General features: G+C 43.7%; 56 protein-coding genes, 1 tRNA gene and 1 pseudogene (1 of these 58 running past the window's edge). 12 read left to right on the plus strand and 46 right to left on the minus strand.

What is annotated here, in order from left to right:
• From HY035_02020 to HY035_02030, 3 genes are all read left to right on the plus strand, one after another.
• The coding region (locus tag HY035_02020) for a response regulator (GenBank protein ID MBI3377167.1) at positions 1-232 on the plus strand (232 nt) is incomplete at its 5' end.
• Positions 233-321: 89 nt separating this feature from the next.
• Positions 322-1374, plus strand: a complete 1053-nt coding sequence (locus HY035_02025) for a response regulator (protein MBI3377168.1) — start codon at positions 322-324, stop codon at positions 1372-1374.
• A gap of 150 nt (positions 1375-1524) precedes the next feature.
• Entirely contained in the window at positions 1525-2607 is a 1083-nt protein-coding gene (locus HY035_02030) for a Glu/Leu/Phe/Val dehydrogenase (protein ID MBI3377169.1), read from the plus strand.
• Here the strand turns inward: HY035_02030 and trxB are convergent, their stop codons facing one another.
• On the minus strand, positions 2608-4212 hold the full coding sequence (trxB, locus tag HY035_02035; protein ID MBI3377170.1) for a thioredoxin-disulfide reductase: 1605 nt from the start codon (positions 4210-4212) through the stop codon (positions 2608-2610).
• A gap of 320 nt (positions 4213-4532) precedes the next feature.
• Here trxB and HY035_02040 point away from each other — a divergent pair, with 320 nt between their 5' ends.
• The 5 genes from HY035_02040 (at position 4533) to HY035_02060 (ending at position 8395) form a co-directional block, all read left to right on the plus strand.
• Entirely contained in the window at positions 4533-4952 is a 420-nt protein-coding gene (locus HY035_02040; protein MBI3377171.1) for a rubrerythrin family protein, read from the plus strand.
• 2 nt (positions 4953-4954) lie between these two features.
• Positions 4955-5347: an Rrf2 family transcriptional regulator gene (locus tag HY035_02045; GenBank protein ID MBI3377172.1), complete on the plus strand. Its 393-nt coding sequence runs from the start codon at positions 4955-4957 to the stop codon at positions 5345-5347.
• Between the two features lie 67 nt (positions 5348-5414).
• Positions 5415-6725, plus strand: a complete 1311-nt coding sequence (locus HY035_02050; GenBank protein MBI3377173.1) for a cytochrome ubiquinol oxidase subunit I — start codon at positions 5415-5417, stop codon at positions 6723-6725.
• An 11-nt stretch (positions 6726-6736) separates the two neighbouring features.
• Entirely contained in the window at positions 6737-7951 is a 1215-nt protein-coding gene (locus tag HY035_02055; protein ID MBI3377174.1) for a hypothetical protein, read from the plus strand.
• A gap of 39 nt (positions 7952-7990) precedes the next feature.
• Positions 7991-8395: a hemerythrin family protein gene (locus HY035_02060; GenBank protein MBI3377175.1), complete on the plus strand. Its 405-nt coding sequence runs from the start codon at positions 7991-7993 to the stop codon at positions 8393-8395.
• Positions 8396-8467: 72 nt separating this feature from the next.
• On the opposite strand, the gene HY035_02065 is transcribed toward HY035_02060, so the two are convergent.
• The 3 genes from HY035_02065 to HY035_02075 form a co-directional block, all read right to left on the minus strand.
• A complete protein-coding gene (locus tag HY035_02065) occupies positions 8468-9271 on the minus strand; it encodes a prolipoprotein diacylglyceryl transferase (GenBank protein ID MBI3377176.1) in 804 nt (267 codons plus the stop codon).
• Positions 9272-9383: 112 nt separating this feature from the next.
• Positions 9384-10100, minus strand: coding sequence for a cytochrome c biogenesis protein CcdA (locus tag HY035_02070; protein ID MBI3377177.1), 717 nt, complete (start codon positions 10098-10100; stop codon positions 9384-9386).
• A gap of 9 nt (positions 10101-10109) precedes the next feature.
• Positions 10110-10631 carry a TlpA family protein disulfide reductase gene (locus HY035_02075; GenBank protein ID MBI3377178.1) on the minus strand — a complete coding sequence of 174 codons (522 nt, stop codon included), beginning with the start codon at positions 10629-10631 and terminating at the stop codon, positions 10110-10112.
• 288 nt (positions 10632-10919) lie between these two features.
• On the opposite strand from HY035_02075, the gene HY035_02080 reads away from it, so the two are divergent.
• Entirely contained in the window at positions 10920-11096 is a 177-nt protein-coding gene (locus tag HY035_02080) for a hypothetical protein (GenBank protein ID MBI3377179.1), read from the plus strand.
• A 67-nt stretch (positions 11097-11163) separates the two neighbouring features.
• Here HY035_02080 and HY035_02085 read toward each other — a convergent pair whose 3' ends face one another.
• The 12 genes and pseudogenes from HY035_02085 to HY035_02140 form a co-directional block, all read right to left on the minus strand.
• The gene (locus HY035_02085; protein MBI3377180.1) at positions 11164-12960 is read right to left on the minus strand and encodes a cytochrome C; all 1797 of its coding nucleotides are present in this window, start codon (positions 12958-12960) and stop codon (positions 11164-11166) included.
• Positions 12961-13157: 197 nt separating this feature from the next.
• Entirely contained in the window at positions 13158-14507 is a 1350-nt protein-coding gene (locus tag HY035_02090; protein MBI3377181.1) for a sigma-54-dependent Fis family transcriptional regulator, read from the minus strand.
• Positions 14500-16419 (minus strand): sensor histidine kinase, encoded by a 1920-nt coding sequence (locus tag HY035_02095; GenBank protein MBI3377182.1) that lies wholly within the window; start codon positions 16417-16419, stop codon positions 14500-14502. Before HY035_02095 ends, HY035_02090 begins: the two co-directional genes overlap by 8 nt.
• Positions 16420-16481: 62 nt before the next feature.
• Positions 16482-17327: a 2-oxoacid:ferredoxin oxidoreductase subunit beta gene (locus HY035_02100; GenBank protein MBI3377183.1), complete on the minus strand. Its 846-nt coding sequence runs from the start codon at positions 17325-17327 to the stop codon at positions 16482-16484.
• A 43-nt stretch (positions 17328-17370) separates the two neighbouring features.
• Positions 17371-18960 (minus strand): 4Fe-4S binding protein, encoded by a 1590-nt coding sequence (locus tag HY035_02105; GenBank protein ID MBI3377184.1) that lies wholly within the window; start codon positions 18958-18960, stop codon positions 17371-17373.
• A gap of 162 nt (positions 18961-19122) precedes the next feature.
• Positions 19123-20025, minus strand: coding sequence for a DUF362 domain-containing protein (locus HY035_02110; GenBank protein MBI3377185.1), 903 nt, complete (start codon positions 20023-20025; stop codon positions 19123-19125).
• 15 nt (positions 20026-20040) lie between these two features.
• A pseudogene (locus HY035_02115) lies at positions 20041-21871 on the minus strand (2-oxoacid:acceptor oxidoreductase subunit alpha).
• Between the two features lie 204 nt (positions 21872-22075).
• Positions 22076-22225, minus strand: coding sequence for a hypothetical protein (locus tag HY035_02120; GenBank protein MBI3377186.1), 150 nt, complete (start codon positions 22223-22225; stop codon positions 22076-22078).
• Positions 22226-22299: 74 nt separating this feature from the next.
• Positions 22300-22647, minus strand: a complete 348-nt coding sequence (locus tag HY035_02125) for a hypothetical protein (GenBank protein ID MBI3377187.1) — start codon at positions 22645-22647, stop codon at positions 22300-22302.
• Positions 22648-22654: 7 nt separating this feature from the next.
• A complete protein-coding gene (locus tag HY035_02130) occupies positions 22655-24217 on the minus strand; it encodes a response regulator (GenBank protein MBI3377188.1) in 1563 nt (520 codons plus the stop codon).
• A 99-nt stretch (positions 24218-24316) separates the two neighbouring features.
• Positions 24317-24703 (minus strand): PilZ domain-containing protein, encoded by a 387-nt coding sequence (locus HY035_02135; protein ID MBI3377189.1) that lies wholly within the window; start codon positions 24701-24703, stop codon positions 24317-24319.
• Between the two features lie 34 nt (positions 24704-24737).
• Positions 24738-25145 (minus strand): cupin domain-containing protein, encoded by a 408-nt coding sequence (locus HY035_02140; GenBank protein ID MBI3377190.1) that lies wholly within the window; start codon positions 25143-25145, stop codon positions 24738-24740.
• A gap of 489 nt (positions 25146-25634) precedes the next feature.
• Between HY035_02140 and HY035_02145 the strand changes: the two genes are divergently transcribed.
• Positions 25635-26390, plus strand: coding sequence for a GNAT family N-acetyltransferase (locus HY035_02145; protein MBI3377191.1), 756 nt, complete (start codon positions 25635-25637; stop codon positions 26388-26390).
• On the opposite strand, the gene HY035_02150 is transcribed toward HY035_02145, so the two are convergent.
• From HY035_02150 to HY035_02205, 12 genes are all read right to left on the minus strand, one after another.
• Positions 26311-27060 (minus strand): autoinducer binding domain-containing protein, encoded by a 750-nt coding sequence (locus HY035_02150; protein ID MBI3377192.1) that lies wholly within the window; start codon positions 27058-27060, stop codon positions 26311-26313. The genes HY035_02145 and HY035_02150 overlap by 80 nt on opposite strands.
• A gap of 134 nt (positions 27061-27194) precedes the next feature.
• A complete protein-coding gene (locus tag HY035_02155) occupies positions 27195-28898 on the minus strand; it encodes an AarF/ABC1/UbiB kinase family protein (protein ID MBI3377193.1) in 1704 nt (567 codons plus the stop codon).
• 3 nt (positions 28899-28901) lie between these two features.
• A complete protein-coding gene (locus HY035_02160) occupies positions 28902-29225 on the minus strand; it encodes a phasin family protein (protein ID MBI3377194.1) in 324 nt (107 codons plus the stop codon).
• 218 nt (positions 29226-29443) lie between these two features.
• Positions 29444-32098, minus strand: coding sequence for an alanine--tRNA ligase (gene alaS, locus HY035_02165; protein MBI3377195.1), 2655 nt, complete (start codon positions 32096-32098; stop codon positions 29444-29446).
• 227 nt (positions 32099-32325) lie between these two features.
• Positions 32326-32661, minus strand: coding sequence for a hypothetical protein (locus HY035_02170; GenBank protein ID MBI3377196.1), 336 nt, complete (start codon positions 32659-32661; stop codon positions 32326-32328).
• Between the two features lie 16 nt (positions 32662-32677).
• Complete coding sequence (locus HY035_02175; protein ID MBI3377197.1) at positions 32678-33154, minus strand: regulatory protein RecX; 477 nt, start codon at positions 33152-33154, stop codon at positions 32678-32680.
• A gap of 35 nt (positions 33155-33189) precedes the next feature.
• Positions 33190-34335: a PilT/PilU family type 4a pilus ATPase gene (locus tag HY035_02180; GenBank protein ID MBI3377198.1), complete on the minus strand. Its 1146-nt coding sequence runs from the start codon at positions 34333-34335 to the stop codon at positions 33190-33192.
• Between the two features lie 87 nt (positions 34336-34422).
• Positions 34423-35445, minus strand: a complete 1023-nt coding sequence (gene recA, locus HY035_02185) for a recombinase RecA (GenBank protein ID MBI3377199.1) — start codon at positions 35443-35445, stop codon at positions 34423-34425.
• Positions 35426-36034 carry an RNA 2',3'-cyclic phosphodiesterase gene (gene thpR, locus HY035_02190; protein ID MBI3377200.1) on the minus strand — a complete coding sequence of 203 codons (609 nt, stop codon included), beginning with the start codon at positions 36032-36034 and terminating at the stop codon, positions 35426-35428. The genes recA and thpR overlap by 20 nt, the downstream gene beginning before the upstream one ends.
• The gene (locus tag HY035_02195) at positions 36025-36513 is read right to left on the minus strand and encodes a CinA family protein (GenBank protein MBI3377201.1); all 489 of its coding nucleotides are present in this window, start codon (positions 36511-36513) and stop codon (positions 36025-36027) included. The genes thpR and HY035_02195 overlap by 10 nt, the downstream gene beginning before the upstream one ends.
• Positions 36495-36938: a phosphatidylglycerophosphatase A gene (locus tag HY035_02200; GenBank protein MBI3377202.1), complete on the minus strand. Its 444-nt coding sequence runs from the start codon at positions 36936-36938 to the stop codon at positions 36495-36497. The genes HY035_02195 and HY035_02200 overlap by 19 nt, the downstream gene beginning before the upstream one ends.
• A gap of 237 nt (positions 36939-37175) precedes the next feature.
• Complete coding sequence (locus tag HY035_02205) at positions 37176-37595, minus strand: OsmC family protein (protein MBI3377203.1); 420 nt, start codon at positions 37593-37595, stop codon at positions 37176-37178.
• Between the two features lie 188 nt (positions 37596-37783).
• On the opposite strand from HY035_02205, the gene HY035_02210 reads away from it, so the two are divergent.
• Positions 37784-37860, plus strand: a tRNA-Met gene (locus HY035_02210).
• A 546-nt stretch (positions 37861-38406) separates the two neighbouring features.
• On the plus strand, positions 38407-39021 hold the full coding sequence (locus HY035_02215; protein MBI3377204.1) for an acyloxyacyl hydrolase: 615 nt from the start codon (positions 38407-38409) through the stop codon (positions 39019-39021).
• A 39-nt stretch (positions 39022-39060) separates the two neighbouring features.
• On the opposite strand, the gene HY035_02220 is transcribed toward HY035_02215, so the two are convergent.
• The 18 genes from HY035_02220 to HY035_02305 all read right to left on the minus strand — a co-directional run.
• The gene (locus HY035_02220; protein MBI3377205.1) at positions 39061-39828 is read right to left on the minus strand and encodes a class I SAM-dependent methyltransferase; all 768 of its coding nucleotides are present in this window, start codon (positions 39826-39828) and stop codon (positions 39061-39063) included.
• Positions 39829-39872: 44 nt separating this feature from the next.
• The gene (locus HY035_02225; GenBank protein MBI3377206.1) at positions 39873-41288 is read right to left on the minus strand and encodes a cobalamin B12-binding domain-containing protein; all 1416 of its coding nucleotides are present in this window, start codon (positions 41286-41288) and stop codon (positions 39873-39875) included.
• Positions 41269-42711: an acyl--CoA ligase gene (locus HY035_02230; GenBank protein MBI3377207.1), complete on the minus strand. Its 1443-nt coding sequence runs from the start codon at positions 42709-42711 to the stop codon at positions 41269-41271. Before HY035_02230 ends, HY035_02225 begins: the two co-directional genes overlap by 20 nt.
• Position 42712: 1 nt before the next feature.
• Positions 42713-44194, minus strand: a complete 1482-nt coding sequence (locus HY035_02235) for a cobalamin B12-binding domain-containing protein (protein ID MBI3377208.1) — start codon at positions 44192-44194, stop codon at positions 42713-42715.
• A gap of 30 nt (positions 44195-44224) precedes the next feature.
• The gene (locus HY035_02240; GenBank protein ID MBI3377209.1) at positions 44225-45436 is read right to left on the minus strand and encodes an FAD-dependent oxidoreductase; all 1212 of its coding nucleotides are present in this window, start codon (positions 45434-45436) and stop codon (positions 44225-44227) included.
• Positions 45433-46770 carry a hypothetical protein gene (locus tag HY035_02245; GenBank protein MBI3377210.1) on the minus strand — a complete coding sequence of 446 codons (1338 nt, stop codon included), beginning with the start codon at positions 46768-46770 and terminating at the stop codon, positions 45433-45435. Before HY035_02245 ends, HY035_02240 begins: the two co-directional genes overlap by 4 nt.
• Positions 46771-46772: 2 nt before the next feature.
• Positions 46773-47015: an acyl carrier protein gene (locus HY035_02250; GenBank protein MBI3377211.1), complete on the minus strand. Its 243-nt coding sequence runs from the start codon at positions 47013-47015 to the stop codon at positions 46773-46775.
• 139 nt (positions 47016-47154) lie between these two features.
• The gene (locus HY035_02255) at positions 47155-48222 is read right to left on the minus strand and encodes a beta-ketoacyl synthase chain length factor (protein ID MBI3377212.1); all 1068 of its coding nucleotides are present in this window, start codon (positions 48220-48222) and stop codon (positions 47155-47157) included.
• Positions 48223-48225: 3 nt separating this feature from the next.
• Complete coding sequence (locus tag HY035_02260) at positions 48226-49395, minus strand: beta-ketoacyl-[acyl-carrier-protein] synthase family protein (protein MBI3377213.1); 1170 nt, start codon at positions 49393-49395, stop codon at positions 48226-48228.
• 16 nt (positions 49396-49411) lie between these two features.
• Positions 49412-50335 (minus strand): polysaccharide deacetylase family protein, encoded by a 924-nt coding sequence (locus tag HY035_02265; protein ID MBI3377214.1) that lies wholly within the window; start codon positions 50333-50335, stop codon positions 49412-49414.
• Positions 50336-50541: 206 nt separating this feature from the next.
• Positions 50542-51909 carry a radical SAM protein gene (locus tag HY035_02270; protein MBI3377215.1) on the minus strand — a complete coding sequence of 456 codons (1368 nt, stop codon included), beginning with the start codon at positions 51907-51909 and terminating at the stop codon, positions 50542-50544.
• Between the two features lie 49 nt (positions 51910-51958).
• Positions 51959-52246, minus strand: a complete 288-nt coding sequence (locus HY035_02275; GenBank protein ID MBI3377216.1) for an acyl carrier protein — start codon at positions 52244-52246, stop codon at positions 51959-51961.
• 38 nt (positions 52247-52284) lie between these two features.
• Positions 52285-53190, minus strand: a complete 906-nt coding sequence (locus HY035_02280) for a hypothetical protein (GenBank protein ID MBI3377217.1) — start codon at positions 53188-53190, stop codon at positions 52285-52287.
• The gene (locus HY035_02285) at positions 53177-54361 is read right to left on the minus strand and encodes a DUF2062 domain-containing protein (protein ID MBI3377218.1); all 1185 of its coding nucleotides are present in this window, start codon (positions 54359-54361) and stop codon (positions 53177-53179) included. Before HY035_02285 ends, HY035_02280 begins: the two co-directional genes overlap by 14 nt.
• Positions 54345-55706: a lipid biosynthesis B12-binding/radical SAM protein gene (locus tag HY035_02290; GenBank protein MBI3377219.1), complete on the minus strand. Its 1362-nt coding sequence runs from the start codon at positions 55704-55706 to the stop codon at positions 54345-54347. Before HY035_02290 ends, HY035_02285 begins: the two co-directional genes overlap by 17 nt.
• An 8-nt stretch (positions 55707-55714) precedes the next feature.
• A complete protein-coding gene (locus tag HY035_02295; protein MBI3377220.1) occupies positions 55715-56986 on the minus strand; it encodes a cobalamin B12-binding domain-containing protein in 1272 nt (423 codons plus the stop codon).
• 2 nt (positions 56987-56988) lie between these two features.
• Positions 56989-57615 carry a hypothetical protein gene (locus HY035_02300; GenBank protein ID MBI3377221.1) on the minus strand — a complete coding sequence of 209 codons (627 nt, stop codon included), beginning with the start codon at positions 57613-57615 and terminating at the stop codon, positions 56989-56991.
• Positions 57616-57656: 41 nt separating this feature from the next.
• Positions 57657-57671, minus strand: partial view of a beta-ketoacyl-[acyl-carrier-protein] synthase family protein gene (locus HY035_02305; protein ID MBI3377222.1) — the 3' end only. 1134 nt of this gene lie beyond the right edge of the window; only the last 15 of its 1149 coding nucleotides appear in the window; its start codon lies beyond the right edge, outside the window; the stop codon is at positions 57657-57659.

Below are 57671 nucleotides of genomic sequence, written 5' to 3' on the forward strand. Positions count from 1 at the left end.
CATCATACTTATGGATATACAGATGCCGAAGATGAACGGCCTTGAGGCCGCAAAAATACTCAAGTCAAATCAGTCCACTGCAAAGATACCGATAATAGCTCTTACGGCATATGCAATGACAGAGGAAAAGGAGAAGCTTGGTAAAGAGTGGTTTGACGGCTACATTGCAAAACCTGCCGGTGTAAAGGATATTCTGAAGGTAATTGATGAAACGGTTCAGCGGCAGAAATAATAGTTGACAGATGGCCCCGATTAGAAAGTCTTTTCTAACGGGGCTTGTAATAAGGAGGCAGCATGTCTGAAGACAGTCCGAAGGATCCCATGGACAGAAAAGCTAAAATCCTGATTGTTGATGATGAAGAAATAAACCTTAAACTCATAATCGCAATGCTTAAACACCACGGCTATGTTTTTGAGACAGCAGCCGACGGCGCTGAAGCGTTAGCTAAGACAAAATCTTTTGAGCCTGACCTGATTTTCCTTGACATCATGATGCCTGAGATGGATGGCTACGAGACATGTAAAAGACTGAAGGAAGATGCCGCTACAAAACAGATCCCTGTTGTGATGGTAACAGCCCTTGCAGATAAGGAATCCAGGATTAAAGGGCTTGAGATGGGAGCTAATGACTTTCTTTCAAAGCCTGTTGACAGCACAGAGCTTATGGTGAGAACAAAAAACCTTCTGAGGGTAAAGGAGTTTGAGGATTTCCTGAAAGGGCACAATGAATTCCTTGAAGCAGAGGTCTGGAAAAAGACAGCCCAGCTCAGGGAAAGCTACATAGATACCATACATAAACTTACAAAGGTTGCCGAATACAAAGATGAAGATACATCCTCGCATATAAAAAGGTCGGGCTATTATGCAGCGCTCACTGTAAGGGAACTGGGCTGGCCGGCAGAAACGGTTGAGACAATATTTTATGCATCGCCCATGCATGACATAGGCAAGATCGGCATTCCGGCAGAGATTCTACTTAAGCCTGCAAAGCTTACGACAGAGGAATTCGCATTGATGAAGACACATACAACTATCGGCGCCAACATCCTCGGAGGCAGAACCTCCGGGATTATTCAGATGGCGGAGATAATCGCTTTAAGCCACCACGAAAGATGGGATGGGGGAGGTTATCCGCGAGGGTTAAAGGGCGAGGAAATTCCGATAGAGGGAAGGATATATAACATATGCGACCAGTATGATGCGTTGAGAAGCAGCAGGCCTTATAAGCATGGCTTTGATCATTTAAAAACATTTAAGATAATCACCGAAGGCGACGGCAGGACTATGCCGGAACATTTTGACCCCAGTGTTCTTCAGGTTTTTAAGGACGCTCATAAGCAATTTGAGAAGATATACGAAACTCATAACGGTTGATCCAAAAATCTCAAAAATCTTTACCCCGCTTTACCCCGTTAGAAAGCTCTACTCGCTAAAAAATATTTCTAACGGGGTTTACATTCCACCTTCTGTCCTATAAAATATTTTCATCTCAATAAAACAGGAGCAATTATTATGGCCACTGAACTGACTGAGATAGTATTTGACGAACTTGGGCCATCAAAGATAATTCATATCTATTCTCCGAAATCGGGTTTAAAGGCAATAGTTGTTGTTGACAATATTGCATTGGGACCCTCAATAGGCGGAGTCAGGGTTTCACCCTCAGTAAGCGCCACTGAAGTGGCAAGGCTGGCAAGGACAATGACCATGAAAAACTCTATTGCAGGGCTTCCCCACGGAGGCGGCAAGGCAGGTATAATTGCTAACCACAAAGACCCTAAAAAAGAATTATATTTCAGAGAGTTTGCCAAACAAATTAAAGATTTACATGAGTATATTCCCGGGCCTGATATGGGCAGTGATGAGGAGTCTATGGGATGGATTTATGATGAGATTAAACGAGCTGTTGGACTTCCTGAACGCATGGGCGGCTTGCCCTTAGATAAACTCGGCGCAACAGGCTTTGGGCTTTCAGAATGTGCAGAGGTCTCATGCCCCTATGCTGGCATAAGGCTTAAAGGTGCACGGGTAGCGATTCAGGGATTCGGAAGCGTTGGCAGGGCAGCGGCAAGGTTTCTTTCGGAAAAAGGCGCAATCATAGTTGCGGCAAGCGACACGAAAGGGACGATTCACAATCCGGAGGGTCTTGATCTCAAGTGTCTTTTTGAGACAAAGGATGCAACGGGCAGCGTTATAAATTGCAAAAAGGGCACAGCGAAAAAAATGGAAGAGATATTCTCACTTGACTGCGATATACTTATTCCGGCTGCAACCCCTGATGTTATACACAAGGACAATGTAAATGACATTAAGGCAAAACTTGTTCTTGAAGGGGCCAACATTCCCGCAACAAAAGAGGCTGAGGATATACTGCATAAAAAAGGCGTCGTCGTGGTCCCTGATTTCATAGCAAACGCAGGCGGTGTTATAATGGCTGCAATGGAATATGCCAGGAAGATTGAGAAAGAGGCATTTGAGGCCATAGCAGCAAGGATTAAGACAAACACAAAGCTCATCCTTGAACAATCAAAAACTGAAGGCGCCCTGCCCCGCCATGTTGCAGAGCAGATTGCAAAAGAAAGGGTTCTAAAGGCAATGGAGGGGTAACTACCCCTTCTTCCAATACGGATTTGCTATATCCTCAAATGCAGTTAAGGCAGCTACTGCTCCCTGCGAGACTGCGGTAACAATCTGCTTTACCCCTCCTGTAATGTCGCCTGCCGCATATACAAGCGGCATTGAGGTCCTCATCTTATCATCAACCTTAATGTAGCCCTCTTCGTCCATCTTTAAGCTGAGTTTTTCTGCTATATCATTATTCGGCTCGTAGCCTATTGCCACAAAAACAGCATCTGCCTTGATGATATTTGTATTGCCTGTCTTTGTGTCCTCGACTTTGACTTTTTCAACGATCCTGTCGCCTGTAATTTCTTTTATGGAAGTATTCCACATAACAGGCATATTCCTCTGAAATACGCTCTGCTGAAGCCTGTCTTCCGCCCTGAATGCGTCCCTCCTGTGAACTATCGTTACATGGGCGCCAAGGCTGTCAAGATAAAGCGCATCTGTGAGCGCAGAATTGCCGCCGCCGACAACTATGACATTCTTTCCGTCCTTAAAAAAATAGCCGTCGCATGTAGCGCAGTAACTCACCCCCCTTCCGGCAAGCCTGTCTTCGCCTGTTGCATTAAGTTTTTTGCTTCCGGCTCCTGTTGCAATGACTATAGCCTTTGCATTGTATATTCCCCTTCCTGTAGTGATTTCAAAACCGCTATCTTTCTTTTTTATATCACTTACGCTGACGCCCTGAAGGATTGATGAATATGCCATTGTCTGCTTTGCCATGAGTTCAACAAGTGTTTTGCCGGCAATGCTCGCAAATCCCGGATAATTATCCACTACCGGAGTTATCGCAATCTGGCCTCCGACATTAGCCTTTTCAAATACAATAGTTTTTAACCCGCTCCTTTCAGCATACAAGGCAGCAGTAAGCCCTGCAGGACCCGCTCCTATTACAACCATGTCATAATCTTTTAATCCTTCCCTCCCTGTGGGCATTACATATTCAACAGGCTTCCCCTCAATCAAAGACTCGGCAAAATATTCCTCAGACTGCAAGCCGGGTGATACGAGAGTTTCTCCCACAAAGGTCCTCGGCACAGACATGGCGCTGTATTTTTCAGCAAGATCCCTGTTTTCGTAAATTTCTATAACTTCCGCTGATACAAGGCCTTTCCGTTCTATGGCTGCTGAAATAGCATACATAGCCTGCTGTGGACAGTAAGGACATGTCGGGCTGACGAATACCCTTACATATCTTTTTTCTTTCAGCCTTTGCAGTCTCTTCTTAGTATCTGGAGAAACTGGCGTTTGTCCGGTTGACGCCATTATTATTGACTGGACCAGTGAACGGCCTTCTTCACCCAGTGGCGCGCCTGTATAACGGATGCTGTATTTATCAGGCGCTATAAGAATTGTCGGCGACCTGTGGACATCTCTATTCTTGGAATTCTCATCTCCAAGTTTATACAGCTTGATTTTAATTTTACTGCTGGCCTCTGCTATTGCCTCTATGAGATCTACCGCAAGATCGTTGAACATATCGTTTACACCGATTTTTGTGTAAACCTCAATCAAGACATCATCCCTGAGTTCCTTGAATGCTTCTCTTAATGCTGTCTTTATATCTTCTGTAATCAGTTCTTTTTCCATGGAACATATTCTATCAAAAAAATTGCAATGAAAACACATATTCCGAAAAATAGACATAGAAAGTTGTCATTGCGAGGATTCCTCGTCTGTCATTGCGAGCGAAGCGAAGCAATCTCTTATGACAGACTCGGAACAGGCTCCGCAATCTCGCTTTTTGCGATGAGATTGCAGCGAACCCTTCGGGTTCTCGCAATGACAGGCAATTTAAGCGTCTATAGTTCTATGTCTATTTTTCGGAATAAATAAAAAACTTGACAAATATTTTTGTATGTGCTAAAAAAGGACTAAAATCATCCTATTTAGGAAAGGGGGCAAAAATTATGGAGCTTGTAAACACAAATAAACTCGGGGTAACTAAAGGCACGCCGCTGGAAGAAGCGGCAATGGCAAATTTTAAAGGCGAAACTTATGAAGTGGGGCTTTACCTTGCAATGGCAAGGCAGGCGCAGAGAGAGGGCTATCCGGAGATAGCCGAAGCGCTTAAGAGGATTGCATGGGAAGAGGCGGAACACGCGGCCCGGTATGCTGAATTGAACGGCCTTATCTCAGAGAACACGAAAGAGAATCTTGAAAAGATGCTTAACGGAGAAATAGGCGCAAATAAAGGGAAAAGAGAAGCAGCAGTGAAGGCAAAGGAGATAAACATAGACGAGGCGCATGACCTTTTTGACGAATCCTCAAGAGATGAGGCAAGACACGCAATGATGCTCAAGGGGCTTATAGGAAGGTTTTTTAAGTAATCATGTATATAACACGGGAAACAGATTACGGAGTAAGGTGTGTGCTATATCTTGCAAGAAAGGCTCAAGATATAGCAACGGTTAATGAGATCGCAAAGGCTATGCACATTCCTAAAAGTTTTTTAGCAAAGATAGTTCAGCGCCTTGTAAAGGCTGGAATTGTAAAATCCGGCAGGGGAATCGGCGGAGGATTTTCTCTTGCAAAAAAACCAAAAAATATCAGTATTCTGGATGTGATAAAAGCGATTCAGGGAAATTCCACGATTAATATATGTGCGCTTGATAAAAAGATGTGCCGATTAAGCAAAACATGCAGTGTGCATCCTGTCTGGGCGGAACTTAGGGGAATTATTGAAAAACGCCTTCAAAAAGAAAATTTTGCAAAATTGATTTAGGCAGTTAAAAAAATTTAGATTTAAATAGGATGATTTTAATCCTGATTAAAACAAAGGAGGTTAGGCTATGTATCCAATATGGGAGGTTCCTTACCTGAGCGCCGGTATCATACTGGCAATAATAGCGACTTTTCACATGCTGCCATCGCATCTTGCAATAAGCGCTATGTGGTTTAATATCTATGTAGAGACCAAGGCATATAAAGAAAATCGGCCCGAGCTTCTTGAATTCATAAAAAAATACTCTCTTCTTCTGTTGATATTCTCGTATGTGCTTGGCTCTTTAAGCGGGATCGGAATCTGGTATGCAGCCACTGTTGCAAATCCAAGAGGCATATCAGGGCTTATACATAACTATGCCTGGGGCTGGGCCACTGAATGGGTCTTCTTCATAATTGAAGTAACAGGCATATTCATTTACTACTACACGCTCGGTAAGGTGGATAAAAAAACCCATCTTAAAATAGGCTGGATAGTTGCCATCGGCGGATGGACCACAATGGTAGTTATAGTCGGCATACTGGCATTTATGGTCTCACCCGGGAAATGGACTGTGACAGGCAATTTCTTTGATGGCTTCTTTAACCAGACCTACTGGCCCCAGCTACTGATGAGAACAGCGCTGATGTTCAGCATTGGCGCCGCTTATGCCATTGCAGTGGCATCACGAGTCAAAAGCGGAGATGTAAAACGGTTTGTCGTAAAAGCAGCATCCGTGTGGGGGATTGCAGGGTTAATAATAGGCAGTGCAGTCTTTTTCTGGTATCTAAAGACGCTCCCCGAGACATCACGCGGGCTTATTGATATACTTGCAACACCCGGACTTAAAAGAGGAATAATTTTTTCACTTTCTCTGCTTATCCTTTATTTTATATACGCAAATATAAAGCCGTTGAGCATCAGGCTCATCCCTGCAATTGTGGCAATTGCCGTCCTTTTCGTAGGAATATGGTCCACTGAAAGGATAAGGGAGATGATAAGAAAACCATTTATCATTCCCGGATACATGTATTCAAATCAGATAATTGGAAAGGATATTCCGGCAAAGGGCGTGAGTGCGGAGACAAAGATTATAAACGAAAAAGGCATTCTCAAGGTTTCTCCATTTGTGCCTGAAGGTCTAAGGGATATAAACGAGACAAATCTCTTACAGGCTGGAAAGATGATAGCCCTTAGAGAATGTTTATCCTGCCATGTGCTTAATGAAAAGGGATTGAGGCCAATGCCGCAAATGCTGAAAAGGCTTGGTATAAAAGATGTGGAAGCGGCAGAGGGTTTCATTGATGCACTCAGCGGATATCCTTACATGCCACCCTTTGTAGGAACAACTGCTGAGAAAAAGGCCCTGGCAACGTATTTAGTATCGCTTAACAAATAAGGAGGTAGTCAATGGAAATAGGAACAATAATAAAAACATTACAGGACCCGATGGGAATTCCTTTTTATCCTGTTGTGTTTCAGATCCTGATGGTGCTGACTTTTGCGCTTCACATCATGTTTGTGAATTTTACTGTCGGGACATCAGCTCTTGCGCTATACGGACATCTGAAAAAAGATAAATATTGGACAAGACTGTCAAAAGCAATGGCAAAAGCGGTTTCTGCCAATGTTTCAATAGCAATGCTTTTGGGTGTAGCTCCGCTTCTCTTCGTTCAAGTTGTGTATGACCCTTTCTGGTATGCGTCTAACAGCCTTTCTGCTGCCTGGGTTATAGGCTTCATTGCCATAATGATGGCAGCCTATAGCTCTGCCTATGTCTTTTACCTTGGCAGAGAGAAAAAGGAAGGCAGGGGATTTGCCTTCTTCGGCGTTCTTGCAGTCGGCCTGTTTATAATGTCAGGGGTTATCATGCATGCCCTCAGTTACCAACTCCTTCAACCTGAGAAATGGCTTCAGTGGTATATAAAGGGAAATGCTGTTGACACATCCGGGACATCTTTGCATGCCTTTCAACTTCCGAGATTCCTCCATTTCATCATTCCCTCTTTCGCCATGACAGGGATATTCCTGATGCTCTATGCCTGGTATTTTAAAGAAAGAGCGGATATGGAAAAGGGATACCTTGAATGGGTTGGCAGGACAGGAGCAAAAATGGCATTCAACTTTACAGCGATACAGGCGTTACTGGGTTTCTGGTGGTTATTCAGTCTGCCGACAGCATTCAGTTTCTTCACGAATCCCTTTTTCATAGTTGGAGCAGGACTCGGAATAGCTTTACTGGCAGTTCTTTATAATGCCCGGAAAGACCCTGTAAAATACGCTGTGCCGAGCACTTTAGCTTCATTTATAACGATTTTCGGTATGTCATATGCAAGAGAGGCATTAAGGATGAAATATCTCGGCCGCTTTGATTATTCAATCTTCAATTACAAGTTAAACATTGACTGGGGCAGCACTGCCTTGTTCCTGTCCACATTTGTAATGGGCCTGGTAATAATAGGCTATCTCCTGTCGGTTGCCTATAAATCTGGCAGGGTTAGCGGTGAATATGTTGCAACACCTTCTATACACAAATGGGGCAGAATAAGCATCGCCCTTCTCTTAATCTGGATATTGATTGTGGCTGGTTTGGGGATTGTAATCTCGGTAAGAAATTACTTATAATTACCTTATTAAATTATTTGTTGAAATAAGGAGGGTATCATGGCTATAGAATGGACAGAAGACTTAGCAACCGGCGTAAATGAGATTGACAAGCAGCATAAGGAATTGTTCAAGAGAATAAACAATATGCTTGAGGCCTGTAATCAGGGAAAGGGAAAAGAAGAGGTTGATAAAGTAATAAAATTTTTGGAGGACTATGTAGTAACGCATTTTACTGAAGAAGAAAAATATATGACTACGTTTGATTACCCTGGATATTCTACTCATAAATCACAACATTTATGGTTCATAGAAAACTTTTCTGGTTTAAAAAGGAAAATTGAAACAGAGGGCGTGGGTGTGCATATTGTGATACTCACCAACAGTTTAGTTGTTGATTGGTTGATTAATCACATACGTAAGGTGGATAAGGCATTGGGCGGATTTTTAAAAGCCAAGATTTGATATAAAAGGACTCCAACAGAATTACGATTATTTGAACGATTCACGACACTAAATGTAAAGCTGAAGTCGCACTTATAGTCTTCTTATATAAATAATCCCGAGACCCAGGAATACCATTGCTGCGCTCAATATCTGTCCCATCGTGATGAAGCCTGAAATATACCCTATCTGCGCATCGGGCTCCCTGAAAAACTCCGCAATGAATCTGAATATCCCGTACAGCATAATGAAAATCGCGGAAAGGACGCCCGGCCTGAATCCCCTGTCTTTCAGCAGCCAGAGAATGGGAAAAAGCACGACACCTTCCAAAAAGAATTCATAAAGCTGTGACGGGTGGCGCGGAAACGGTCCTCCTGACAGGAAGACCATGGCCCACGGTACATCCGTGATTCTACCGTAGAGTTCTCCGTTTATAAAGTTTCCTATCCTTCCGAGCCCGAGGCCTATGGGCGCCGTGACGATGACAATGTCCGCAATTTGCCAGAAGTCCAGCTTGAATTTTCTGCAGAATAGTAAGCCCGCAAGAATGCTTCCTATCAGTCCTCCGTGGAAGGACATTCCCCCTTGCCACACGGCAAATATTTCGAGCGGGTGTTTGGCATAGTACGCGAGATTGTAAAAAACAATATATCCCAGACGCGCGCCTGTCAAGAGACCGAGTATGAGATAAAAATAGAGGGAATCAACGTCAAGAGTTTTGAGTTTTGAGTGTTTGTCGTTTTTTAACTCTGAACTCTTAACTCCAAACTTTTTAATCTGGAATCTGACCAGAAGATAGGATGATGCAAAGCCTATGAGATACATCATACCGTACCACCTGACAGCAAATGGTCCTATTCTTATAATTTCAGAATCTATTTTTGGATAAGGAATCATTCAAGCCTCCATAAAATTAACCGCATATTATAACTTAAGCATGATATCAAGGCATTCAAAGGCCTCCGAAAATTTTTCCGGAGGCCTTTTTTTGTTTTTGTGCACTCGCTCGTTAAACAGAAAACATACTCATATACTGGCTCAGCGCATTGAATGTCCCTGTAAAAAGCAGGATACCCACAACCACAAGAAATAACCCGCTCACAACAGATACCACTCTCATATAGCGATTTATTTTTCTAAAATACGAGAGGGCGGTACTTATAGCAAGAGATGTTATTAGAAAGGGTATCCCAAGACCGAGGGCATACGCAGTTAGCAGCTCTATACCAGATGTAACGGAATTTGCAGTGCTTGCATAAAGAAGAATTGAGCCTAAGACAGGGCCGATGCATGGTGTCCAGCCTGCAGCAAAGGCAATCCCCACAAGGAAAGAACCTAAAAGCCCTGCGGGCTTGTTCTGTAAATGGAGCCTTCTTTCCTGCGATAGAAACCCGATTTTCAGTATGCCTGCAATGTAAAGTCCCATAACCACAATCAGCACCCCTCCGATTTTTCCGATGGCATTCTGATAATCAGAAAGTATCCTGCCGAGAAAGCTTGAGGATGCGCCGAGGAGGACGAATATCAATGAGAATCCGGCAATGAAGAATAGAGAGTTTTTAAGGGTTAGCTTCCTTATCTTTCCCCTGTCCTGTTCACCTGTCAGGTCTTCGAAGGATATGCCTGTAATATAGGAGACATACGAAGGAATAACAGGCAAAACACAGGGCGAAAAGAATGACAGGAGTCCTCCGCCAAATGCCATCAGTAATGACATATTTTCCATCTTATCCTCCTATTTCCTGTTCTTTAAGGCATTTTCCACGTCGTTCTTGAGACTGCCTTCTAAATACATCCCCATGATCTTTTTTAGTATCCTGCCGTCTTTCCCTACTAAAAATGATGTAGGAAGGCCCGTGATGTTTCCGTAGTTCCTTATCACCTTGTCGTCAGCCATCGCCACAGGATATGTCATACCCATTTCTTTGATGAAGGATTGTGACACATCATCCTTTGCAATACCGACAACAGTAAAGCCTTTGTGTTTGTATGCATCATAAACCTTCTGAAAGCCCGGTATCTCCATTTTGCATGGAGGGCACCAGCTTGCCCAGAAATTAACAAGCACGACCTTTTCTTTAAAGTCGGATAGGCGCACATTTCTGCCATTCAAATCCTTCAGTGAGAATTCCGGCGCTATTTCATTTACTGCCGGCTTGCTCCCTGCAAAGGCAAACCTGTCTTTGACAGCCGAGAATAAATAAATGCCTATTACTAAAACAACAGCAATCCATAGGATATTTTTTTTGGACTTCATACAAAACCTCCTGAAAATAATTTTAATTATGTTTTACCCAAATCCAGCGATAAGCCTATCAAGTTATTGATACAGCTAATTTTAATGAGACCCTGAACTTGTTTCAGGGTCTCATGAAATGCTGAAATAAATTCAGCATGACAAAATTATCGCTGGATTTGGGTTTTAAATAAATCTGAGAAAACTCAGGAGGTAATTTGGGGAGGATGGAATATGGAAGATGCCAATTCCAGACGGTAAATTAAATCAGGGTAAGCACAAAATTTTGTGTAACCTTTATCAGGGACAATGATTGCCGAATTGGCCTTTACATTAAATACAAATGTGAAGACACTGCATACAAAAGACCTATCCTTGGGGCAGAGGCTCGCTGACGATGAAACCCCTGCAAACAAAACTGCAAGACACAATGCTATCAAAACAATGCAAGAAAAAAGTCCTTTTTTCATGGCTTATATGTTTTAACTTAAAAATCTTTTAAATGTCAAGGCAGCGGGGCTGACTGAAGCAGTCAGCCCCTTTTGTCGGCTAACTACTTATGATAAGCCTCTCCTGCCTTCGTTATATCCTCATATTTGCTGGACTCTTTTTTATACGCTACTTTTTTCTTAACTGGCGGTATAGAGAAGTTGCCTTTTACATGCCACTTGTCCTTAAGATAATACCATGGCGCAAAGTCTTCTATCTTCCACCCTTCCTTCACCTTTATCTCGGTGGTTGCCTGCATATTCTTTATGGACAGACCCTTTTTGTTTGCCACTACAGTGTGTTTTCCCTCAAAAGGCTCAGCGCCCTGGTCTGTATACTTCCACAGCACCTCCTGTCTCTGCTCTCCGTCCTTTGTATGACAGCTTTCGCAATTCCTTGACCTTCCGTATTTGTGGGACATCTTGTCCATTTGTATCCAGGCAAGGGCATTATCGTTTTCAGGCATCCCTTTCAGAAGTCCAACAAAGGCATAGGCATCGTCTGTTCTTTCAAGGTCAGGCAGATTTATAGGCCATCTCCAGGCAAGCCCGGGTTTAAGCCCTCCTGCACTCTTCTGGTTCATTGCGGCCATTGCATAAGGCTTTACCGGTATCCATCTCCCTTTTTGATCCTTGATGAGTATGGGCTCTTTCATAACACCATAGTAGGCGTTATACTTTTTAAACGGAGTATTTACCCCTGCAACCTTGCCGGGACCCCAGAAGGTTGCGGTATAACCTCCGACATCCTGTATGTGGCACGCCTCGCATGAGACTTTTTTGTGAACAGATTTTGCAGCAGCTTTTATTTCGTTATTGTGACACTTTGCACAACTCGCCTGTCTCTTCACCTGCCCGTGGAGGAGCTTTTTGTCCGTTGCAGGTGTATTGTGGCAGTCAATGCATGAGAGCCCTTTTGAATAATGAATGTCAGGGGTTAGCCCCTTCGGGTTTGAGTAATCTCCTGCTATGTAACCGGCTCCCCGTCTTCTGTCCTCGGGCCCAGCATGGCAGAGAGACCCCCTGCCGCCGCCATAACAGGTCTGTGGTGCTATCTTCTTTGTGAATGTGTGAGAGCCTGCTGACGGGTCATTGGGGTCTTTCTTTTTAGGTGTGTAATGACAGTCAAGGCATCCCGCATGGCATTGATTGCATGCCTTCTGGTTGATTGATGCCATCTCCTTTGTATATGGAACTTTGGTGTTTTTAGCTATCTCCTCAGAATTGTCCACAAACCAGAGCCCGCAGTTATGCGGTCCCCTCTTCTTGGCAGTCCATGTCTTATACTGGCTCTGTTTTGCATTGTGTCCCATTGCAGCCTTCTTGAATTCCTCCACCTGCTTTGGATGGCATACTCCGCAGGTCTTCTCCTGCACCGGATAATTATGGGAAAGGGTTTCGGGGTTTTTATCATGGTACAGTATGGTGAGGGCCGCGGGGTCCTTTACGGGCTTGCCGTCTTTTTCGACCATGGGGAGCAGCTCGACCACAGGGTTCTTCCCCCTTGGCTCCAGGGATTCAGGCTTAAATTTTTCAAGCTTATCCCTCGTTACTGCCTGGAATCCTTTGAGTTTTACATAATAGAGTCTTAGCAGTCCTTTATGCGCGCCGTCCTTTACAGCGTCTTTCGGATTGCCGAGATGGCAGTCTGTGCAGGATGCAGGCATCTTTGTCTGCTTTTCCACCTCTTGCTGTGTAACTGCAAACTGGGAGAAACCCATCTCCTTCATCTTTGCAGTATTGCCGTGGCATTCAAGACAGCTGCTGACCTCCTGTGGCTTCTGCTGGGCAGCGCTTTTGGCGCTGATAACAAACAATAGCATCATGCCCAGTGCCATCCCAAATATTGCATTTTTCCGCATACTTTCCCTCCTATATGAGAATTTCAAGTTGGATATAAGAATATAGCAATTAAGATGCCAGATTAGAAATTTAATATTTTCAATGGGTTGCAAAAGGAATTGAACATCAAGATGTGCAAAATGCAATCTTTAATTCTTGAAAACATGGTTATATTAGGATTACAGATTGCAATTAAGATTGCAGATTGCAATCGCAGTCACTCGATACCGTATCTTTTGATCTTCCTCCAGAGGGTTGTCTTGTCGATTCCGAGGATTTCTGCTGCCTTTGCCCTGTCACCGTCAGTTTCCTTAAGGACATTAAGGATGTGCGTCTTTTCCATCTCTCTTATGGTTGGTGTCTTTCCCCTTGTATCCATTGTCTCATATCTTCCTAAGATATAATCAGGCAGGTTGGCAATTGTTATCATATTTCCTTCCATGAGGTTTATAGCCCTCTCTATTACATTCTCCACTTCCCTCACATTCCCTTTCCAGTTGTATTGCACGAGTGAAGCAAGGGCGTCCTCTGTTATCCCTTTCACTGATCTTCCATAGTAGGCGTTAAACTTTTTTATGAAATGCTCGATTAAAAGGGGGATATCCTCCTTTCTTTCCTTTAATGAAGGCACTGTTATTGTAACGACATTGAGCCTGTGATAAAGGTCTTCCCTGAATTTCCCTTCCTCCACGAGTTTCTCAAGATTCTGATTTGTAGCACAGATAAATCTCACATCTACCTTTATCTCACCGGTGCCTCCGAGCCTGAAAAAGCTTCTCTCCTGAATCACCCTTAAAAGTCTTATCTGCATGGCCTCGCTTATGTTTCCAATCTCGTCAAGAAATAAGGTTCCGCCGTTTGCCGCTTCTATAAGCCCGCTTTTCTGTGTAAGCGCTCCTGTAAATGCGCCCTTTTCATGGCCGAAAAGTTCATTTTCAAGAAGCGTGTCCGCTATCGCTCCGCAGTTCACAGCAATGAATCTGTTCCTCCTTCTCGGTCCATTGAAATGAATGGCCCTCGCTATCAGCTCCTTCCCAGTTCCGCTCTCACCGAGTATTATCACATGTGACCTGGACTGCGCTACCCTTTTAACGAGATCAAAGACCTGCATCATCTTAGGATGATGCCCAACTATGCTTTCGAAGCCGAACCTTTCCGACAGTTCTTCTTTAAGCATCCTGTTTTCATCAATAAGCCGTTTATTGTCGAGAGATCTTTCTATTATGAGAAGCAACTCCTCAGGGTCGATGGGTTTTCGTACATAGTCGTAGGCGCCTGATTTCATGGCCTCCACCGCGCTTTCAACAGTAGAAAAGCCTGTAATCATAATAACGGGTGTTTCAGAGGACATCCTTTTGCTTTCCTTCAATATGGTCATGCCGTCAATGTCGGGCATTTTAAGGTCTGTAATCAAAAGGTCATATTTGCCATCCCTGATCTTATGCATCGCCTCTAAACCGCTCTTTATAATTTCATATTCACAGCCATATCTTGTGAATATCCTTGTGAGGATAGAGCAGGCGACAGGGTCGTCGTCTATAGCGATTATCTTTAAATCCTCATGCATGGCTCATTCCATTCAACGGCAAGGTTATAACACATCTTGTGCCTTTGCCTTCATTACTTTCAAGGATTATCTCGCCGTTATGTTTTTTGATTATACCGTAACTGACGGCAAGTCCGAGTCCTGTTCCCTCACCTATTTCTTTTGTCGTAAAAAATGGGTTAAACACCTTTTTAAAATTCTCCTCCGGGATGCCGACTCCTGTATCTGAAATCTCGACTTCTACATTATCACCCCTCATCCTTGTCTCAATCCTTATGTTCCCTCCCTCTCCTGTGGCATGAATGGAATTGAGGATTATATTTGAAAATACCTGTTGCATCTGCGCCCTATCAACGCGGAAATCAGAGATTCCATTGTATTGTCTATATATTATGATTCCCTTGTCCTGTATTCTATTGTTAAGACTGACTATCACCTCGTCAATGAGGGCAGACAGGTCTTCGGGTGTTTTATGAAGAGGCATCTCCCTTGAAAAGTTAAGAAGCCCCGTGACTATCCTCTCACCTCTCCTTCCTTCCTTTATGATCGTATTAATATCTGTTTTTACAGCGCTGATATCACAGCCGTTCCTGTTTATATCCTCTCCGAGGAGTTTTGCTGTAGAGATGATATTGCCCAATGGATTATTTATCTCATGAGCCACGCCTGCCGCCAGCTCTCCGATGGACGCCAATTTTTCAGCCTGGCATGCCCGTAACTCGGCGTGTATTCTCCTGTTAATATTCTCTTTAAGCGCCTGAGACATGGAATTAAATCCTACAGCAAGGTCGCCTATCTCATCTCCTGAAAAAACAGCAATCCTGTAATCCAAATTGCCGGTGCCTATCTCCTTTGCGCCTGCAGAAAGAAGGCTTATGGGCTTTGTGAGTGTCCTTGAGAGCAAAATAGCTGTTATGGCTGCTGCCATGAGTATTATTACTCCAACTGTAAGCATAACTTTTTTTTGTTTAATAATGGGGGCCAGCACCCTGTCCCTGTCTGCAACAGTAACTATAAGCCAGCCTTTTTCCTGTGACATGTATGGAGAATAATATACATAGGCCATTAGATTTCTGGATGACGGATCGCGGATAACACCTCCGTTTTTATCCATTAATCTTGCTGCATCCGGATAATCTTTAAAGAAAGTGCTTCCTTTGCCAGTTTGATTGAGGAAACAGAGGTTCTGGTCGGGATGGTAGAGATATATTCCGTGACGCTCGGGCTCAAGAATGTTCTTCTCTGCCACAAAAGAAAACCCATCATCTTTCCTTATGGTATTGTCCACTATCTTTCCTATCTTCTGCCCCCAGATATTGATAACAAAAAATCCGGCTATAATATTATCTTTGAGGAAGATGGGAGCGGCGATTCGGATCATGGGAGGGCAGAACTCATTATTATCAATACCCATCTCAAAATTAGACATCCAGACCTGCCCTTTCCTTAGCTTCAGTAATTCAGAGAAAAAATTCTTTTCTGAAAGAGATCCCACCGATGTGACAGGAAAAAATGGGTGCTGTTTCTTCTTATCAATAATTCTTAATTCCTTCACCTTAATAAGCACCTGCCCTTTTGTATCCACAATCCTTATAGCCTGAATTGCCTTTCTGTTTCTTTGGTGTTCAAGAAAAAATTGCTCCATCAGTCCGCGATTCTTCATAAAACCTCCATAGTTTCCACTCTTCAAAGAACCGAGCAGTTCCTTTAACCACGGCATCTCCGCAAGCGCCTTGGCTTCACTTTGCTGGCCTTGCAGGAAGTTATCTACATCTTCTGAGGAGCGTTTGAGTGACAACCGCAACTCTTCTTCGACCTTCCCGGTGAGACTCCTGCTGCTTACTATATAGCCGAAGATAAATACAGCGGCAGTGGACAAAATGGTTATGCCCAAAAGCACTATCAGGAGTTTCTGTCCGATTTTCAGCTGCATTTAATTTAAGTTTAACACATTAAGATTCCAGAAATTCGAAGATTACCGAAAGACCTTGCCGGCTATTCGGATTTGAAAAGTAAATTTTTTGAAGGAAAATGTTTATGACGCACCAAAGGTTCGTTCTGTATAATCGGTATTCTTTCTTCCAGCGTGAGACGATTATTTTTATAGACTATCCCTATGGGAATCCTTTCTCCCCATTCAAGAGCTTTTTTAAATGCTTCTGCCCTGTCCTCGGAATTATAATCAGGTTCAATGTGATAAACACGCTGCCTGTACCACTCATAAGTATTTATTTTATTGAACGTTACGCAGGGCTGAAGAATGTCAACAAGCGAAAAACCTTTATGATTTATCGCTGCCTTTATCAAACCCTTAAGATGTTCCATATCGCCTGCAAAGCCTCTTGCCGCAAAACTGCAGTCAAGCGCAACAGCCAGTGCAATCGGGTTTAGCTGCTCTGAAAAAACACTGAACGGCTGATTTTTGGTTATCATACCTTCAGGACTTGTAGGAGACGCCTGACCCTTTGTTAAGCCATATATCTGGTTGTCATGCACAAAAAGCTTTACATTGACATTTCTCCTCATTGCATGCATTAAGTGATTTCCGCCCTCCCCGTAGCAGTCACCATCGCCTGCAACTGCTATTGTGAGCATTTCATGATTGGCAAGCCTTATACCTGTTGCAACTGGAAGCGTCCTGCCGTGAAGCCCGTTAAAGGTGTTGCATTTTAAATAGTGAGGGAACTTTCCAGCCTGGCCTATGCCTGAGACAATTGTAAAATTATGCGGCTCTATGCCGAGTTCAGCCATTGCATCTTTAAAAACCCTAAGGATTGCAAAGTTGCCGCATCCCGGGCACCATGCCGGCGTCTGTCCTTTATAATCTTCCGGTTTTAACATTTTCTTTAAAAGATAATATCATAAAAACAGCAGAATACATCCATCAATACTTCCCCTGATGCATCAGCAATAGTTGGTTTTCCTTGGAACGGCTCTCGCCAATGCTTGTTACATAAATTGCAGGCTTGTCAATAACAGGGCATTTTGTCTCGCATATGCCGCAGCCGATGCACAGCTCAAGGTCAACGCGCGGCTGCTGAACTACCGCCTCTTTTCTTCCCCTGTCTCTTATCTTTGCCTTTTCAAGCCATATCGCCTTCTTCGGTGTAGGACAGACCTCCTCGCATACTATGCAGCGCGTTGCATGGGCATAAGGCAGGCATCTGTTTTTGTCAATCATAGCAAGCCCTATCTTAATCTTTGCCTTTTCTTTCAATTCCATTTTCTTTATCGCTCCTGTAGGGCATACCTGTCCGCAGAGAGTGCAGCGGTATTCGCAGTATCCTATCTTTGGGATAAGCAGAGGAGACCATATCCCTTCAAGTCCTGCCTCAAGAAATGTCGGCTGAAGCCCGTTTGTGATGCATACCTTCATGCACTCACCGCATTTGACACATCTTTTAAGAAACTCTTTTTCCTCAAGCGCTCCGGGAGGCCTGATTAATTTCTGATTCGGAACTTCTGCTTTGGACAAGGGATTTGCCCGCAAAAGAGGCACGGCGACAACACCTGATACCAGCGACGTAATAACCCTCCTTCTGCCGAGGTCCAGTCCGCCATACCCCCCTTTAATTCCCCCTTTAGCAAGGGGGGACAAAGTGGGGTGAAATCCGAAAGTCACTGCGTTCTGCGGGCATACGTCATCGCAATTCCGGCAGTACAGGCATTCCGCATCCCTCCATTCTTCTTTTTTATCAGGAGATGCTTTGCCCTGACATACAGAAGCGCACGCGCCGCACTCAGTGCATCCTTCGCTTACTGACCTTTTAAGAATGGAAAATCTTGATAAGAGGCCGAGCAAAGCGCCGAGCGGGCATAGATGCCTGCACCAGAATCTCTTTTCTACAAGATTCATACCGAGTATGAAAAGGAATAAGAGGCCTATGAAGGCGCTCTGGTTGTAAAACGGCTGTTGAAAAGATAGGATGCTTTTTTTAAATACGGAATAAACAGCTTCTGATATATCAACAAGGCCCTTGATATCTGAGTTATATACGGCGTCAAACACCGCCTTTGTTCCGTAATTGAATGCCGGATAGATACTTACAGAGAGTGACCTTATGAGAAGAGAAAGCGGGTCAACAATACCGACAAGCTGAAGCGAAAAAACAGAGGCTGCGAGAAGAAATAGAAGCATGTAGTATTTTGTTCTGCGCCAGTTAATGCTTGTATTGTCCGAATGTTTTTTCCTGAAAGAGCCTACAATATTATTCAGTGTTCCAAGAGGGCATACCCATCCGCAAAACACTCTTCCTAAGACCACCGTGGCAATAATTACAATCAGAGAAAAATAAAAAGCCTTCTGGACAGTATGCGCTGAAAGGATTGTGGTTACAAAAATCAGCGGGTCAAAATCGAGGAATATTTTTACAGGATAGCCAAGCTCGTCTTTCCCTTTTGCCTCTGTCTGCAAAAAAAGAAAAAGAAACAGCAGTAAGAATATCCCCTGTGAAATCCTTCTATAATTTCGCATAATCCTTCTAAATTGAAACTCACCTCAACAAGCTTCAGAGTATCAGACCATCAATTTGTCATCCCGGCATGTCCGGAATCTTTCTGAAGAAGGATTGCCGACAAGCGGCAATGACAACAACATTTAATAACTTTGCTACAGAGCATTGAGGGATTCTTTTGATTATGTATTTATCCTTTTAACGTTCAATTTAGAAATATCCATTCTGCCGAGCCCCATCTTATCAGCTATCTTCACATATTTAAGGTCGCTTCCTTTCATGCCAAAAAGCGTGGCGCCAAACGAGTCCACAGCAACCTGATCAACCCCAACAATAACTGTATCCATTTTTTTCACATCCTCGAGATTTCCGCCCTGCGGGCCGTTTGCCGTCAGAATACGCACCGCATCAAGGATGGTAAGAGTGGGCTTAATAGCCATGGAAAGGTCAACGAGGCTCTCGTCAAGCCTCTGATGTATCGTGCGCCTTGAGCCTCCCATCACGCCCATCCAGTTTTTCATTGACATCGTCAGCTTTGCGAGGCCGTGATGTTTTGCAATAGGAATGTTTATCACCTTGTCAGCCTCAAATACCTCGGTATAAAGAGGCCATGACTTCAAAGCCTCTCCCTTTATATTCATTTCCCTGAATTTTCTCTCGTCAATATAGCTCACATCCGCGCCTGCTGCCTTTGCGGCATCGGCAATTCCGCTCTGCACATAACACCTTCTCGGATCATTCACCGGCCTGTCAAATACCTTTACCTTTTTAGCGCCTGCCTCATAGCACATCTGAACTACAACTCCAACGACTTCAGGATTTGTATTTCCGGCCTGCTCAGGCGTCCTGTCCCATGCTATATTCGGCTTTACAACAACAATATCGCCTTTTGATACAAACTTTTTCATCCCGCCCATTGCATCAATCGCAGCCCTTGTAATCTTTGAAGGATATACGCCATGCGCAACTGCAATATCAATTTTTTCATCTGCCCCGGCAGGAGCAATAAACGAATCAAAATTTCTTGGAATAGAAAGCCCTATACCTGCTATTGCTGTCAGCTTTATAAAATCTCTGCGATTCATAATCAATTCCTTTCTTTATAATAATCTGATTTTAATTTCTTTCACCAATTCTTCCAGCGTAAATGGCCTGCCGTCGTATCTATTGATAAATCCATTGAATGAATAGCCTGTCTCTGCTTTCATCATCCTTGCAAACTGGCCTGTTGCATTGTTTTCTATGCAAATTGTATGTTTTGCATCCCTCAACAGCTTAAGATAGTCAAATCTCTCCCTCCCCTTTGCCCCCTCCCCTCGAGGGAGGGGGTTGGGGGAGGGGAAAGGGTATATCTCGCTGAAATGAAGCATTGCAATACCCCCCCTTCTCCCCCCCTTACCAAGGGGGGGAGAAGGGGGGTGATAATTCGTCAACCGTCTCTTTCATTATTCCATAATTAGAGCCCCACCCTGCTATTATTACTTCTGGCTTATTATCTCCGTAAAGAACAGGCGGCTCAATTTCCTGCCTGATGAGAGGCAATTTTTTTAAAAGCCTTTTATCCACCATTTTGATTCGTGTCTCAGCATCCTCAACAATATGCCCTTCCTCGTCATGCTCATCGCTGTCTGTTACAACAAGATGTCTTGCATCTCCGGGAATTCCCATAGGCGATACGCCCGTATCCGTATATGCATGCCTTTTATACTCTTTAAGATTTTTGAATGCATCGCCGCGCAGCCTGTAATCAGTGTATTTAATTTGGGCAGGATCAAAACCTTCAAAGGTCCATTCTGAATCAGCAAGATACTGGTCAAATATGATTATTGCCGGCACCTGATATTTTTCAGCAAGGTCAAATGCCTTGTTTGTGAGATAAAATGCCTGCTCAGGCGTGCCTGGCGCAAAGATAATTCTCGGAAATTCTCCATGCGCTGTATGCAAGGCAAACAAGAGGTCGCCCTGCTCTGTCCTTGTCGGAAGTCCTGTCGCAGGCGCAGGCCTTTGCCCGAGAGCTATAACAACAGGCGTCTCTGTCATGCCGGAAAGCGAAAGCCCTTCCACCATTAATGCAAAACCTCCCCCTGCCGTGCCGGTCATTGCTCTTACACCGGCAAATGATGCGCCAAGCGCCATATTGATTGCAGAGATCTCGTCCTCTGCCTGTTCAACAATAATTCCGAATTCCTTCTCTTTGCCTGCTATATAATTCATTATGCCGGTTGAAGGGGTCATGGGATATGCAGAGTAAAATTTACATCCGGAAGCAATAGCGCCTAACCCAATCGCCTCAACCGAATTTATCAACATCTTAGGCTTCAATAGTGAGCCGGTAACTGCCGGAGAAAAAGAACACCGCATACAATTCTTAGCGGCAAAATCATGCCCTGCCATCGCAGCGCTGATATTTGAATTGATAACCTGCACGCCCTTCTTTTTAAACGTATCTTTTATGATTGCAATCAAAATATCAATATCCATGCCAAGCATTCCAAGCACAGCACCGGTCGCAACAGTGTTTGCCATTATCTTGCTGCCGCCATTTTCTACGGCTAATTTAATGAAAGGAATATCAAGATAGTTAGGAGTTAAGAGTCTGGAGTTTAAAGGGATGTCATTCCGAACTTGTTTCGGAATCTTCAAGTCAGTTGAGTCATATATTATCTGACCTATAGCGGACAGTTCCTTTTCGTGCTGTTCAATGCTTTCCCTGTCAAGGGCAACAAGAATATCAATCTTCTCCCTTGAGGCCATTACAGGCTTATCCGAAAACCTTATCTGATAGAAATTATGGCCGCCTCTTACGCGAGATTCATAATCCTGATTGGTAAAAACATGGAAGCCTGTTCTTGAGAATACCTTTGCAAGCGTGCCGCCTATGGTCTGTATTCCCTGCCCTGCCTCGCCGCCTATCTTTATTGAATAATCCATAAATTTTCTCAGATACTTCTACAACTATTGATGCATTTAATATTAACGTCCAATGCTCATAGTATTCTTGTCATTCCGCACTTGATGCGGAATCCAGTATTAAAAATAATGACTCCCAGAACAGCGTCTGGATTCCCGTTTTCACGGGAATGACGAAACAGAGGACATTTATTATACAGTTCTCTATAAGTAAGCAGGTGTTGCTTACTTGCTCTTGACAAAACTTCCCTTAAACCTGCTCAGCCACATGATATGGCTCTTCTCTTCATTTATAATCTCATCAACAATATCTTTTTCCTTAATTATATTTCTTATCTCATGAAAATAAAGCAATGTCTCTTTTTCAAAACCCATGGCAAAATTAACTGCGACATCAATAGTCGTTAGTGAAGTCGAAGATATTATAGATACGCATCCTAATTGAGAGTTTAGATTATATTTTTGATGTAGTCAATAGTAACAATGCGCTTGGCTATAAGGCACTCTAATAAAATAAATCCGCCGCAGGGCAAGGCCTTTCCCTCTTTAAGTATGAAGTCGCAGTCAGACTTATAAAATGAGCATGAAGCGCACATATTCCGGATAAGTTTTTCTCCGGCGGCAATATCTGAAACCTGCTCAGATTTATCAAATGGAATTTTCTTTCCGCTTTTTATCAACCTCTCCGTGACGATAAAACCCATACAGGCAAGTTCACTGTTTTTTGAAAGCTTGTAATATGAACAAAAATTTTCACAAATTTTCTTATTCAGCTCTGAGTTTTTCATTATTTCCAAATAACACTCACTGTTTTCTGTTTGTATCCAGCAGTCCCCTCACCTTTTTTAAAAGTTCGGTTGGTGAAATAGGTTTCATAATAAAATTAAATTCTCCGCCGGTTACCTCATCTATGCCCCTTCTGCTTACAAAATCCGCAGGATAACCGCTTGAAAAGAGCGCTTTCATGTCAGGCTTTATCTTCCTTATAACCTCATAAGCCTCTTCCCCGCTCATCTTTGGCATTATTATGTCAAGAAAAACAACTCCAATTCTATCTTTATTATCCATAAATTTATTTATCGCATCTTCTCCGTCAACAGCCTCTATGACCTGATACCCGAATTCCTCAAGAATCTCCTTAACAAGCTTTCTGGCTACTTCTTCATCTTCCGCCACAAGCACCGTTTCTGTGCCGTCCAGCGCCAACTTTGTTCTGCTTGTATCAGAACCGGAAATATCCGCAATCCGCATCCCTGAATTAACAGCGGCTATAGGCAGATATACCTTAAATGTTGTGCCTTTGCCGGGTTCACTGTAGCAATTGATATATCCCTTATGCTGTTTGATTATTCCGTATACTGTTGAAAGTCCAAGTCCTGTGCCTCTGCCTGCTTCCTTTGTTGTAAAGAACGGTTCAAAAATCCGTAACCTGGTCTCCTCGTCCATACCGCAGCCTCCGTCCGTAACTGATATAAGAGCATACATTCCGGGTTTGCCGTAACCATGAACCTTCTCATATTCTTCATCAAATCCTACAAGCCTTGTCTCTATGCTTAACAACCCTCCGTCAGGCATAGCATCGCGGGCATTCGCTGCGAGATTCATCAGCACCTGCTCCATCTGAAGCGTGTCAGCCACTACTGTTAAACCGTTATCTGCAAGCACTGTTTGAAGCTCTATGTCTTCTCCTATAATCCTTGACAGCAGCCTCTCCACTCTCTTTATTAGTTCGTTTAAATCTACCTGTTCTAAATTACTTGCCTGTTTTCTGCTGAAGATAAGGAGACTCCTTACAAGGGTCGCCGCCCGCTCTGACGAGGCAAGTATCTGGTCGAGATTGATTCTTAGTGGGTCGTCTTTGCCCATTTTCATCTGTAAGATGCCTGTATAGCCCATTATCGCCGTGAGGATGTTATTAAAATCATGCGCAATTCCTCCTGTGAGCGTTCCGATAGCCTCCATTTTCTGGGATTGCCTGAGCTGCTCTTCAAGCTTGCGGTGTCTGGTAATATCTCTCCCAATCTCTATTACATTAATCACTTTTCCTTGTTTATCTTTTACAGGAATAGTCTTCAAGTCCCATATCATTCCTTTAGGCGTAGAGATCTGCACGTTTTCAGGCTCTCCGGTTTTAAAGCTCTTTAGAACCGGGCATTGCTCACAGGACACTGAACGGTTATGCCACAAGTTGTAGCAGTATTGCCCTGTCAAATCAGAAACCTCTTGGCTGAAATTGTCAGCAGCGGCTTGATTTGCCCACATTATCCTGAGGGCAGAGGTATGCATTATTACGCTGTCAGAAACAGCATTCAGAATATCAGCAAGCTGCGGTGAAAGTTTTTCAAATTCCTTGTTATTATTTTGCAACACTCCCTCCGCATGCTATGCCCAAAATAAAAAACACGCACTTCCACTTAACTAAAGTTAAGCCCTACTTACATTTGTGGGCAAAAATCATGTCATAATTCAATTGACAAAATTAATTATCATCTGCCTGTCTTGTTCTTTAATCTCTGAAAATTCCACGCCTATCTGATACTTATTTTCTCCATCTTTAAAGCTATCCTTCTCTATTTCTCTTGCCCAGACTATTTTTGCAACAGCATACACAGAGAAAATAATCTTTTTACGGCTGTTTGAAGGCTGGTATATCTCCAGTTCCAGTTCACTGCCTGCCGGAATATCCCTCTCTGTCTCAAACATTAACCCGCCTCCGCTTATGTCTCTGGTAAATGCCTTGAATTCATCCGCATGGGTTGCCTTCACAGCGCCGAGGATAAAAATATTATCTTTCAGCCGCTGAAATTTTCTTTTTTCTAAATCCTGCAATTTCTCCATATCCATTTTGCTCATTGCCACACCTCCTGAAATTTATTTTGTGTGCCGGCTAAGGATAACGGAAAACAATCCAGAGCAGTTTAGCTTCAGTCTCACCTATATTTGTTGCTTTCTGAATTTTCTGGGTATACGTGCTATAAATACTATCTCCTTCTTCAAATACCAGTTTTTCTTCATCACATAAAAATTCCAGCTTACCCTTAAGCGCAATCCCAAATTTATCTCCAACTGAAGAGGTTAATTCCATTGCTAATTCACAATCAGGCGGCAGGGTGAAAATCTGCGGCTGCACATTTATATTTAAAAACCCCGAAGCCAGCGTCTCGCAAACCGCCTTCTTATCTTTATGGACAGCTCTCTTATCTCTCCCTTTCCTGACAAAGATAAGCTCCCTATGCTCACTATTGCCAAAAAAATAGCCTGTTCTTGTGTTCAGGGCATGAGCTATTTTCTCCAATGAACCGACTGAAGGGGATGCGAGCGCTCTTTCGACCTGTGAGAGAAAACTCGCAGTCAATCATGTCTTTTTTGACAGTTCTTTTAATGTAACCTTCTGGAGCAGCCGCAAGTCATTTATCCTCTGTCCTATCTTCATTTGCTTACCCCGGTACCTTGTGGTTTCAATTCTCCTGCTTATGGTGGCCTGCTTGTAGGCAGTGAAGCCAACTGCCCTTATCTCCTCTCCGTATATTGTTTCCGCATTTCCCGCCTTAAACGATTTTTTGTAACAAAACCTCCCCTGTTGCGTTATCCCTTATTTTTCAAGACGTTAAAGAGGTTTTTATCTATAAGCATATTCTATACCTTATATATGCCTCTTGTTACCTGTCCAAAAGGACAGAAGTTGAAAAAAGAGTTTTGCTCTATTCTTAAATCACAAGACAAATTTAACTGTCCAAAAGAACATATCGCATATCCAAACATCTAATTAAAGGAGGGTACGGAAATGCTTTCCCTTGAAAACAAAATCATTATTCCCAAGCAGTATCAAAAATCGGCTCATTCATCCATATGCCTTTATGAAAGGGATTATGTAGTCAAAAACCTTGTGTTCCCTGAAGATATAATAAAGGCATACCAATTAAGACACGCGGTTTTCTGTCATGAATTAGGCTGGGTACCCCAATCAGAGAATGGATTGGAGCTTGATAATTATGATGACCATGCAGTCTTTTTCGGTGTATTCGACGTGCAGAATAGATTACTCGCGCATATGAGGCTAATAACGGCTGAAAATGATTTTATGATTGAGAAAGAGTTTTTATCATTGGTTGGAACCGGACATAAAATCAGAAAAGAGCCTGATACCGTAGAACTTACAAGATGTTGTGTAACTTCAAAGGCAAGAACTTACAAGATTTCTACTGAATTTGGCTCCTTTGACATACTCAGCCTTCTTTTAAAAGGCATTTACCATTGGTGCTTAAAGAATGATATAGAATATGTTTATGCAGTTACCGATTATAGGGTTTATAGATTAGTGCATATAAAGGGGTTTCCTTTTAAATTAACGGATAAGCCCCATATCATGCCTGACGGAGTTGTAGCTGTTGGAGTAATAATGAACTGGCGGGAGTTCGAGGATATAAATAAAGTGAAAAGGCCGGAAACGTTAAAATGGTTTACTCAATATCAATCAGTCCCTGTTCCATGGCAACAGCCACAGCCTGCGCCATGGTTACAACATCAAGTTTTTGCATGATATTCTTTATATGGAATTTTACGGTCCTCTCGCTTATACCAAGAATTACCGATATATCCCATATACGTTTGCCATAACTTATCCATCTGAGAACTTCCTTTTCTCTCTCTGAAAGGGTAACGGCATGTTTTTCACTGCGATAGCTCACAATACGAGTCAATGCCTGATGCAAGGCAGGTATTATATGAGTGAGAATTATTTCGGTGCGCCGGTTACATTCTATTGAATTACCGGCAAAAGAAAAGAGGCTCCCCTCAGTCCCTCTGTAATTTTTTATCCCGTAGGAATAACCCCGCTTGAGGTCAAAATCTTCTGCTGCCATTATAAAATTCTTTGGCGTCTCATATTTTTTGTAAGTATCAGCCCAGTATTGTAAGGCGAAACTGGTAAAATTCTCTTTGACAACCGGGTCAATCTTATGAAAATCTTTCATAACATATAAATCGAACCATTCGGATGGAAAGCTCACGTTTAGAGCATCATAAGAGCTTACGTTATCGTTTATTCCTTTTTTCCCCAGCAAACAGACAGCATGGTCATATGGAATTAACATCTTTAAATCCGATATGAGATTTCTTAGATCTTCTTCTTTTGAGCATAGAAAGCTCTTTTGGATTAGTTCCAGAAGGCAGATAGCATCATTTTTAGACAGCAGATTTTTTAAATGCATTATACCTATTCTCGCTGAATATAGAGCCTGTAATGATTAAGACAGAATTAAGACATATTTTCAAGGAGTCCAGGTCAGGAAGAGGCCGTCAGAGCTTGCACTTTGTGTATAATAAAACATAAAATATTTACGCCTTACAGTCTTCCTGAACGTATTATAGAGATAATCAGCCAGATGCCAAGCAAGAAGGCAAAGCCAAATGCTAAGAATCCAAGGATTGACATGCCATATATTTTTGGCCCTACACCTGTCGCATGCAGAATGGCAGAACTCAGGAGAATAGAACTTACAATCAGGCTGAATGAAATCCTGTTGCTTGATTTGTCCATATCCCTTGTAAATTTCTCAAGGCCGATATGTGTGAGTTTCATATGAATATCGTCCTTTAAAACCTTTCTTATAATCTGCTTCATCTGACGGGGGAAGACCACCACAAAGTCTCCTATCTCTTCTATGCTCTTTTTGGTCTTTTCATATATCCTTGACGGACTCAGCTTCTCCCTGACGAGTTTAGAGGCGTAAGGTTCTGCTGCGGCAATGAAATTAAAATCAGGGTCCAGTTCTCTTCCTATATTCTCAAGAATCAGCATCGCCTTATTAACGAGCAGAAGGTCTGAAGGAATCTTCATATTATGTTTCATTGCCAGATGCGTTACGATGTCCATATACTCGGCAAAATTTATTTCTGCCAGGGTCAATCCGTATAGCGGCTCCAGAAAATAAACAAGGTCTGATTTGAATCCCTTCCTGAATGTAATTAAATCAGCCTCCTCGGGAACAAGCCCGAGTTCTATATACTGGTCAATCAGCCTGTCAAAATCTTTATTTATAAGGGCAAGAAATGTATTTGCCATAGTTTCTTTCATCTCATCCGTAACCCTTCCAACTATTCCGAAATCCATAAACCCTATCTGTCCTTCAGGCATTGCAAAGATATTTCCCGGATGAGGATCTGCATGAAAGAACCCGTCTTCAAGCACCATCTTGAAATACGCATCAACGCCGTTCTTCGCAAGTTCCTTCCTGTCAAGGCCCATGCCTTCTATTCCGGAAATGTCATCAATCCTTACTCCTTCTATCCTTTCCATCGTAAGGATTTTTTCAGTGGAAAACGCACTATAAATTTTCGGGATATATATATGAGGATTGTTCTCAAAGTTTTTTCTGAAGCGCAAACAATTCTTTGCCTCCTCTGAGAAATCCAGTTCCTTCCTGACAGTCCTTGCAAATTCATCCACAATGCCTGTCGGATTAAAAAACCTGCTTTCAGGGATATGTTTATCCATAAGCTGGGCTATTGTTGTGAGAATATTTATATCCGTCTCTATCTGCTCTCTTATATCAGGCCTCTGCACCTTTATTATCACATCACTTCCATCAAGAAGGGTCCCCTGATGGACCTGTGCAATTGAAGCGGCAGCGGTCGGCTTATCATTAAATCTTGCAAATATCTTATCAATCAGGAGATGCGTTTCTTCTTCTATTATTCTCTTTGCCTCGTCAGAAGGAAATGGCGGAACCTTATCCTGAAGTTTCTTAAACTCGCCGGCAAAGGGCGCGGTAATAAGGTCCGGCCTTGATGAAAGAAGCTGGGCGAGTTTAATAAAACTTGGCCCAAGCTCTGCAAACGCCATTCTAAGTCTCTCAGGAACCGTATGCCCTTTTATTGCAGGCCATTGCCCGAATGTCTTTAGTCTTTTCCTGAGAGAGACATATCTGTGGAGGCGAAGCTGGTCTATTATGTGCCCGAACTCGTATTTGAGAAAGACATTGATAATCTGCCTTACTCTGTTAATATTCTTATACGTACTCCTAAGTTTCAGCAGACTGAAAGGCATCGTCTATTCTTCCTGCCCTTCTTCCTTTACTCCTTCAAGTTTCTTTACCCTGTTAGAGAGGGTCTGAATCTTTTTATTGAGTTTCTCAATGTCATCCTTTGAAGGCAGGTTCATTTTCTCCAGAGTCTTTGACAATATTTCCGAGAAATTTTTAGAAAACCCTTCCGTTCCCTTTTCAGCCTTTTCAGTCCACTCCTTCACGAGTTTTGCGCCTTGTGATTCGCTGAGTTCACCTTTTTTAATAAGCTCGTCAATGAACTCATTTACCTTCTGCTGCATGCCCAAACCGGCAAGCAAGGCGCTCCTTATCGCTTCAAAAACTGTCATAAACACCTCCATTTCAAAGTTAAAAGTTATAACCGAAAAATAGACATAGGAATTTGTCATTGCGAGCGAAGCGAAGCAATCTCGCCTTTCCTGATGAGATTGCCACGAACCCTTTGGGTTCTCGCAATGACAGATAAATCAACGGCTTCATAATTCTATGTCTATTTTTAGGTTATAAGTTGAAAGTTTTAAAAAATTTAACTCTTAACTCATAACTCTCAACTCTTAACTTGTTTTCTGATTATATCGTACACTGCTTCAAGCGCCTTGTCCAGTTTTGCAATGTCTTTTGTGCCGCCTTCTGCCATTTCAGGTTTTCCTCCGCCTCTGCCGCCTGCAATCTCGGCAACCTTTTTAAGTATTTCTCCTGCCTTAATTTTTTTAGTAAGGTCTTTTGTGACCATGGACAAAAATGCCGCCTCGCCGTTCCTATCAGATGCAAGGACAATAACACCTGAGCCGAGTTTATCCTTTAAATTGTCTGCAAGAATCCTTAAATCCTTTTTTTCAAGGCCGTCAACCCTGCATGAAATAACCTTCACGCCGCCTATATCCATTGCCTTCTCTATGAGCGCTGCAGAACTTTCAGATGCTGCCCTGCCCTTGAGCCTCTCTGCCTCTCTTTCCATTTCTTTCATATCAGCAAGAAGCTTCTCTACCCTTTCAAGCGGTTTTTCTGTCTTGAGCATATCTGAAATTTTTCTTAACTCCTCGTCTTCTTTCCTGAAATAGTCAAAGGCAGATATTCCTGTCAGCGCCTCTATCCTTCTAATTCCGGATGCAACGCTTCCCTCTGAGACAATGACAAATGGGCCTATGTCTCCGGTGGCCCTGCAGTGAGTGCCGCCGCAGAGTTCAGAACTGAATCCAGGCACTTTCACAACCCTCACTGTTTCACCGTATTTCTCTCCGAAAAGAGCTGTCGCTCCGGATGCAACCGCATCTTTTATATCCATAACCGAGGTCTCAACATTAGTATTCTCAAGAATCTTCTGGTTAACCGTATCCTCTATGCTCCTTATCTCATCGCGGCTTATAGGAAAGAAATGCGTAAAATCAAACCTGAGCCTGTCAGGAGCAACAAGCGAACCCGCCTGCTTAACATGCTCGCCGATTATATTTTGCAATGACGCCTGAAGGAGATGAGTTGCAGTGTGATTGCTCATTATAGCTTTTCTTCTCCGGGTATCAACGCTGCATATCACCCTGTCCCAGACTCTTAATTTCCCATCTTTGATTTTTATGATATGTGAATGTAGTCCTTCAATAACTTTTTTGGTATCCGTAACAAAGGCCCTGAATCCTCCGCCTGAGGCGGAGGATGTCAGCTCGCCTGTATCCCCAGCCTGGCCTCCGGATTCACCGTAAAAAGGAGTTTTATCCAGAAAGACCTCCACTTCTTCATCCTTAGATGCCTCCTTGACAACCTTCCCTTCTTTCAGCATAGCCTTAACAACTGATTCGGTCTGCATTGCATCATAACCGGTGAACTCGGTTTTGCCTGTCTCGGAAAGCAGTTCTCTGTATATGGATGAAACAGCCTCTTCTTCGCCTACCCATGAAGCCCTGGCCCTTTCCCTCTGCATCTCCATTTCTCTGTGGAATCCGCCTTCATCCAGGATAAGATTGTTGTCAGACGCGATGTCTCTTGCAAGGTCTATCGGAAACCCATAGGTATCGTACAGCTTGAATATTTCATCTCCCGGAACTGACTTCAAGCCTGCTTTCTTTGCCGCTGCAATTACTTCATCTATTATCTTCATGCCCTGCTCAAGCGTCTTTGAAAAACGTTCCTCTTCAAATTTGAGAACCTTTGCCGCCCTCTCCTTTTCATCAATAAGTTCAGGATACGTATCACCCATGAAATCAGCCACGGGCTCGACAAGCCTATAAAGCACGGGTTCGCTGACACCAAGAAGTTTTGCGTGCCTTGACGCCCTTCTTATAATCCTTCTGAGGACATAACCCCTTCCCTCATTTGACGGCATAAGTCCCTCGGAAAGCAGAAATGAAATCGCCCTGATATGGTCGGCAATAACCCTTATGGATATATCGCTCTCGGCGCTCTTTCCGTAATCAACAATACCGTTTGCAGTCGCCGTTATTGCTGATATAAGAGGCATAAACAGATCAGTATCAAAATTATTAAGCTTCCCCTGCAAAACAGCGGAAATCCTTTCAAGTCCCATTCCCGTATCTATGCTTGGTTTTGGAAGAGGTGTAAGATTTCCTGATTCATCCCTGCTGTACTGCATAAAAACAAGATTCCACAGTTCAAGAAATCTGTCGCAGTCGCATCCCGCCCTGCACTCAGAAGTACCGCATCCGACATGCTCTCCCCGGTCAATTATTATCTCAGAGCACGGGCCGCAGGGTCCGGTATCTCCCATCTGCCAGAAGTTGTCTTTTGCGCCAAGGCGCACAATCCTGTCAGAAGAAATGCCGGTTAAATCTTTCCATAGTTTTTCAGCCTCGTCATCCTTTTCATAAACAGAGACCCAGAGCTTGTCTTTAGGAAGCTTAAAGATATCCGTAAGAAGTTCCCATCCGAAGAGTATCGCATCTTTTTTAAAGTAATCTCCAAACGAAAAATTCCCGAGCATTTCAAAAAACGTGTGATGCCTGGATGTGTGTCCTACATTTTCAAGGTCGCTGTGTTTGCCGCCTGCCCTGAGACATTTCTGGCATGAGACTGCCCTGGTGTATGGCTTTTTCTCTTCTCCCAGGAAAACAGATTTGAACTGCACCATGCCTGCATTTGTAAAAAGCAGCGTAGGGTCATTCTTGGGAATAAGGGACGAACTCCTTACTGCCTCGTGCCCTCTGGAGGAAAAATAATCCAGAAATGCCTTTCTTATATCTTTACTTTTCATCTACTCTTGAATCCTGTTTTTCCTTGTCTGCAAATTGAGACTGCTAAAAAACCCCATATTTTAATGTCATTGCGAGGAGCCCCGAATGCTTTCGGGGCGACGTGGCAATCTCAAATATATTGATTTACATAAAAGCAAGATTGCTTCGCCTTCAGCTCGCAATGACAAGCGAGGGACCTGCTCGCAATGACACTTTTTCAGGGGTCTCAAATTCCTTTTCAATATCGTTAATTTTTAATTACTCCGGGTTCGCTGCTGATGATGTGCATAAGCTTCCCGTCAACGAATATTAGCTGCGTCTTTAAAAGACCCATCTTTGTATATATCCATTCTTCCCTGTATTTACCGTCCTCTGACGGCTTCAGCACGTTAACTTCTGCCGGTGAACCCCACGCATATCTGACCTGCTGCTGTGTCATGCCTGGAGCAATCTCGCTGCGTTTGATATTTTCCTGTATTGCCGCAGGAAATCCTTTTATTTCATCAGGCGAATACCTAACCGCATCAATACATCCCAAAACTGAAAAACAGAGAGCTGAAGCCATAATACATAAAGCTGACATGCTTTTCCTCATCAATTTACTCCTCCTTTATCTCGAATTGTCTAAGTATCTTATTGATTGTATCAAAAGAATACCCTTTCCTGACAAGAAATCTCCACATTTTTTTCTTAATTTCCTCAGCGGAATAATTTTCAATGCTTTTTACTTTTTTGCTTACAACCTTCTTTGCCCTGATTATCTCATCAGAGTCATCATCAGTAAAAACATCTCTTATTAACTCATCGGGTATTCCCCTGCGCTGAAGAAAAATTCTGACTCCGCGAGCGCCGAGCAGTTTTGCATCTTCAGCAATTCTTCTGAGAGATAAAGCAAGCGCTGTATCATTTATAAATCCTTTTTCACTTAAATGGTTAAGGGCCTGCTGTATAAGCTCCTCTGAAAAACCTTTCCACTTGAGCTTATCAGTAAGTTCTTTTTCACTCCTGTCCCTATAACTCAGCAGTCTGTAAGCATACCGAATCGCATCTGTTTTGTTCGAATTAGAAAAACTCATTTTTATAGGGCATGCTCGTCCGCCTAAGGCGGCAATTACTTGCTGAATCTCTCAATCTTCATCTGGTCTTTCTGGGGCTGAGATGGCGGCTCAAATGTAAGGTCGCTTGTAGATTGAATGCCTTTCACCTTTAGCGCAAAATCATCAGCGTTAGTCGCTCCCCTAAGAGCCTCCTCATATGTAATAAGCCCGGATTTATAAAGCTTGAAGAGAGACTGGTCAAATGTCTGCATATTATAATGAACCGAACCCTGAGCAATAACATCCGTGAGCAGCTTTGTTTTGTCAGCATCAAGTATGCAATCCTTAACTGTCATAGTAGCGACAAGCACTTCAACCGCCGGGACCCTGCCTCTGCCGTCGGCCCTCGGCATAAGCCTCATTGAGATTATGCCTTTAATGACAGATGCAAGCTGCATCCTGACCTGCTTATGCTGATAAGGGGGGAAAACAGATATTATTCTGTTTATTGTCTCCATTGCATCAATCGTATGAAGGGTGCTGAGCACAAGATGTCCTGTCTCTGCGGCTGTAAGAGATATCTGAATTGTCTCAAAGTCACGCATTTCGCCCACGAGAATTACATCAGGGTCCTGCCTGAGCGCTGCCCGCAAGGCCTTGCTGAAAGACTCTGTATCATTGCCGACCTCTCTCTGATTTATGATGCTGCTTTTATCTCTGTGCAGATATTCGATAGGGTCTTCTATCGTTACAATGTTGTTTGTGCGATTCGTATTGATATAATCAATCATCGCGGCAAGCGTCGTTGACTTGCCACTGCCTGTTGTGCCTGTGACAAGTATAAGCCCGCGAGATTCAAGAGCTATCTTTTTTAAAACATCAGGCAGCTGAAGTTCTTCTATGGTTGGAATCCTCATAGGTATCACCCTGAATACAATGCCGACTGCGCCTCGCTGGACAAACACATTGCACCTGAATCTGCCGAGTCCGGGTATGCTGTATGCAAGGTCCAGATCGTTTTTCTTTTTAAAAATCTCTCTCTGCCCCGGGCTCATCACGGAGTATGCAATCTTTAGCGCATCTTCCTGAGAAACCTTATTTACCAATGCCACCGGCGCCAGTTCTCCGTTAACTCTCATTATGGGCGGAGAGCCGACTTTTATATGAAGGTCGGATGCATTCTGCGCCATAGCAGTTTTAAGGAGCTCATTTACTTCCATTGTATCTTCCTCCAAAAAGTTAAAAGTTGAAAGTTAAAAGTTTTAAAACTCTTAACTCTTGCTCCGAACTTAAGCTGACACTCATGCTTACTTCCTCGCATTAATGGCATCCATGATTTTAGTCTCTATCTCTTTTGCAGCGTCAGGATTATTTTTCAGAAATTCCTTGACGTTCTCCCTTCCCTGCCCGATCCTGTTACCGCTGTAACTGTACCATGCGCCTGATTTTTCGACGATTCCCTTTTCAACTCCGATATCCACAAGTTCTCCTGCCCTTGATATTCCCTCGTTGAAGTATATATCAAATTCTGCCTGTTTGAATGGCGGCGCAACCTTGTTCTTCACAACCTTGACCCTCACCCTTCCGCCTATGGCTTCCTGATTCTCCTTTATGCTGTCTATTTTTCTTATATCAAGCCTCATGGATGAATAAAACTTCAATGCATTCCCGCCTGTGGTTGTCTCAGGATTTCCGAACATTACCCCTATTTTCATTCGTAGCTGGTTTATAAATATAACTGTAGTCAGAGACTTTGAGATTGCCGCTGTAAGCTTTCTTAATGCCTGGCTCATGAGCCTTGCCTGCAGTCCCATCTGTGCATCGCCCATATCACCTTCTATCTCTGCCTTTGGCACAAGGGCCGCTACAGAATCTATGACAACAATATCAACTGCTCCGCTCCTTACCAGCGCCTCGGTAACCTCAAGCGCCTGCTCGCCTGTATCAGGCTGAGATATAAGGAGGTCTTCAATCTTTACGCCGAGTTTTTTTGCATAATTTGTATCCAGCGCATGTTCAGCATCAATAAAAGCAGCAGTGCCGCCGGCCTGCTGGGTCTGTGCAATTGCATTAAGGGCAAGTGTTGTTTTGCCGGACGACTCCGGTCCATATATCTCTACAACCCTTCCTCTCGGGTATCCTCCTACGCCGGTTGCTATATCAAGCGCAATTGAGCCTGTAGGTATAACCTGAATTCCTTCCGCGACCTCTCCTGCGCCAAGCCTCATTATCGCGCCCTTGCCAAAATTCTTTTCTATCTGAGAAATCGCCATCTCAAGTGCCTTAATCTTATCCTTACTCGTAACGTCCTTACTCACTTCCTTGCTCATCATGCCTCCTTTTGAAATCTATCTTTACCTTTCCGATAGAAATCTCGCTCAGTTTAAAATGCTCTGCTCCGCCCGGCTTAAGTTCGCTCTTCATCAGTGTTATATTGATAACCTCTATCTTACCAAAATCCACTTCCTTTAGTGTAGCAAGTTCTTTTATCAGCAGACCCATGTTTTTTAAAGATTTCATCCTTCCAACAGTAAGATGCGGCGTGAACTGCTTGTCATCTTTTTCGAAGCCAAGTCCTGCCATTGATGCATCTACGTCATGCTGTAGTTTTATTATTTCTTCTGTATCATGCACGCCAAGCCATATAACCCTTGGATATTTTACATTCGGGAATGCGCCCGCGCCCGATATCTGAAGAGAAAATCTATCATGTGATTTAGACAGAGAAAGCAGTCTTTCATTTATACTTTTCAGTAGTTCTTCAGTCGTATCTCCTAAAAATTTCAGGGTCAGGTGGAGGTTCTCAGGCGGAATCCACTTTACATCCGCCCCCGCTGCCTTCAGTTTTTCTATGCAACTATAAATGTTTTTCTTAAGTTCCTCCGGCAATTCCAGTGATATAAAACACCTTAACCCCATACAGATACAACTCCATAAAGGAACTCTAATGCGGCAGCAGAAGCAGACAGTTTTATTTCATCTCTTGAGCCTTCAAAGATCATCCCTTTCGATTCAATCCCGCCTGCAAAAGATACGGCAATAAAAACCAATCCTGTCTTTTTATCCTCTATGGGTTCTGGGCCGAGGTTGCCTGTAATTGAGAGCGCAAAATCAGTTTTTGCCTTAAGCCTCACACTTTCTGCCATCGCCTTAGCTGTCTGCTCACTGACAGCTCCGTATCTTTTTAAAATTGATTTTTTGACGCCTAAAAGTTTTTCTTTTGATATCGGCGAGTAACATACAACTGCTGAATCAAAAAAATCTGATGCGCCTGGCAGATGAGCAATCAGAGAGCTTATAAAACCGGCAGTGCAGGATTCAGCAAGAGAAAGCGTGAGTTTCTTTGACTTAAAAATCCCGTGTAATTTTCTGATTAATTCTAATTCAGGAGTTTCCATAACTGTAACACCAGATTCGTATACACCGCAGCGCCTATGTCATCTGCCATTATCCCAAGACCGCCTTTGAAAACATATTCAAGCCTTCTCAGCGGAGGCGGTTTGAGTATATCAAAGAATCTGAATAAAACAAACGCAGCTATTACATAGCCCCAGCTAAGAGGCAAAAATAACAGGGATGCCATATAGCCTGCAAATTCATCAATCACTATATGGCGCGAATCTTTCTGTCTGAAAAGTTCTTCTGCCCTGCCTGACGACACAATGCCTGCGATTATAAAAAAAACAGTCAGTCCTATGTGCAGAGGCAGAGACGGCTTAAGGATAACCATAAATACAAGCGCTGCCAGAGTTCCGAACGTACCCGGAGCAAAAGGCAGATAGCCGATAAAACCAAGGGTAGCTATGTACTTTAAAAAAGTCATTTAATAGGTAAGTTGACCTGTTGCTGAATGCTTTGAGCGGCATCAGAGAATTTTTGGTAATAAATCTCGGCGAAGTGGAAGATAAGCAATTTCAACTGTTTGAGCCTGTCAGACTCGTCTGATTCGTTGAGGCGAAAAGGCGAGTTTTGAAATTGCCTGTAACGAGCCATAGATTTGTCAAAAATTCTCTGCAGAAAGCGAAAAGTGTTCAGCAACTGCATCAACTGACTCCTTTTTTTACTCTTCTATTATTTTATAGCTCCATGTTACTTTTGCAGAGCCTTCAAGCGTCGCTTTAACAGAACAGTATTTTTCCATCGAAAGCTCAACAGCCCTTTTTACTGCACCCTCAGAGACATTTCTGCCTCTCACTATAAACTCCATATCTATGTCAGTGAACTTCTTCGGATAGTTTTCAGCCTTTTCTCCTTTAACCTTAATCTCAACCCCGTTTATTTCCTGTTTCTTCTTTTTAAGTATAGAGACAATATCCATCCCTGAACATCCGCCAAGCCCTATCAGAAGCAGTTCCATCGGTCTGGCGCCGGTATTTCTTCCTCCGACCTCCTTATCACCATCCATAACTATTGTATGTCCTGATGCCGCCTCGCCGACAAATTGGAGACCATCTACATAAGTTACCTTTGCTTCAAGCATCGTTTCCTCCAGAGAAAATTGATTAGATAAATCATTAAATCAGAGGCATGAAGGTTTGTCAAGCGAGTTGTCTTTGATGAGGCATATTTTTCAGCTCATAGACAGAGAGGCTGTCTATTACACCCGCATATTTGACAATAAATGTATCCATAAGTTACGATATATCCACTTGCCTTTCACATCTAAATCGCGGGGTGGAGCAGTCCGGTAGCTCGTCGGGCTCATAACCCGAAGGTCAGAGGTTCAAATCCTCTCCCCGCCACCAACTATAAATCCATAGCCTTCAAAAATAGAACTAAGACCATAATTCGCTTCGAAACAACAAACGTCGTGATTATCAAAGAGGCTATGGCGAAACCAACGAGGAAATGATAATAGTATTTGAGAAGTTCGCCCGAGTCTGCCCTGACTAAGAAAAAGGACCATCATCGTGAAGTTGTAGACGGCATGCAGCAACTTGAGATATGCGATTATCTGCCCGCTCACCATTTTTCAGACTGGACCTCTTCCCGACTATACACTTTGACTGGTTCACACCGGTAGGCTATCAATATGGCAACGGCTTGTCAATATGGCAAGAACGCACGTTACTCATTATGAGACAAAAAGAATAATTCCTGATATTGGAAATTCCTCTTCAGGATTGGGAATATTTTTCAGCGTTAAGCTATAATCTATTATCTCAAAAACAGCAGTTGATCACGCCAACAGTTTCCTATGCGTTCTCGCTTAGAAGCGCTTACTTTTGGCTGTGAACTCTGTGGTTAAATGTTTTTTCAGGATTATCAAAACCATGGAGAAAACGAATACAATGCGATTTTCGAAAAAAACGAACCTTAAAGGATTTTTCTTTGCAGCCTTCGCTCTACTGCTTTTCCTTGTTACTTCACCGGCCTTCGCAGGAGAACAGGAGCTTGGAGTAGACAAAGCAAAGGGGCACTGGACTGTTTCAACCGGTTATGGAGTCACTCACCCGGGACTCGGCGCCACGGAAACGAAGGTAGAAACAGCGGAGCTCATATTGAGCTACGGGCACTTTTTATCTGAAGAAGTCGGTAAATCATGGTATCGCGGAAGGCATGAGATAATCGTTGAACTGCCCCTGCATTATGTTGTCAGCCCTGAAACAACGCCGATGGTCGGCATCACTTTTCTTGCATGCTGGACCTTTACGGCCTCGAAAACGCTTACCCCTTACATCTTTGGGGGAGGCGGGTTAGTATACACAGACCTCAACGTGCCTGAACTCGGAAGAAAGCTCAACGGCACCCATCAGGTCGGAACGGGGTTCCATTATTTTTTCAGGAAGAATACCAGTCTGGATTTCAGCTACCGGTTTCATCATATCTCTAACGCCGGAACCGCAACGCCCAACGGACCTCTGAATTCGAGCAAAATACTTTTCGGCATCTCTTTCTTCCGCTAATGCACTCCCCTTTTTAATCTAATTTCTCGAAGGCTGTATTCACATACATCTTTCCGCAGCTTTTCCGTCTTTCCGGCAGACGAGCAGTACCTCACTCACCAACTCGGTGTCGATCATCCGGGGGAAGAGTGCAAGCTTCTTCTGAAAGCGCAATCCCAGCGACATAAATACATGGCTATACCACCACATCGCCTTCTTGCGCCGATGTGTGAGGAACCACATCCCGATATCGAGCAGGCGCGACGATTTCGGCTTCATCCCATAAATAGCGCTCTGCTCCACAGTGTAGCCGTGCTCCTTGAGCTTGGCGAGCAGGCGCTCTGGTTCGTAACGGCGCCGGTGCCCTACGAAGTCATCGAATGCCGTCCACTGCGATGTGTGAAGCGGTACTGAGAGGAGAAATGCTGCGCCGGGAGCAGCCACACGTGACAACTCGGATAACGCACCATCATCATCGTCAACATGCTCTACAATGTCGAGGGCGCAGACGAGATCAAACATGCCATCAGAAAACGGAAGCGAGGACACGAGGCCAGAAACTGCGTTTGCTCCACGTGCGCGCAGTTTGGCAATTGCCGGCTCGCTGCTATCCACGAAGTATGTATCTTTGAGAGGGAGCCTGGGCCTCAGGCCGGGTGCTACTTCAAGCTGCTTATCCGACGGAGAGACAAGTGAGCATACGAGCGGCCAGGTGTTGAAGCGCTCGGGTTCGATCAAATGCGCGTCTGTCCACAGCGGATCGTAAAACCGGCGGTTTGCTTCGAGAAGCTCAGGGTCAGTACGATTGTGCAAATGGGCTGGATCCATCTATCCCTCCTTTTTTAGTTTCTGTTTAAGTTTCATTTCAGCTCTTATTCGAACTGGTTTCTTATCCTCAAAAACGTTGGAAGGTTCTTTATAATCCTGAATGTGCTGTCTGGACATTTAAACATCAAAGGCCAGAATTTCTTCATCCAGTTCTTTCCTGTGTAAAATCTCTTAATGGCCTGCCTGTGAAGTTTCTCCATTTTCTCTTTGGATTCTATTCCCTTAGGAATAAAGACAAAATTCATACAGTTCATTAATTCCCATTTCTCATCGAAAGTCCCCTCTTCATGGATCGTCTTATAGGCAGGAGAGCCGGGAAAGGGCGTGAACTTGGTAATGTTCATATCATCAAGCCTGAGTTCTTCGATAAAATCAGTTGTTCTTTTTATGGTCTGCTCGGTCTCGCCCGGAAGCCCCATCATAAAGAGACCCTTGGCCCTCATGCCGTTTTTCTTTATCCGCCTGACCGTGTCCCTGATCTCATTCAGTGTCACCTTTGCTTTATGCCTTTCAAGCAATCCATGGTCTCCGGATTCCATCCCTATACTCACCATCCATCCGCCGGCGGCCTTAAGCGTCTGAAGGAGTGCGTCGTCTGCATGCCCTACCCTTACCGCACAATTGAATGTCATGTGCAAAGGCTTTTTTCGGAGCAGCCCGCAAAACTCCTCCACCCTTTTCCGGTTAAAGGTAAAGAGATCGTCATAGAAGAAAATGTGTCTTACCTTGAAGTCCTTCTTGAGAAGGGCCATGTGCTCATAGAGATATTCAGCAGAATTAAACCTGAAACTCCTGCGAAAGACAGACCGGTCGCAGTAGGAACACTGATAAAGACAGCCTCTACTGGAGATCATTGAGGCGCTTGGGGACCTGGGATAATTGAAAAGAGGAGGTTCAAAATATTTCGGAAACCCTTCAAGTTTGCTGTATGTTGGAAATGGAAGGTCATCAAGTTCACAAAGTTCAGTCCTGAACCCGCAGGATTGGATGCCCTGAGCACCGCGTGAGATCATACCCTGTATTGCAGCTGGATCTTTTCCATCCGCCAGTTCAGTCATGGCGAGCTCTCCTTCGCCTGTCACAAGAAAATCGATTAGAGGAAAACTTTCAAGTATCTTCTCTCTTAATGCTGAAACATGGACTCCGCCGAAAACGATCTTCACATCCGAAAGGACCTTCTTGATCTCTTTTACCAATTGGTATGCGCCCGGGAAGCTTGATGTTGTGGATGTAAAGCCGATAATATCGGGCTTCAGGGAAATGACTTTGTTTATAAGATCAGCAGTCCCCTTGTCAGCCCTTCCGCGGCAGTTGTAAATATCAGCATCAAATCCTTTTTTTATAAGATAGGATGCCACAAAGAGTATGCCCATCGGAGCGAGACGCACAGCGGTTTCAGTGTCATCCCTGCGGCCTTCTACCCAGTTAGAACCGAAAGGATTAATGAGAAGTATTTTCACGCTTTACCTTTCCGCTTGCTGTTTTTGGCAATGCATCCACAATTTGAAAATCCTTGGGCACTTTATATTGAGACATTCTATGATAGCAGAACCTGCGCAAAGCATTCAGGTCAATGCTGCTGCGACTATTCTTCAAAACAAGCTTCGCTACAGGCAGTTGTCCGTACTGTGGGTGGGATACACCGTAAACCATTGACTCTTTTATGAGCGGGTATTCGTTAAGTACGGATTCCACCTCAAATGCAAAGACCTTCATGCCAGCGAAATTAATGACATCCTTTTCCCTCCCGACAATGGTCAGATTGCCATTATCATCAATCCTGCCGAGGTCTCCTGTTTTAAACCAGCCTTCTTTCAAGATACTCTTCCCGTTCTTCCATGGTGAAAAATAGGCATTAAGCATTCCCTTTCCTTTTATGTATATTTCACCAACTCCGTCAGAGCCCTTTTTAAATATCTTTATCTCATAATCTGGAAGCGGCCTGCCTACAGACCCCCTGTTTTTTTTGTCTGCATTAAGATTCATGAACGGCAATCCCACCTCAATGATGCCGTATGCCTCACTCAGTTCAAACCCGAATTTTTCAGAAAACTGCTCTGCTATTGCGTCAGGGAGTTTCATGGCAGTCGAAACTGCCAGACGTACATTACTGAGCGACTCAGTGGAAAGGAGGTCAGAACGTGCCAGGAGATTATAGTGAAAAGGCGAGGCGTAGATAAATGTACCTTTATGTTCTGTGATGCCTTCTATCAATGCCTCAGGAAAACGCTGACTGCATAATACAATAGTTGCGCCTCTTCGCAGAAAAAGGAGTATTGTCACCACAAAATGGAAACTCATCGAAAGCACCCAAAGCACTGTATCTCCAGAAGTTATTTTAAGCCCCTTATCTGCAGCGTCTGTCCTTTCGATTATCGCCTCATGCGAAAGCACCACTCCTTTGCTTGCACCTGTAGTGCCGGAGCTGAAACGGATGAATGCGGGATTTAATTTATAATATTCGCTGTTGTCCAGTTCAGGGATGTCTCTCTTAATTATCTTCAATTCTTTTTTTAGCAGTCCCCCTGACAAAAGATTCTCCGAACCTTCCTCCTCAAACGTCCCCTTTTCGAATATCAGATAATCAAGAGCGATCCTGTCAATGATATCTCTTATCTCATTATCAGACTGTTCAGGAGATATGGGGACGATCACCGCGGACAAAGAGAGGACTGCCATGCTCGTTGTCAGATAGTCAATTGAGTCGCCGCACAAGAGACCCACCCGGTGGAATTGGCCCACACCTTTTTCCCTGAGAGAAGACGCTGTGATATCAGCGCAGGAGAAAAGCTTCGAATATGAAATCACCTGATTGTCTTCAATCACCGCTGTTTTATCGGCAAAGTCCCGGGTCTCCTTTCTAATTGTATCGAAGATGTTCATATCACCTTTTATCGTAGTAATCCCTGTGAATTGCACGAAGGGCAAAGATATATTTTGTGCCGTTTACTATCGCCCTTATCACTTCATGAAAAGGCGTCTTCACCTTATTCACTCTCAGAGGATTTGTGGACCATGCAAGCCTGTAGAGACGGGCAAAATGCGCGTAGAACCTCCTGATATCAAGTTTCGTAGGCAGCAGTGTATGCATGCAGTCATAGAAGAGATAAGGGTCGCAGATAAATTCCTCTTTATGCTTATGCCACAGCTCAGTACCGGGTGATGGCGAGAAAACAGTAAAAGATACCTCAGCAGGCCCGATGTCCATTATCGTTTTTTCCACGCTCCTGAAATCCTCTACAGAAAATGAAGGGTCTACCATAAGACTGGCATGAAGTGTTAGCCCTATCTCCTGAAGCGTTGATACCGCTTTTTTGTTGGTTTCAACAGAGGTGAGTTTCTTGTAATTTTTCAGGCGGGTTTCATCCATAGCCTCGAGCCCGACATAGACCATTTCAAGTCCTGCCTTTTTCCAGAGCCTGAACATATCAGGATGCCTTACTATCGTGTCAGCCCTTGCCCAGCTCACAAACTTCTTTTTAATCCCTCTCTCTATAAGCAGCTGTGCGACCTTTGTCATCCTCTTTTCATTCAGAAACGTCTCGTCATCAACAAAATATATATGCTCTTCCTGAATATTTGCTATCTCGTTCACAACATCTTCAGGATTTCTCTCAAGATACTTCCGCCCCATTATGTGATGTACCACGCAGAAGGCACAATTAAATTTACAGCCGTACGAAGTCCTGACAGATGCCATACGCGGGAATATGGTATCCAGCTTTCCATCAGGCGCTGAAGTCCAGACAGCAAAATATCTCGACCGCTCTACAAGATCCCTACGGGGAAGAGGAATCTCCTCAACCTGCGGATAAGTCGGCGGTTTGGCAGCTGCTTTTTCCTGAAAATCCTTATCCAGCCTTGAGAGCGAAACGTATCCAAAATAAGGTGTTTCACCGGCTTTTAATCTTCTAATAATCTCCCTGAAGGTTGTGCCTCCTTCACCCCTGACTATAATATCTATATCATCCACTGCATAATCAGCAGGAGCTATTATTGCATGAATTCCACCTACAACAACTATTGTAGAAGGGTATTTCTTCTTCACAAGTTGTGCCAGTTCCTTCACCCTTGCAGACTGATTGCTGTATCCGGTAAAGCCTACGATATCCGGCTTGATCTCATCCAGTCTTTTGTGGAAAACTTCCATCGGCTTTTTTCCCAATGTCATGTCATATATCGAAACAGAGTCTTCTGCCGGTATACCGCCTGCAACGATCTCAAGTTCAAGAGGCTCAAGGTGGAGAAATTCGTTCAGCCTTTTGGCAACAGTAAGATACGGATGAGGCTTCACAAGAAGAATGCGAAGAGGCCCCTTTGTCTTCAATCGTGGTATGTTCTTTTCATCTGACTGCTTCTGCTTCATATCCGGCAAAGCCTCCATTTATAGATGTATTTATATTTTATTCTCTGATAAAAGGTAATTTCCATGCTTGATCTTATTGGCTGCTGCCATACCCGCCTGCTCTCCGAGAGATATACATGTGCCCATCACCCTTGTGGACCCGAGCGCCTCGCGAGAAACTGATATGCACCGGCCTGCGCATAACAGGTTTTTAAAACCCTTCACCTTCAAACAACCAATGGGTATTTCATAGTAATCGTCTTTTGGAACATATTTGTAGATCGTCCCTTTATTTCTGTCCCATATCTCAATAGGCCATGAGTTTTTCACAATGCCATCAGAGAATTTCCTCGCACTAAGGATGTCGTCTTCCGTGAGTGTATATTCACCCCTTATCCTCCTGCCTTCCCTCTGCATTACTGCCTGAGAGGTCCCGGCAATATAAGAGTCTTTAAACTGTTCAAGTCTGTCCGCCAGATATCTGTGCACGGACAATGCATCCGTTATTGCTCTTTGCCTGCCTTCAGGACCATCAGCAACAACCACGCTTATTTTCAGATATCCTTCATCCGGAGCATCTCCGGGAGAGAGAGTTGAAAATCTCAGATAAAAAGAAAGCACTTTTTTTTCAGATGCTTCAGCCAGATAAAAAGGCACCTTTATCTGCAGGGTTTCATCGTAGTCCTTGATTCCCTTAATGCGCAGCACATATCCTGCAAGCTGAAGTTCTTCAGGCAATGATATATCGAAGTCTGCTCCAGCCAGCGTAGAGACCTCTCCGTTGCCTGTGCAATCTATGACCACACCGGGAACAATGTCATATTTGCCTTCGGAATTTTCAACTGTGATGCCCGTTATTTCTTCATCTGTTATTTTTACTAATACAACAGTTGTATTTGAAAGGACCTGCAGTTTAGATTCTGCATTTAACAGTGAATCAAAAACAGACCTGAGGTCTTCCCTTGAGTAAGGCAGGACATAGACCCTCCCTATTTTCTTCACTTTATTATCTGGATAGAGTTTATTCAATAAAGAGACTACCTCCTCTGCTATTCCTTTATTAATCGTTTCAACAGGCATAGTGTCTCCATTGAGATAAAGGCCGCAGATATGCCTAAGCAATCCAGAATAGCCGATACCCCCCAAAAAACCTGCTCCCTCGACAAGACATGTACGCGCTCCCTGCCGCGCAGCTGCCACAGCTGCAGCCACACCGGAAACTCCGCCGCCTGCAACAAGGACATCAGCATGTGTCTTGATCAAACAGAGGCCTCCAGTTTCTCCTTTACAGTTGTTGTAAGCATAAGGAGCTCCTCATCCGACAACAGCCCGTCGAGATAAGAGATAACAAAGTTCAGCCTGCCATTAAAATAATTGAAAAAGAAACCGAGCCCTGGCGGGACAGGGACACGCGGTGTATGGAAAAGGTTTTTTATTCTCCTTCCCATGAATTCAGATATCTCATTCGGCCTCTTGCCAAGATATGAAAAAAGGAAAGATGCGGCTTTTCCCCTGAAATGCAGATAAAGCACTTTCCCCAAAAAAGAAAGGGACGCTATGCGAAGCAATGCGCTCGCATCAGCAAGGTCTTTAGGCAGTTTGGCCTTCACCTGTTCAAACATCTGGAGCTTCACAGATTTCATTATATTTTTAAGTTCACCTGCATCTTCCGCCGGGACTTTAAAAAAAAGATATGAAACATGGTTCAGAAGCAATTCCTCCCTTATATCATCGCTCGTCCTCATATCTATCGTTACAGGTGCCATGTAATTGTCAGCATCTATACCCCTCTCTTTGAAAAGCTCATGCACTGCCTGCATGACAACAGAAAGCAGGTATGGCATCTCCATTAAATATCCTGCCTCGCTGTACGCCTTATCATAGATATTTTTTGTATCATTAATGTTAAATGAGACAAGGTTAAATTTAAACCCTCTTTCGTTTCCCTGTGGGAGAGGTAATGTGTCAAAGAGGGGCATGGATAAAGAAAGCATCTTGCGGTTAACGTTTCTGCCTGCATAGAATTTATTCATCCAGTCAGAAAGGTCTGCGGGAGTTGTCAGGCGGATACCTTTCAAAATATCGGCAATCTCTTTCCCTGATGAATACTCTAAAAAAAGTTCGAGAAATGCCTCTGCTCCGCGCGCATCGAACAAGCGGTGATCAAAAGTCATTGCAAAGAGGCTCTCTTTTTTCCCGTTCTGAATTAGATGGAATGCAAGATGTTCATTCTCTTTTTTAAAAGGCCGGTTTGCAGCCTTTCCGAGCAAAGAGAGGATATCATTACCTGATGCATCTTCTTTCAGAGTATAAACACTAAGATCCAGATCAGCAGCGATCTTTTCCGGAATTCGCCAGTATGGGGTAAGATTGAAATCACGCTTTACACTTCCATGAAGCGCGGGGAACTCTCTCACAAAAACACCAAGCCGCTGCCGTAAGAGTCTTTCGTCAAGCATGGAATCCAGCACAAGAACTATCTGGGACATGTTGCCTGCACAGGTAATGGATTTCATCATATGGTCAATAGTGTTTATCACCCAGTCCTGGCCGGAAAGATACATTCTGTTTTTAGATGAAGGAATCACAAAACCCATGATTAAAGCTTTTTGCTGATAAAGGTTGCCAGCGAATTTATTGTCTCAAAATCCTTTTTCGTTAAATCCAGCTCAACAAGATTAAGTTTAAATGTCTTCTCTATGAACACAAGCACTTCAACAAACCCCAGCGAATCAAGCCCCAGTTCTTTAAAGGGTATGTCAGGAGCCATGGAAGACCTGTCAATGGACATTATTGCAGAGATACCCTCTATTAATTTTTCCTCTACATCATTTTTCGTCATATGATTGCTCTCTTTTCCGATTTAACGTCTATCCATAAACAAAGATTTTGTCATTCCCCGGCTTGACCGGGGAATCCAGAACATGTTGAAAATCATGGATTCCCGCCTTCGCGGGAATGACGAATTTTATACTGTCTTTTTATGTACTTCTAAGTAGATGAACAATGACATTTTCAGCAAGGCAATTATATCCGATAGAACGTATTAAATCAATTTTGGCAGGCCTGCTGACATCAGCCAGATTCAAGCCTTCAGAGTTATCAATTACAGGGGTTGCATACTGCATCTGCTTTTTTATCATCAGCGCTCCTGCTGCGCAGTTAAAGGCACTGCCTGTCATCGTGCTTCCGAACAAAGGTGAATAAGCAGCAGCAGGTACTTTTAAAGAAAGAGCTTTCAAATATGCTTTTCCATCAACCATTCCGTCTGCATCTATAATGTCAATGTCAGGTAATTCCCAGCTCTCAGGATTGCGGTTGAAATCTATATCAGCAATCCGGCAGTATGCATTTTCTGCGGATCTGCCTGAGACCAGGAAAAAAACACTCCCTTCGCCAGGGACAGGATTAGAAGGAGCGGAAAAATTAAAAGGTCTTATCTTTCCGTCTGCGGAGCTGCCGGATTTTTTATCAAAAACATATCTCATCACTTCGCCGCAGACATCAACTGCCCCTACAAGAACATGGTCACAGCAATTATCATTTATCCAGGTCTGCGCAAGCTGAAGCGCACTCTGAAAAGAGAAGAAAAACCGGGTGACTGTTAGTGTCGGTCCTGTTATATCAAGCGCACAAGCAATATATGATGCAGCAGCGTTATGGACTGAATTTGAAAATGTTATCGGTGATACCCCGACTTCACCGTAATCAATGATATCATCAAGAAAATCAAATGAGGTCTGGTGAGCGCCAAATGCAGTTGAAAGGATTACGCCTATCCTGTTTTTCTCAATATCAAGGCCGCTGTCTTTGATTGCATCGGATGCTGCTATAACAGCCATCTTGCTGAACTTGTCAGCCCTGCGCATCTTTTTTAGCAGGACCTTGTCCTCTATATACTCAGGCTTTACTATATAAGCCAGCGTTTTTTTATTTATGTGTGGGATATCATACTCGGCAGGCCTTTGCCATCCATCTTTCAACACATTCTCAAAAGACAAAATGCCCCTGCCTCCGCTGAATAATATACCTATGCCATGAACATTCATTTATTACAATCTCCCCAATAAAAGCGCTGCGTTATTTCCTCCAAAGGCAAGGGATGTTGACAGTGCGAACCTTCCATTAATCTTTGTCTCTTTCATCACAGGCATAACAGGGATTGAATCGTCCTTATTCTTAAAACCAATGCTCGCAGGTATCCAGCCCTCGCGCAGGCCGGCGGCTGTAAAAGCCGACTCAAGCCCTCCTGCTGCTCCAAGAGTATGTCCTGTAAAACCCTTTGTCGATAACATTTTAATATCATTTCCGAATATCCGTCCAAGCACTTTGCCCTCAACCAGATCATTATCTGTCGTTCCCGTGCCATGTGCATTAACAAAACTTATTTCAGAGGGTTTTATTCCAGCCTCTGACAGCGCTTTAATAATAGAAGCCTCAAGCCCTGCGCCATCAGGCTTTGGAGCAGTAAGATGATAAGCATCAGCTGATGCTCCATAACCCATAACACAGATATCTGAATATATATTTCTGGACTTTGCAGAATCTGCTCTTTCCAATATCAGGACACCTGCTCCTTCTCCTAAATTCAGTCCCTTTCGGTCACGATCAAATGGCGCGCACAAACCCTGATTGACAATACCAAGGGAACTGAAACCGCAAAGAGGGACCAGATTTAATTCATCTGCTCCGCCTGCTATGGCAATATCGCAAAGACCGTTCTTAAGCCATGAGAAGGCCGCGCCAATAGCGTCAGTGCCTGAGGAACAGGCGTTAACCACGGTCAGTGCAGGCCCACGAGCCTTGGTCTTGCGTGCGATGAATTCAGCGACATTGCTCTTAAGGTATCTGTCCGCCACTTCCATCGGAGCATCGCCGGTATCACGATAAGATTTGTAGAATTCAAGATCATTAAGCTGGCTTGCGACTGTTGTGCCTATACAAACACCAACGCGAAGTTTGGTTAAATCTCCGAGAGCTGCATCTTTAAGCGCTGCATCAACTGCGCATAAGGCCAGACTCAGCGTCCTGTTTTTCCCGATGATAAATTCATCAGGAATTTGTTTGACTTCAAAGACCGGGCATGTCAGAGAGGTATTAAAGATCGAGACAGGCCCGGCATTTCTTTGTCTTTGCCTGAATGAATCAAGTGTCGCTGAAATACCTGTTCCGGCTGCGGATATAACTCCGAGCCCGGTAATCAGGACGCCGGTATTTTTCATTTAAACTCGCCTTCGTTCATTTTATATTATATATGTCCAGCCCTTGGTCTATTGTTACAATCTTCATATCTGGATAGCTGGAGTGCGCATAGTCGATGAGTTCTCCAAGCTCTTCAATTTCATTGTATAGTATTTCAATTAGATAAGAGGTCGCCCCGCTGGCTTGACCAGCGATGGTGTCTCCTGTATGAGGTGTTCCTGATACAGGGACATAATACAGCCATGAAAAAAGCTCTTTGCTGTATCTGCCTCTCGCACCTGAAGGGCTGAATAGGAGTTCTTCTCCGGGCAGGAAAGAGCCGCTGTTGCCGGGAGAAACTCTGACTTTGATATCGATATTATGATGGTAGATGATAAGCCATTTCCTCTCAATAAACGCTATGTCGATAAGCGCCTTCATCTTTTTTGTATTGTGGCTGAAGGAGTAGGATTTAAGTTCATATCTGTCCAATTCTGCAGGGTTCAGCATACTCCGTCCTCCCCTTGCAGACCTGTAATATTTGCTCACAATATCTTTAACATGACTGTTATTCTTATTATAAGGGTAGACTATGTTTTTAACTTTGATACCCAAGCCTTCAAGAGCTGCCTTCGATGCAGATAATTCGGATTCGATCTGCTTATCATCAAGGCTTTTAAGGTCAGGATGCGACACAGTATGGCTCATTATCTCGAAACCATCATTCTGAAGTTCCTGTAGCTGGGAAATGCTCAGATGATTTTTCGTGTTTAACCAGCCTGTAGTAATTGCAAAACCTGCTGTTGCATTATGTTGTTTAAATACCTCTTTTGCAATAGAATAATCCGTATCGTTCCCGTCGTCAAAAATAAAGGTGAGCAAAGGGACAAACCCCTTTTCCTGAGAGGAATCTTTTCTGCCAAGGCTGCTGCAAGAAGATATCAGCAAGACAGCTATGACAAAGGTTATAAATTTCTTCATTTTATTCTTTCAAATACACATGGCAATTTTAAAATAAATTTCCACTAAATTGTAACCGCATCCTGTCAGTAATACTTCTTAATAAACTTGTCTTAGCGTATAAGAATACTGAAATTCAGGAGCAGCTGTGATAGAAAAACAATATACATTCGTTTATTATGTGTTTTAAGTCCGGTCCTTTGACGGTGTTGAAATGATTTTTCAAGTCAACATAGCCTTGAAGATGTCCCCCCTTCTGAATGAGGAGTTCTTGCCAGAGATTTTGATTCTTCTTTTAATACTGCATCAATAATATAATCACAAACATCCTCAACGAAATAAGCGCCATATTTCGTCAAGTTTATGGCCCCGCCCTCCTGCTTAAGACACCCATATTCGCTAAGCCTTGAAAACAGCGAAGAAAAAACATCAAGGGGGTCCGCAGTAAATCTGTCCTGGAACTGCTTTATATCGAGGCCTCTTTTCACTTGAATGTTGAGCAAAAGCGACCGGTACATTTGCTCTCTTGGCGTAAGAGAAATATACCTGCCGATAGGCAGCCCCTCCTTTCTGATAATATTTGAATACACAGAAAGCTCTTCATGCTTGTCGTAGCAAATCGTCTTGGTATACGATCGCGCCCGTGAACCGAGCGCTATGATAGGCATTTCCTTTAACCAATGATATCTGTATCCCCATTGTTTATCATCAGTGAATCGTCCATTTTGCTCATATCCATTTGCGCTCATCCATTCTTGTGTTATACACACCATTTGAAAAAGCGTGTCATTGTCAACAACAAGGCCGGGATTGTCCTTATACAGCTTGACAACAAGAGGGTTTACTATTTCATGCCTGATATATTCGACTGAATCCGGACGTATCCCTCCTAATATCTCAAGATCTTTTTTTACACCTTCGATAGTCTGCCCGGGAAGTCCTGTCATCATATCAATGTTTATTGACATACCAGCGTCCTGAACATCTTTAACAATCCTTTCAATCTGGCCCTCGGTATTTTTCCTGTTACACAGTAGAAGCACCTTTTGGTCAAAGGTCTGACAACCGATACTTAATCTGGTTATGCCGATATCACCTAATTCCCTTATTCTTTGTTTGTCAGACAAAGTGGATGGATGCGCTTCAGAAGTAACACTACAGTTTTCAGATAAATCTATACATGATGAGAGCTTATTCAATATAAGCTTAATATCATAGTTAGAAAATGATGTAGGGGTCCCGCCGCCAAGATATATGCCTTTTGCCTTCTTGCCCTTAAAAAGTCCATACTTCGATAAAAGTTCAATCTCTTTCAGTAAATTAATTAAATAATCCTCTTGAGCTTTCTTATCTGTCTTGTGAGGGAAAGAATTACAGAACAAACATTCAGAAAAGCAGAAAGGGAGGTGGACATACAACAATATTTCTTCTTCTATCAAACTCTCTTTTACTTTTTCAAGAAAGCTGTCTACCTGTGATGGTGCAAGTATTTTAAACCTGTGAGGAATAAACAGGTCCGGCTGGCTCTTTGTGTAATCTGCAGAACCATAAAAGAGTTCATTTCTTATGACGTTTAGCACTTCATTTTCTTCCATACGATCAAACTCACCCATGTCTGAACCTTAGGTCTTGAATGTTAATGTTTTAAGTCCGGCCTTTTGTATTCTCATAAACATGGTTCGCAAGGGTATCTATGGAATAAAATATTTCCTTTCCCTTATTCATGTCCTTCACCTCAATGCCAAAATTACGCTGGAGAAGCACGACTATCTCAACAGCGTCAAGGGAATCGAGACCAAGACCTTCGCCGAATAAAATTTCATCATCTTTGATGTCTTCAGGGTTAATATCTTCGAGTGACAGGTCGTTCACAAGCATCTCCTTTAAATCCTTCCTCAATTTTGCCAATCCTGCTGATTTGTTTTCTTCCATCGCCACACCCCTTACATTTGATATTTAAATTTATTGTATTAACTCTTCCCTTCCCATATATCGCCGAACACAAACCACTGGAACGGATACAGCGCAGCATAATTATCAAGCACACCCGCAAACTCCTGAACGCAGTTCCTGACCTTTTCATTTTTTTCAGTCTTTGTGCCTTGAACAGGCCCGATAATATGAGATACGTCTACGATATATTTTTTCGCGGAAAGTCTGGCAGACCAGAGAACAACTACCGGACACTCAGCAGCTGCCGCTATGCTGAAGGCCCCGTGAGGCAGTTTCACCCTGTCTCCCATAAGAACTGCTTCCGTGAAATTCTGGCCATAGCTGCGGTCTCCCATGATGGATACCAGGCATCCTTGATCAATCACACTCATGATCTCAACAACTCCTCCAAGAAAATTCTCCGAGGAAATAATCCTGATGCTTCCCTGTTCACTGTCGATATTGAGGGCATCCTTAACTGCGGCGTTCTCTTCAGGCCTCATCACTAAATAAACCGTCCTGCCCAGTTTTTCGAGCGCTGTCATAGCCACCTGCCAGTTACCGACATGAGCGGTAAGCAGTATGATCCCCTTGCGGCTCTCCCCTAAAAGGGAGTTTAGTTTATCATATCCGTTGAGTTCGATGTCAAACCCGCCCAGGCCTGAGATAAGGTAGTGCCGATCTATGAGATTCTTACCCTGGTTGATAAATATCAGGTACACTCCCAGTATCCGGCGCAAAAAACCGTATCCCCTGAAACGTCTTCTGATATAGGCCATACTCGAGGCCACAGCAGAACGGTCAAACGCCAAATAATAGAGGCCGACAAAATACAGCAGGCCGTATGCTCCAGACAGGCCGAACAACCTGAGGGCAGCCCTGAAGATCGCCATCCCCAGCCTGTTCCCCCTCTTTTTTATTTCCTCTGTTTTACCCGGGTTCATTGAGACCCCTTCGCCTTCTGAAGGCAGAGGCCACAAAATACACAACGCTGCCCGTAAGAAGCGCGGCAAGCGGCGCTACAATAAGAGACCCCAGAAACCATTCTATCAGTCTGTCAGAGAATTGCTTAAACACTGTCGCAAAAGATATATCCGAAAGCCAATGGCCCCAGCGGAGGAAATAACCGACCTCGATGCAAAGCGCGGGGACAAAGGGGGGCATGCAGATATGCTGGGCATTGACCGCAACAACTTTATTCAGTTTAAGCTGGGTGGCTACATACAAAATTACGATCGTATGAAAAAAGAAGATAGGCAGCACACCGAAGAAAATACCCACAGCCGCCGCAGAGGCCAGCCCGCCAGGCGTTACGTTTTCCCTTAATGACATTTTGATGAACTTTCCGGGGTGACGCAGCAGCGATAGTTCAGTGCCTTTTTTAACAACAAGTCTTTTATGAGGGAAAGGGAGGAGGCGTCTTCCTACAAGCATTGCATGTGTATGCGAGATGCGAAGATTATCCAGAAAAGGCCTGAAACTCGATACCCTTTCCTCTGGTTTGGGATAGTAAACACTAATCGGTACTGTTCTCAGACAGAGCCCTGCCCAGACCGCCCTTGCCAATACCTCTGCCTCAAAATCATAATGCGAGCCCCTGAACTTCATCTGCCTGAGATGCTTTATTGGATAGGCACGGAACCCGCTCTGACAATCATCGGTATATACACCTGTTTCAATGCGCAACCAGAAGTTTGCGAATTTTCTTCCGAACCGGCTTTTTTCCGGAACGTTTTCAGTGTTGAAATCCCTGCTGCCGATAATAACAGAGGCATCATCTTCATTGATGAGGGGAAGGAATTTCCTGATATCTTCAGGCTTGTGCTGCCCGTCTCCGTCAATAGTTATCATGTACTTTCCGCCGCGCGAGTCTATATATTCCGCCGCAGTCAATATGGCGCGACCCTTGCCCATATTTTTATCGTGTTTCAACAGAACAACATCAAGACCGGACAATAGTTTTGAAATATCTGCATCATTACTGCCGTCGTCAACTACCAGCACATTCTTCAGGATTGAACGGCAGCCTGAAGCAATGTCCCTGACTGTAGCGCCATTGTTATAAACAGGCACAACACACCAGATATGGTCCGTAAAGTTATTGGCCTGCAGCATGCCGCTCCCTTTTTTTAGCCTTTGCCCCGGGAATCAGCATGTCCCACATTGTTCCGGAATAGCCCAGTTTATGAAGCATCCTGAGACTGCTGTCCACAGCATCAGGAGGAAAAATACAATGCCTGATCTTTGAGAAGGCCTCAGTCAGAGTATCTTCCAGCCATTTTCTGTCAACCAGTGGAGAGATATAGTAAACCGGTTTCAGCATACCGTTGTCAGGAGAGAGCAGCTTTTCTCTTAATGCTATCTGCGCCAGTAAGGTATTGGGCAGAATTCTTATTCCCATGAATATGAATGATACAGATTTTTCGAGTCCCTTAACATTCTCTATACCTTCATAGACAGTCTCTTTTGTCTCACCGGGGCCGCCGAACATAAAATAATGTGATGTTGCTATTTCGTATCTGGCGAACAGATCATTGCATTCTACAATGTCCTGAAAAGAGAATTTCTTGCCGAGTTTGCGCAAGGTAATATCACACGCAGCATCAGAACCTATTTCAACAGCAATAAGGCCGGTCGCTTTCATCAGCCCTACGATTTCATCGTTCAAGCCCTCTGGTTTAAAAAATCCTGTCCAGGGAAGATTGATGTTTCGCTTTCTCATCTCCTCTATCACATCCAGATACGCCCCTTCAGAGTCATTGAATACAGAGTCAATAAAGAAAATATATTTTGCCTTGTGCTTGTCCCTGAGCAATTCGATATCATCGACAACCAGACGCGGTTCTCTTTTGCGGATGCTGTCTCCCTCCAGAACAGGATAGGAACAGTAAATACATTTTTGCGTACATCCGCGTTTTGTCTGTATCGAGGCTATATTTCCGCTATGAAGATAATACTTCATCAACTCGTCGTCATACCTGGCTGAAACAATCTCTGCCCCCGTAAGCCTTATCTCCGGGCCTATCAGTCTTTCCTCAGGATATATCCCCGCAGCAGCATTATCCGCAAAATTTATTGCCAGCCTTTCACCTTCTCCTACGATACCGTAGTCCGCGCCTGTTTCTTTTAATATTAATTCCGGAACAAGTGAAAAGCCTGCACCACCGAGTATAACCTTTACCTCAGAGACTTCTTTTGCCTTCTTCACAATTTCCTTCACGATATCTATGTAGTACTGCTCATTCATGAAATTGACGTTATCGATGTTCCGGACCGAAATACCTATCAGCCCGGGACCGAATGCCCCAATCTCCTGCGCGAGTGCATCGAGGGAATTATTCTGCTGAAGGAAATCAAACTGGCGCACCTCATGGCCTGCCCCTGCCAAGGCAGAGGCTATCATACTCAGGCCGAGCGGATATATAGGGTATGGAGACATGGTTATATTAGATGATATCAGGAGTATCTTCATTCGGATCTCTCTCCTTTTTTATTCCCCTTCCAGCCATCGCCCCTGAGTCTCGTCCGCTTATATGTGCCTTCTGCCTTTTCCTTTTCGAGCACCTTTAAAAAAAGCTGTGCCATCCTTACTTCCTGACTGCAGTCTTTGTAAAAGGTATTCCATGCATAATAATACATCTCCTGCAGTTTATCTACGCTCATCAGTGCCGGCTTAAAGACCACCTCTCCGCCTGTGTAATGTACCCAGTCATTGTGAAGCAACCTTCCTTCGTCTTCCAGTGTCTTCCTTATGGGAGTGTGCGGGAAAGGAGTCAGAATGGTAAACTCGGCAAGGTCAAGATTTATCTCAAGGAGGAAATCCACAAGCCTTTTAATATAATCCTCATCGTGATTATCCATACCGAGGATTATCGTGCCCTCAACCCCTATGCCGCGCTCCTGAAGCCGCTTCACACGATTTCTTATATGGTCAGAGGTGTCAAATATCGCCTGATATACATACCAGCAGCCGGCCTTCACAGCCAGATCCAGTATCTCATCATCATCCTTTATTGGATGAGATATCCATTTTTTCTTAAGCGGTATAAGGGCACGGAACAATTCCTTCTCCCAGTTGTCATCCTGCGCCATAGAATTATCCACAAAAAATAAGCGGTTATTATTTATTCCTTCAAGTTCTTTTATAACTGAATTTATGTCCCTTGGCCTGAACTTCCTGCCTCCAAGAAAAGGAGTGCAGCAGGGAAAGCAATTGAACCTGCACCCTCTGGAAGCGTGGATAAGGTCGACCATCTGCACCCCGCGGTAGTTATATAACTCCCGGTCCAGAATACTTCTTCTGGCCGGACCTATCAGCTTTGTATCAGGGAAATCCATCAGGTAGTTGTAGACCTTCTTTAATTTCTTGTTCTGCAGATCTGATATAACCTCTCCAAAACGGCCCTCTGCTTCACCGAGGAAAACAGAGTCAGCGTGCTTCATGGTTTCTTCATGATGAAGCATTGTCCCAATGCCGCCGAAGATGACAGGTATACCCTCTGCCCTGTACCTGTCAGCAATCTCCCAGCCTCTCGGTATCTGGCAGGTGAGCATAGCGGATATGGCAACAAGATCGGCCTTTTCTTTAAAGTCCGGTTCCTGCACATTCTCATCACAAAAAGATAGCTCTATGTTGTCCGGAACAGCAGCCGCAAAACAGACCGGGCCATGCGGAGGGAGATGAAACTCAGTCTGCCTGCTCAACTTAGGCCATTTTGGATAAATAAGTTTTATTTTCACTTTTAACACTTCCCTTTCTGCATCATTAAAAACTCTTCTGCCATCTCAAGCAGGCTAATTTCTTTTTCTATTACAGACATTGCTTTCGAAATGTCACATAAGACCGGGCTCTCAGGTATAGGATTTTTTTTGAAAACAAAATACATTGCCTCATCTTTGTTGTTTATGCCGGCCACAACCGACTGACTCTCTTTAAGCAGCAGCATATCTTCAGCAGTCCTAATCACGAGCGGCAAAGTCTCGTGACCTGAAGTCATATAGAACAAAGGCCCCTGAAGGCCGAAATGTATAGCAGCCTCAGCAAGAGGACTGGTTGGAAGCGTGTAAATAAAGAGATTGCCGCGCGACAATTTTCTGCCGCTGACCAGATAGTCCTTAAAATAATCAATGTCTGATTCAAGAGAACCGTCAGTATTCGTGCCTATAATTCCCATATCCTTTTTATTGTCAGATGAATATGAATCACCTGCATCCTTCAGCGCAAGTGCAGCAGCATAACAGACCATCTTCGAAACATTATCCAGCCGCCCGAAATTCTTGAAAGGATACGAGAATATCCCATTCCTCGACAGCCCGTCGAAAGAAGTTGTATCACTATAACGAATACGCATGTCTTGCATTACACACATATACTCCTCTTTATCTATCCATCCTATTCCGCAAAGCGCAATCATCCTAACACCAA

The sequence above is a fragment of the Nitrospirota bacterium genome (assembly GCA_016195565.1).
Classification (GTDB): domain Bacteria; phylum Nitrospirota; class Thermodesulfovibrionia; order Thermodesulfovibrionales; family UBA1546; genus UBA1546.

What these genes read in the sequence shown, in the direction of transcription:
- HY035_02285 (MBI3377218.1), bottom strand. Translation starts at nt 54,361, where the DNA reads ATGCTGCAGGCCAATAACTTTACGGACCATATCTGGTGTGTTGTGCCT.
- recA (MBI3377199.1), bottom strand. Translation starts at nt 35,445, where the DNA reads ATGAGCAAGGAAGTGAGTAAGGACGTTACGAGTAAGGATAAGATTAAG.
- HY035_02280 (MBI3377217.1), bottom strand. Translation starts at nt 53,190, where the DNA reads ATGAACCCGGGTAAAACAGAGGAAATAAAAAAGAGGGGGAACAGGCTG.
- HY035_02230 (MBI3377207.1), bottom strand. Translation starts at nt 42,711, where the DNA reads ATGAACATCTTCGATACAATTAGAAAGGAGACCCGGGACTTTGCCGAT.
- trxB (MBI3377170.1), bottom strand. Translation starts at nt 4,212, where the DNA reads ATGGAAAAAGAACTGATTACAGAAGATATAAAGACAGCATTAAGAGAA.
- HY035_02275 (MBI3377216.1), bottom strand. Translation starts at nt 52,246, where the DNA reads ATGGAAGAAAACAAATCAGCAGGATTGGCAAAATTGAGGAAGGATTTA.
- HY035_02260 (MBI3377213.1), bottom strand. Translation starts at nt 49,395, where the DNA reads ATGAAAAATACCGGCGTCCTGATTACCGGGCTCGGAGTTATATCCGCA.
- HY035_02180 (MBI3377198.1), bottom strand. Translation starts at nt 34,335, where the DNA reads ATGGAAGTAAATGAGCTCCTTAAAACTGCTATGGCGCAGAATGCATCC.
- HY035_02150 (MBI3377192.1), bottom strand. Translation starts at nt 27,060, where the DNA reads ATGCATTTAAAAAATCTGCTGTCTAAAAATGATGCTATCTGCCTTCTG.
- HY035_02245 (MBI3377210.1), bottom strand. Translation starts at nt 46,770, where the DNA reads ATGGGTTTTGTGATTCCTTCATCTAAAAACAGAATGTATCTTTCCGGC.
- HY035_02110 (MBI3377185.1), bottom strand. Translation starts at nt 20,025, where the DNA reads ATGAATCGCAGAGATTTTATAAAGCTGACAGCAATAGCAGGTATAGGG.
- HY035_02300 (MBI3377221.1), bottom strand. Translation starts at nt 57,615, where the DNA reads ATGTGTGTAATGCAAGACATGCGTATTCGTTATAGTGATACAACTTCT.
- HY035_02060 (MBI3377175.1), top strand. Translation starts at nt 7,991, where the DNA reads ATGGCTATAGAATGGACAGAAGACTTAGCAACCGGCGTAAATGAGATT.
- HY035_02025 (MBI3377168.1), top strand. Translation starts at nt 322, where the DNA reads ATGGACAGAAAAGCTAAAATCCTGATTGTTGATGATGAAGAAATAAAC.
- HY035_02105 (MBI3377184.1), bottom strand. Translation starts at nt 18,960, where the DNA reads ATGCGAAATTATAGAAGGATTTCACAGGGGATATTCTTACTGCTGTTT.
- HY035_02080 (MBI3377179.1), top strand. Translation starts at nt 10,920, where the DNA reads ATGATTGCCGAATTGGCCTTTACATTAAATACAAATGTGAAGACACTG.
- HY035_02175 (MBI3377197.1), bottom strand. Translation starts at nt 33,154, where the DNA reads ATGAGTTTTTCTAATTCGAACAAAACAGATGCGATTCGGTATGCTTAC.
- HY035_02045 (MBI3377172.1), top strand. Translation starts at nt 4,955, where the DNA reads ATGTATATAACACGGGAAACAGATTACGGAGTAAGGTGTGTGCTATAT.
- HY035_02090 (MBI3377181.1), bottom strand. Translation starts at nt 14,507, where the DNA reads ATGCATGAGGATTTAAAGATAATCGCTATAGACGACGACCCTGTCGCC.
- HY035_02215 (MBI3377204.1), top strand. Translation starts at nt 38,407, where the DNA reads ATGCGATTTTCGAAAAAAACGAACCTTAAAGGATTTTTCTTTGCAGCC.
- thpR (MBI3377200.1), bottom strand. Translation starts at nt 36,034, where the DNA reads ATGGGGTTAAGGTGTTTTATATCACTGGAATTGCCGGAGGAACTTAAG.
- HY035_02145 (MBI3377191.1), top strand. Translation starts at nt 25,635, where the DNA reads ATGCTTTCCCTTGAAAACAAAATCATTATTCCCAAGCAGTATCAAAAA.
- HY035_02135 (MBI3377189.1), bottom strand. Translation starts at nt 24,703, where the DNA reads ATGAGCAAAATGGATATGGAGAAATTGCAGGATTTAGAAAAAAGAAAA.
- HY035_02270 (MBI3377215.1), bottom strand. Translation starts at nt 51,909, where the DNA reads ATGGAAGAAAATGAAGTGCTAAACGTCATAAGAAATGAACTCTTTTAT.
- HY035_02095 (MBI3377182.1), bottom strand. Translation starts at nt 16,419, where the DNA reads ATGCAGCTGAAAATCGGACAGAAACTCCTGATAGTGCTTTTGGGCATA.
- HY035_02220 (MBI3377205.1), bottom strand. Translation starts at nt 39,828, where the DNA reads ATGGATCCAGCCCATTTGCACAATCGTACTGACCCTGAGCTTCTCGAA.
- HY035_02055 (MBI3377174.1), top strand. Translation starts at nt 6,737, where the DNA reads ATGGAAATAGGAACAATAATAAAAACATTACAGGACCCGATGGGAATT.
- HY035_02170 (MBI3377196.1), bottom strand. Translation starts at nt 32,661, where the DNA reads ATGTCAGCTTTATGTATTATGGCTTCAGCTCTCTGTTTTTCAGTTTTG.
- HY035_02050 (MBI3377173.1), top strand. Translation starts at nt 5,415, where the DNA reads ATGTATCCAATATGGGAGGTTCCTTACCTGAGCGCCGGTATCATACTG.
- HY035_02255 (MBI3377212.1), bottom strand. Translation starts at nt 48,222, where the DNA reads ATGAATGTTCATGGCATAGGTATATTATTCAGCGGAGGCAGGGGCATT.
- HY035_02065 (MBI3377176.1), bottom strand. Translation starts at nt 9,271, where the DNA reads ATGATTCCTTATCCAAAAATAGATTCTGAAATTATAAGAATAGGACCA.
- HY035_02070 (MBI3377177.1), bottom strand. Translation starts at nt 10,100, where the DNA reads ATGGAAAATATGTCATTACTGATGGCATTTGGCGGAGGACTCCTGTCA.
- HY035_02155 (MBI3377193.1), bottom strand. Translation starts at nt 28,898, where the DNA reads ATGCCTTTCAGTCTGCTGAAACTTAGGAGTACGTATAAGAATATTAAC.
- HY035_02160 (MBI3377194.1), bottom strand. Translation starts at nt 29,225, where the DNA reads ATGACAGTTTTTGAAGCGATAAGGAGCGCCTTGCTTGCCGGTTTGGGC.
- HY035_02085 (MBI3377180.1), bottom strand. Translation starts at nt 12,960, where the DNA reads ATGCGGAAAAATGCAATATTTGGGATGGCACTGGGCATGATGCTATTG.
- HY035_02075 (MBI3377178.1), bottom strand. Translation starts at nt 10,631, where the DNA reads ATGAAGTCCAAAAAAAATATCCTATGGATTGCTGTTGTTTTAGTAATA.
- HY035_02235 (MBI3377208.1), bottom strand. Translation starts at nt 44,194, where the DNA reads ATGAAGCAGAAGCAGTCAGATGAAAAGAACATACCACGATTGAAGACA.
- HY035_02205 (MBI3377203.1), bottom strand. Translation starts at nt 37,595, where the DNA reads ATGCTTGAAGCAAAGGTAACTTATGTAGATGGTCTCCAATTTGTCGGC.
- HY035_02195 (MBI3377201.1), bottom strand. Translation starts at nt 36,513, where the DNA reads ATGGAAACTCCTGAATTAGAATTAATCAGAAAATTACACGGGATTTTT.
- alaS (MBI3377195.1), bottom strand. Translation starts at nt 32,098, where the DNA reads ATGAAAAGTAAAGATATAAGAAAGGCATTTCTGGATTATTTTTCCTCC.
- HY035_02250 (MBI3377211.1), bottom strand. Translation starts at nt 47,015, where the DNA reads ATGACGAAAAATGATGTAGAGGAAAAATTAATAGAGGGTATCTCTGCA.
- HY035_02100 (MBI3377183.1), bottom strand. Translation starts at nt 17,327, where the DNA reads ATGTTAAAACCGGAAGATTATAAAGGACAGACGCCGGCATGGTGCCCG.
- HY035_02265 (MBI3377214.1), bottom strand. Translation starts at nt 50,335, where the DNA reads ATGAAGAAATTTATAACCTTTGTCATAGCTGTCTTGCTGATATCTTCT.
- HY035_02120 (MBI3377186.1), bottom strand. Translation starts at nt 22,225, where the DNA reads ATGGGTTTTGAAAAAGAGACATTGCTTTATTTTCATGAGATAAGAAAT.
- HY035_02200 (MBI3377202.1), bottom strand. Translation starts at nt 36,938, where the DNA reads ATGACTTTTTTAAAGTACATAGCTACCCTTGGTTTTATCGGCTATCTG.
- HY035_02040 (MBI3377171.1), top strand. Translation starts at nt 4,533, where the DNA reads ATGGAGCTTGTAAACACAAATAAACTCGGGGTAACTAAAGGCACGCCG.